41 protein-coding genes and 1 pseudogene are annotated in these 56,757 nt (G+C 62.4%); 29 read left to right on the forward strand and 13 right to left on the reverse strand.

Annotated features, from left to right (window positions below):
* Together B2S33_RS20675 and B2S33_RS20680 are read left to right on the forward strand one after the other, a co-directional pair.
* Positions 1 to 7,047 (forward strand): non-ribosomal peptide synthetase (locus B2S33_RS20675; protein ID WP_288650999.1); only part of this gene is annotated, 7,047 nt, incomplete at its 5' end.
* A gap of 36 nt (positions 7,048 to 7,083) precedes the next feature.
* Positions 7,084 to 8,052, forward strand: coding sequence for an alpha/beta hydrolase (locus B2S33_RS20680; RefSeq protein WP_288651000.1), 969 nt, complete (start codon positions 7,084 to 7,086; stop codon positions 8,050 to 8,052).
* A 449-nt stretch (positions 8,053 to 8,501) separates the two neighbouring features.
* On the opposite strand, the gene B2S33_RS20685 is transcribed toward B2S33_RS20680, so the two are convergent.
* The 5 genes from B2S33_RS20685 to B2S33_RS20705 all read right to left on the reverse strand — a co-directional run bounded on the left by B2S33_RS20685 (position 8,502) and on the right by B2S33_RS20705 (position 16,330).
* Complete coding sequence (locus B2S33_RS20685; protein WP_288651001.1) at positions 8,502 to 10,952, reverse strand: TonB-dependent siderophore receptor; 2,451 nt, start codon at positions 10,950 to 10,952, stop codon at positions 8,502 to 8,504.
* A gap of 111 nt (positions 10,953 to 11,063) precedes the next feature.
* Positions 11,064 to 12,713, reverse strand: coding sequence for a cyclic peptide export ABC transporter (locus B2S33_RS20690; RefSeq protein WP_280077182.1), 1,650 nt, complete (start codon positions 12,711 to 12,713; stop codon positions 11,064 to 11,066).
* Positions 12,714 to 12,740: 27 nt separating this feature from the next.
* Entirely contained in the window at positions 12,741 to 13,643 is a 903-nt protein-coding gene (locus B2S33_RS20695; protein ID WP_033736625.1) for a formylglycine-generating enzyme family protein, read from the reverse strand.
* A gap of 37 nt (positions 13,644 to 13,680) precedes the next feature.
* Positions 13,681 to 14,967 carry an aminotransferase class V-fold PLP-dependent enzyme gene (locus tag B2S33_RS20700; RefSeq protein ID WP_028686606.1) on the reverse strand — a complete coding sequence of 429 codons (1,287 nt, stop codon included), beginning with the start codon at positions 14,965 to 14,967 and terminating at the stop codon, positions 13,681 to 13,683.
* A 16-nt stretch (positions 14,968 to 14,983) separates the two neighbouring features.
* Complete coding sequence (locus tag B2S33_RS20705; RefSeq protein WP_027916311.1) at positions 14,984 to 16,330, reverse strand: dipeptidase; 1,347 nt, start codon at positions 16,328 to 16,330, stop codon at positions 14,984 to 14,986.
* A gap of 211 nt (positions 16,331 to 16,541) precedes the next feature.
* Here B2S33_RS20705 and B2S33_RS20710 point away from each other — a divergent pair, with 211 nt between their 5' ends.
* Entirely contained in the window at positions 16,542 to 18,170 is a 1,629-nt protein-coding gene (locus B2S33_RS20710) for a PvdJ/PvdD/PvdP-like protein (protein WP_145281091.1), read from the forward strand.
* A 79-nt stretch (positions 18,171 to 18,249) separates the two neighbouring features.
* On the opposite strand, the gene B2S33_RS20715 is transcribed toward B2S33_RS20710, so the two are convergent.
* The 3 genes from B2S33_RS20715 to B2S33_RS20725 are packed head-to-tail and all read right to left on the reverse strand — an operon-like array spanning position 18,250 to position 22,800.
* Positions 18,250 to 19,665, reverse strand: coding sequence for an efflux transporter outer membrane subunit (locus tag B2S33_RS20715; RefSeq protein ID WP_028686604.1), 1,416 nt, complete (start codon positions 19,663 to 19,665; stop codon positions 18,250 to 18,252).
* Between the two features lie 3 nt (positions 19,666 to 19,668).
* Positions 19,669 to 21,633: a MacB family efflux pump subunit gene (locus B2S33_RS20720; RefSeq protein ID WP_028686603.1), complete on the reverse strand. Its 1,965-nt coding sequence runs from the start codon at positions 21,631 to 21,633 to the stop codon at positions 19,669 to 19,671.
* Positions 21,634 to 22,800 carry an efflux RND transporter periplasmic adaptor subunit gene (locus B2S33_RS20725; protein WP_027916307.1) on the reverse strand — a complete coding sequence of 389 codons (1,167 nt, stop codon included), beginning with the start codon at positions 22,798 to 22,800 and terminating at the stop codon, positions 21,634 to 21,636. It lies immediately after the preceding gene.
* A gap of 211 nt (positions 22,801 to 23,011) precedes the next feature.
* Between B2S33_RS20725 and B2S33_RS20730 the strand changes: the two genes are divergently transcribed.
* The 3 genes from B2S33_RS20730 to B2S33_RS20740 all read left to right on the forward strand — a co-directional run bounded on the left by B2S33_RS20730 (position 23,012) and on the right by B2S33_RS20740 (position 25,507).
* The gene (locus B2S33_RS20730) at positions 23,012 to 23,488 is read left to right on the forward strand and encodes a sigma-70 family RNA polymerase sigma factor (RefSeq protein WP_028686602.1); all 477 of its coding nucleotides are present in this window, start codon (positions 23,012 to 23,014) and stop codon (positions 23,486 to 23,488) included.
* Between the two features lie 152 nt (positions 23,489 to 23,640).
* Positions 23,641 to 24,114, forward strand: coding sequence for a histidine kinase (locus B2S33_RS20735; protein WP_128610340.1), 474 nt, complete (start codon positions 23,641 to 23,643; stop codon positions 24,112 to 24,114).
* Positions 24,115 to 24,187: 73 nt separating this feature from the next.
* The gene (locus tag B2S33_RS20740; protein ID WP_027916305.1) at positions 24,188 to 25,507 is read left to right on the forward strand and encodes an MFS transporter; all 1,320 of its coding nucleotides are present in this window, start codon (positions 24,188 to 24,190) and stop codon (positions 25,505 to 25,507) included.
* 93 nt (positions 25,508 to 25,600) lie between these two features.
* Here B2S33_RS20740 and B2S33_RS20745 read toward each other — a convergent pair whose 3' ends face one another.
* On the reverse strand, positions 25,601 to 27,265 hold the full coding sequence (locus tag B2S33_RS20745) for an electron transfer flavoprotein-ubiquinone oxidoreductase (protein WP_027916304.1): 1,665 nt from the start codon (positions 27,263 to 27,265) through the stop codon (positions 25,601 to 25,603).
* 575 nt (positions 27,266 to 27,840) lie between these two features.
* Between B2S33_RS20745 and B2S33_RS20750 the strand changes: the two genes are divergently transcribed.
* From B2S33_RS20750 to B2S33_RS20790, 9 genes are all read left to right on the forward strand, one after another.
* Complete coding sequence (locus B2S33_RS20750; RefSeq protein ID WP_027916303.1) at positions 27,841 to 28,590, forward strand: electron transfer flavoprotein subunit beta/FixA family protein; 750 nt, start codon at positions 27,841 to 27,843, stop codon at positions 28,588 to 28,590.
* Entirely contained in the window at positions 28,591 to 29,520 is a 930-nt protein-coding gene (locus B2S33_RS20755) for an electron transfer flavoprotein subunit alpha/FixB family protein (RefSeq protein ID WP_028686599.1), read from the forward strand.
* Positions 29,521 to 29,594: 74 nt separating this feature from the next.
* A complete protein-coding gene (locus B2S33_RS20760) occupies positions 29,595 to 30,416 on the forward strand; it encodes a substrate-binding periplasmic protein (RefSeq protein ID WP_288651002.1) in 822 nt (273 codons plus the stop codon).
* Between the two features lie 9 nt (positions 30,417 to 30,425).
* A complete protein-coding gene (locus B2S33_RS20765; protein WP_027916300.1) occupies positions 30,426 to 30,779 on the forward strand; it encodes a DUF4398 domain-containing protein in 354 nt (117 codons plus the stop codon).
* Positions 30,776 to 31,588 (forward strand): OmpA family protein, encoded by an 813-nt coding sequence (locus tag B2S33_RS20770; RefSeq protein WP_027916299.1) that lies wholly within the window; start codon positions 30,776 to 30,778, stop codon positions 31,586 to 31,588. Before B2S33_RS20765 ends, B2S33_RS20770 begins: the two co-directional genes overlap by 4 nt.
* Positions 31,589 to 31,880: 292 nt before the next feature.
* Positions 31,881 to 33,323, forward strand: a complete 1,443-nt coding sequence (locus tag B2S33_RS20775; protein WP_027916298.1) for a PLP-dependent aminotransferase family protein — start codon at positions 31,881 to 31,883, stop codon at positions 33,321 to 33,323.
* Positions 33,324 to 33,387: 64 nt separating this feature from the next.
* On the forward strand, positions 33,388 to 33,852 hold the full coding sequence (locus B2S33_RS20780; protein ID WP_023533622.1) for a hypothetical protein: 465 nt from the start codon (positions 33,388 to 33,390) through the stop codon (positions 33,850 to 33,852).
* Between the two features lie 126 nt (positions 33,853 to 33,978).
* Complete coding sequence (locus B2S33_RS20785) at positions 33,979 to 34,233, forward strand: YkgJ family cysteine cluster protein (RefSeq protein WP_027916297.1); 255 nt, start codon at positions 33,979 to 33,981, stop codon at positions 34,231 to 34,233.
* 33 nt (positions 34,234 to 34,266) lie between these two features.
* Positions 34,267 to 34,872 (forward strand): START domain-containing protein, encoded by a 606-nt coding sequence (locus B2S33_RS20790; RefSeq protein WP_145281108.1) that lies wholly within the window; start codon positions 34,267 to 34,269, stop codon positions 34,870 to 34,872.
* 108 nt (positions 34,873 to 34,980) lie between these two features.
* On the opposite strand, the gene gltA is transcribed toward B2S33_RS20790, so the two are convergent.
* Positions 34,981 to 36,270 (reverse strand): citrate synthase, encoded by a 1,290-nt coding sequence (gene gltA / locus B2S33_RS20795; protein WP_023533602.1) that lies wholly within the window; start codon positions 36,268 to 36,270, stop codon positions 34,981 to 34,983.
* Positions 36,271 to 36,622: 352 nt separating this feature from the next.
* On the opposite strand from gltA, the gene sdhC reads away from it, so the two are divergent.
* From sdhC to B2S33_RS20850, 11 genes and pseudogenes are all read left to right on the forward strand, one after another.
* Positions 36,623 to 37,009 carry a succinate dehydrogenase, cytochrome b556 subunit gene (sdhC, locus tag B2S33_RS20800; protein ID WP_088523617.1) on the forward strand — a complete coding sequence of 129 codons (387 nt, stop codon included), beginning with the start codon at positions 36,623 to 36,625 and terminating at the stop codon, positions 37,007 to 37,009.
* Positions 37,003 to 37,371 (forward strand): succinate dehydrogenase, hydrophobic membrane anchor protein, encoded by a 369-nt coding sequence (sdhD, locus tag B2S33_RS20805; protein WP_023533603.1) that lies wholly within the window; start codon positions 37,003 to 37,005, stop codon positions 37,369 to 37,371. Before sdhC ends, sdhD begins: the two co-directional genes overlap by 7 nt.
* Positions 37,372 to 37,374: 3 nt before the next feature.
* Positions 37,375 to 39,147 carry a succinate dehydrogenase flavoprotein subunit gene (sdhA, locus tag B2S33_RS20810; protein ID WP_023533625.1) on the forward strand — a complete coding sequence of 591 codons (1,773 nt, stop codon included), beginning with the start codon at positions 37,375 to 37,377 and terminating at the stop codon, positions 39,145 to 39,147.
* A gap of 11 nt (positions 39,148 to 39,158) precedes the next feature.
* Positions 39,159 to 39,863, forward strand: a complete 705-nt coding sequence (locus B2S33_RS20815) for a succinate dehydrogenase iron-sulfur subunit (RefSeq protein ID WP_023533615.1) — start codon at positions 39,159 to 39,161, stop codon at positions 39,861 to 39,863.
* 238 nt (positions 39,864 to 40,101) lie between these two features.
* Positions 40,102 to 42,933: a 2-oxoglutarate dehydrogenase E1 component gene (locus B2S33_RS20820; protein ID WP_023533567.1), complete on the forward strand. Its 2,832-nt coding sequence runs from the start codon at positions 40,102 to 40,104 to the stop codon at positions 42,931 to 42,933.
* Between the two features lie 42 nt (positions 42,934 to 42,975).
* On the forward strand, positions 42,976 to 44,196 hold the full coding sequence (gene odhB, locus B2S33_RS20825) for a 2-oxoglutarate dehydrogenase complex dihydrolipoyllysine-residue succinyltransferase (RefSeq protein ID WP_027916295.1): 1,221 nt from the start codon (positions 42,976 to 42,978) through the stop codon (positions 44,194 to 44,196).
* Between the two features lie 94 nt (positions 44,197 to 44,290).
* Entirely contained in the window at positions 44,291 to 45,727 is a 1,437-nt protein-coding gene (gene lpdA, locus B2S33_RS20830) for a dihydrolipoyl dehydrogenase (protein WP_288651003.1), read from the forward strand.
* A 172-nt stretch (positions 45,728 to 45,899) separates the two neighbouring features.
* Positions 45,900 to 47,066 (forward strand): ADP-forming succinate--CoA ligase subunit beta, encoded by a 1,167-nt coding sequence (gene sucC / locus B2S33_RS20835; protein WP_023533614.1) that lies wholly within the window; start codon positions 45,900 to 45,902, stop codon positions 47,064 to 47,066.
* A pseudogene (sucD, locus tag B2S33_RS20840) lies at positions 47,066 to 47,858 on the forward strand (succinate--CoA ligase subunit alpha). Before sucC ends, sucD begins: the two are co-directional and overlap by 1 nt.
* 406 nt (positions 47,859 to 48,264) lie before the next feature.
* Positions 48,265 to 49,578, forward strand: a complete 1,314-nt coding sequence (brnQ, locus tag B2S33_RS20845; protein WP_027916293.1) for a branched-chain amino acid transport system II carrier protein — start codon at positions 48,265 to 48,267, stop codon at positions 49,576 to 49,578.
* 236 nt (positions 49,579 to 49,814) lie between these two features.
* Complete coding sequence (locus tag B2S33_RS20850) at positions 49,815 to 50,564, forward strand: DUF599 domain-containing protein (RefSeq protein WP_028686596.1); 750 nt, start codon at positions 49,815 to 49,817, stop codon at positions 50,562 to 50,564.
* Positions 50,565 to 50,630: 66 nt separating this feature from the next.
* Here B2S33_RS20850 and B2S33_RS20855 read toward each other — a convergent pair whose 3' ends face one another.
* A complete protein-coding gene (locus B2S33_RS20855) occupies positions 50,631 to 50,906 on the reverse strand; it encodes a hypothetical protein (RefSeq protein WP_027916291.1) in 276 nt (91 codons plus the stop codon).
* Positions 50,907 to 51,338: 432 nt separating this feature from the next.
* Between B2S33_RS20855 and htpG the strand changes: the two genes are divergently transcribed.
* The 3 genes from htpG (at position 51,339) to B2S33_RS20870 (ending at position 55,147) form a co-directional block, all read left to right on the forward strand.
* Positions 51,339 to 53,243: a molecular chaperone HtpG gene (gene htpG / locus B2S33_RS20860; protein WP_059183789.1), complete on the forward strand. Its 1,905-nt coding sequence runs from the start codon at positions 51,339 to 51,341 to the stop codon at positions 53,241 to 53,243.
* A 64-nt stretch (positions 53,244 to 53,307) separates the two neighbouring features.
* The gene (locus B2S33_RS20865) at positions 53,308 to 54,033 is read left to right on the forward strand and encodes a dienelactone hydrolase family protein (RefSeq protein WP_027916289.1); all 726 of its coding nucleotides are present in this window, start codon (positions 53,308 to 53,310) and stop codon (positions 54,031 to 54,033) included.
* Positions 54,034 to 54,142: 109 nt separating this feature from the next.
* Positions 54,143 to 55,147, forward strand: coding sequence for an amidohydrolase family protein (locus tag B2S33_RS20870; protein WP_028686593.1), 1,005 nt, complete (start codon positions 54,143 to 54,145; stop codon positions 55,145 to 55,147).
* Between the two features lie 96 nt (positions 55,148 to 55,243).
* Here the strand turns inward: B2S33_RS20870 and fabB are convergent, their stop codons facing one another.
* Both fabB and fabA read right to left on the reverse strand, forming a co-directional pair.
* Positions 55,244 to 56,464, reverse strand: a complete 1,221-nt coding sequence (fabB, locus tag B2S33_RS20875) for a beta-ketoacyl-ACP synthase I (protein ID WP_027916287.1) — start codon at positions 56,462 to 56,464, stop codon at positions 55,244 to 55,246.
* An 11-nt stretch (positions 56,465 to 56,475) separates the two neighbouring features.
* Positions 56,476 to 56,757: bifunctional 3-hydroxydecanoyl-ACP dehydratase/trans-2-decenoyl-ACP isomerase (gene fabA, locus B2S33_RS20880; RefSeq protein ID WP_288651004.1), on the reverse strand; the 282-nt coding region annotated here is incomplete at its 5' end.

Consider the following 56,757-nt stretch of genomic DNA (forward strand, 5'->3'; position numbering starts at 1 on the left):
GTTCCGAACCACACTGCGCTGATCACTGAAACCACCGAGCTGACCTACGCCCAGCTCAACGCAGCGGCCAACCGCCTGGCGCACCGCTTGATCGCCCAAGGCGTGGGCCCCGACGTGCTGGTCGGCATCGCCGTCGAGCGCGATGCGCCGATGGTCGTTGCCCTGCTGGCCGTGCTCAAGGCAGGCGGCGGCTATGTACCGCTCGACCCGAAATTCCCCCAAGAGCGCCTGCAGCAGATGGTCGAGGACAGCCGCGTCGCGTTGCTGTTGACCCAGTCGCACTTGCGCGAAACGCTGGCACTGGACGCGCAGGTGCAGTGCCTGCTGCTGGATACGCCTGACGACGGCAACGGCTCCGCCAGCGACCCGCTCAACCGCGTGCACGACGACAACCTGGCCTACGTGATCTTCACCTCCGGCTCGACGGGCCGGCCGAAGGGCGTGGCCATCAGCCATGGTGCCTTGACCCGCCACGCCTTCGTAGCCCAGTGGTATTCCGATATCCACGCGTCCGATTGCGTGCTGCAATTCGCCACGTTCAACTTCGATGCCTTCGTCGAGCAGCTGTACGCCCCGCTGGTCTGCGGTGCCACCGTGATGCTGCGCGGCAATGAAATCTGGGACAGCGAGACGTTCTACCAGCGGGTGCTGGCCCACGGCATCAGCGTGGCCGACCTGCCGACCGCGTACTGGAACCTGCTGGCAACCCAGTTTGCCAGCGTAGGGCCACGCGACTACGGGCAACTGCGTCAGATTCATGCGGGCGGCGAAGCCATGCCGCCTGAAGGCATGGCCGCCTGGCTCAAGGCCGGCCTGGGCCATGTGCGCCTGCTCAACACCTACGGCCCGACGGAAACCACGGTCACCTCCACCACGCTCGACTGCACTCCATACGTGCTGGGCGAACAACCCGTACCTCACACCTTGCCGATCGGCACGGCCTTGCCTGGTCGGGAGATCTACCTGCTGGACGATGCCGGGCAACCGGTACCGACCGGTGTCGTGGGTGAGCTGGTGATCGGCGGCGAGTTGCTGGCGCGTGGCTACTTCGGCCGCAGCGCGCTGACCGCCGAGCGCTTCCTGCCCGACCCGTTCGCCGGCAACGGCGGGCGCTTGTACCGCACGGGCGATCTGGCGCGCTACCGCGCCGATGGCGTGATCGACTACGTTGGCCGGGTGGACCATCAGGTGAAGATCCGTGGCTTCCGCATCGAGCTGGGCGAGATCGAGACTTGCCTGCTGGCCCAGGCCGGTGTCAGCGAGGCGCTGGTCATGGCGCAGCCTGGCCCCAGTGGGCCGCAACTGGTGGGCTATGTGGTCACGCAGGTGGCCGTGGCCACGCTACGCGAAGCGCTCAAGGCGAGCCTGCCGGACTATATGGTGCCGACTCACCTGATGGTGCTCGACGGCCTGCCATTGAGCCCGAGCGGCAAGATCGACCGCAAGGCGCTGCCCCGGCCCGAGGCTGCCAGCAGCCATGCTTTCGTCGCCCCGCAGACAGCGCTCGAACAGCAGTTGGCCACAGTCTGGCAAGATGTGCTGAAGCTTGAGCGGGTCGGGGTGGACGACAACTTCTTCGAGCTGGGCGGTGACTCGATCATCTCCATCCAGGTGGTCAGCCGAGCGCGGCAGCTGGGTTTGCACCTGACCCCGAAGGCGTTGTTCCAGCACCAGACCCTCCGGGCCTTGGCCCAGGTCGTTGGCACGGCAGGCACAGCCTTGCAGATCGACCAGGGTTCGGTCACCGGCACCACGCCGTTGTTGCCGGTGCAGCACAGCTTCTTCAGCGAAGCCATCGCCCAGCGTTACCACTGGAACCAGTCGGTGCTGCTGGAGCCGAGCGCGCCGCTTCACGGGGCTGCGCTCGAGCAGGCGTTGCAGGCGTTGGTGCACCATCACGATGCCCTGCGCCTGCGCTTCAGTGAAGGCGAGCAGGGTTGGCAGGCCTGCCATGGCGACAGCGCCCAGGCGCTGCTGTGGCAGCGCGAGGTGAGCGATGCCCAGGCACTCACAGCCCTGTGCGACGATGCCCAGCGCAGCCTGGACCTGGCCGAGGGCCCGCTGCTGCGCGCGGTGCTGGCCACCTTGGCCGACGGCAGCCAGCGCTTGCTGCTGGTGATCCATCACCTGGTGGTCGATGGCGTGTCGTGGCGCATTCTGTTCGAGGACCTGCAGCAGGCTTACCAGCAGTGCCTGACCGGGCAGCCGCTCAGCCTGCCGGCCAAGACCAGCGCCTACAAGGCCTGGGCCGAACGCCTGCAAGCCCACGCCCAAAGCGAAACCCTGCGCCAGCAACTGGGCTATTGGCAGGCCCAACTGCAGGGCTTTGCCCAGACGCTGCCTGGCGAAGATGCCCAAGGCAGCCAGCAGGTGACCGATGCCCATACCGTGCAGGTTGAACTGGATGCAGCGCTGACCCGACAACTGCTTCAGCAGGCGCCGGCCGCTTACCGCACCCAGGTCAACGACCTGCTGCTGACCGCCCTGGCGCGGGTGATCTGCCACTGGACGGGCGAGCACGCGGCATTGATCGAGCTGGAAGGCCACGGCCGCGAGGCGCTGTTCGACGACGTCGACCTCACCCGTACCGTAGGCTGGTTCACCAGCCTGTTCCCGGTGAGACTGCCGGTGGCGGGGCCAGTGGGGGACACCATCAAGCAGGTCAAGGAACACCTGCGCGCCATCCCGGACAAAGGCCTTGGCTTTGGGGTGCTGCGCTATCTGGGCGATACGGCTACCCGCCAGGCATTGACCGGCCTGGCGCAGCCACGCATCACCTTCAACTACCTGGGCCAGTTCAGCGCCAGCGCCGCCGGTGAGGACGATGCGCTGTTCGCCCCGGCCGCGGAAAGCGGCGGGCGCCAGGTCAGTGATCAGGCGCCGCTGGGCAATGCCCTGACCATCAACGGGCAGGTGTTCGAAGGCGCCCTGAAGCTAGACTTCACCTTCAGCCGCCAGCGGTTCGCCGCGGGCATCATCGAGCACCTGGCGCATGCCTACGTAAGCGAGCTGCGTACGGTCGTTGAGCACTGCCTGGCCTTGGAACACCTCTGCCTGACCCCGTCCGACTTCCCGCTCGCGGGGCTGAGCCAAGCACAGCTGGACCGTTTGCCGGTACCGGCCGAGGCTGTCGAAGACCTGTACCCGCTGTCGCCGATGCAGCAGGGCATCCTGTTCCACACCCTCGAAGCCGCTCAGCAGGGGCTGTACGTCAGCCAAACCAGCGTGCAGGTACAAGGGTTGGATAACGCCCGCTTCCTCGCGGCCTGGCAGCACATGGTCGATCGCCATGAAATTCTGCGCACCGGGTTCTGGACCGAAAGCCACCTCAACGAGCCATTGCAATGGGTGGCCAAGCGTGCCGAACTGCGTGTGCGCGAGCTCGACTGGCGGGGCCGCCCGGTCAGCGCCGCCGACCTGCAAGGCCTGGCCGAGCAGGACTACGCCCGCGGCTTCGACCTGCTGCAGCCGCCCTTGATGGGCCTGACCCTGGTGCGCCTGGATGAGGAGCGCCAGCAACTGATCTGGAGCAGCCACCACATCCTCATGGACGGCTGGAGCCACTCACGCCTGCTGGGTGAGGTGTTCGCCGTGTACGGTGGACAAGCACTGCCCGGCAAACGCGGCAGCTACCGCGACTACATCGCCTGGCTGGCCGCCCAGCCCCAGGCGCAGATGGAACACTTCTGGAAAGACAAGCTGGCCGGGCTCGAAGGGCCCACCCTGCTGGCCACCGGGTTGCATCCAGCGCCCGTCGCCGAGGCCGACGGCTACGACGCGCTGTACTTGAACTGGGACGCCGCGCAAACCCGGCAACTGCGTGATCAGGCCCAGCGCCTGCGGGTCACACCCAACACGCTGATCCAGGCAGCCTGGCTGCTGCTGCTGCAACGCTACACCGGGCAAGCGCGCGTGTGCTTCGGCGCAACCGTCGCCGGTCGTCCGGCAAACCTGCCGGGTGCTGAAGACATGCTGGGCTTGTTCATCAACACGCTGCCGATCATCCAGGCGCCTCTGCCCGAACAGCCGGTGGGGCAGTGGTTGCAGGCCCTGCAGGACTACAACGTGCAGGTGCGCGACTACGAGCACGTGTCTTTGGCCGATGTACAGCGTTGGTCCGGGCAAAGCGGACAGGCGTTATTCGACAGCATCGTGGTGTTCGAGAACTATCCCCTGGACGAGCGCCTGCAAGACGCCGGCGAAGACGGCTTGCGCTTCGGCGCCAGCGAAGGCCGCGACGTGACCAACTATGCCATGGACCTTGCCGTGCACCTGGATGACACCATGAGCATCGAGTTCCTGTACTGGCGCAGCCGCTTCAGCCACGCTGCCTGCCAGGGCATTAGGCGCAGCTTCGAGCGCTTGCTCCAAGCGCTGCTGGGCGACCCACTGGCCGCCATCGGCAGCCTGCCCATGCTCGATGCCGACGCTGAGCGGCAGCAGACCGAGGCCAACCGGCTGGTCGCCAACCCGACCCGCACGCCGCTGCTGCAGCGCATCGCCGGGCATGTACAGGCCCGTGGTCAGCAGGTAGCGGTCAGCTGCGCCGGGCAGTCCCTGACGTATGCCGAGCTTGAAGCGCGCGCCAACCGCCTGGCCGTGGCCCTGATCGACGCCGGTGCTGCCCCGGAGGTACGTGTCGGGGTGGCGCTGGAGCGCTCGGTAGACATGATCGTGGCCTTCTATGCGGTGCTCAAGACCGGCGCTGCGTATGTGCCTGTCGACATCGATTACCCGCGCGAGCGGGTGCAGTGGATCATCGAGGACTCAGCCATGCGGCTGCTCATCAGCCAGGCTAGCGTCAGCGAACGTTTGCCAAGCGCCGAAGAGGTCGACACGCTGCTGCTCGAATCGCTCGCGCCGGTGCAGGCGCAGGTCGCCCTGCCGGCGGTGGTGATCGACGAAGACAACCTGGCGTACCTGATCTACACCTCCGGTTCGTTGGGCAAGCCCAAAGGCGTTGCGGTCGCCCGCGGGCCGCTGGCCATGCACTGCCAGGCCATCATCGAGCGCTATGGGATGAGCGAGGCGACCCGCGAGTTGCTGTTCATGTCGTTCGCCTTCGATGGCGCCCAGGAGCGGTGGCTGTCCACCCTGGCGGCCGGTGGTCAGCTGGTGGTGCGCGATAACCGTCTGTGGACGCCCGAGGAAACCTGGCAGGTGCTGCATGAGCAGGCCATCACCATCGCCTGTTTCCCGCCTGCGTACCTGCAACAGTTGGCCGAATACGGCCAGGCCTTCGATAACCCGCCACCGGTGCAGATCTACTGCTTTGGCGGCGACGCCGTGGCCGATGCCAACTTCGAATTGGTCAAGCGCACCCTGCGTCCAAGGCTGCTGACCAATGGCTACGGCCCCACCGAGACGGTGGTCACACCGTTGCTGTGGGTGGTCGATATCGACCAGCGCTGCGAGGCGGCCTATGCGCCGATTGGCACACGGGTGGGTGAGCGTACCCTGCACATTCTCGATGCCGGCCTTAACCCATTGCCCGACGGCGTGGCAGGTGAGTTGTACATCGGCGGGCAAGGGCTTGCGCGGGGCTACCACGCTCGACCAGGCCTGACGGCCGAGCGATTCGTGGCCGACCCCAGTGGCAAGGGTGCGCGCCTGTACCGCACCGGCGACCTGGTGCGCCGCCGGGCAGACGGGGTGATCGACTTCCTTGGCCGCCTGGATCATCAGGTCAAGATCCGGGGCTTTCGTATCGAGCTGGGCGAAATCGAGGCCCGCTTGCGCAGCCAACCCCAGGTGCGCGATGCGGTCGTCGTGGCCCGTGACACCGAAGGCGGCAAGCAACTGATCGGTTATGTGGCCACCAGCAGCCCGGCACTACAAGGCGAGGCGCTGCGCATGGCATTGCAACAGGGCTTGCCTGACTACATGGTGCCCAGCCAGATCCTGGTGCTGGAGCACCTGCCGCTGAGCCCCAACGGCAAGGTTGACCGCAAGGCGCTGCCAGACCCGTCCTTCAAGGGTCGCGAGTACGTGGCGCCGCGCAACGCCCTCGAAGCCGGCCTTGCCGCGATCTGGCAAGAGGTGCTGGAGCTGGAGCAGGTTGGGGTGACGGACAACTTCTTCGAGCTGGGCGGCGATTCCTTGCGCACCCTGAAGGTGCTGTCCAAGGTGCGCAATCAACCGGCGTTGGGCGTTGAGCTGAAGCTGCGCGACATGATGAGCAAACCCACCATCGCCGAGTTGTCCGGTTACGTGGACGACGCCGTGGCAGTGCTTTCACCGCTGCTGCCGCTCAATGGTCCGGTCGCGCAGTGCGAGCCCCTGTTCTGTCTTCACGCAGGGTTCGGCACCGTGTTCGACTATGAGCCTCTGGCGCGACGGCTGGACGGGGTGCGCCAGGTCATCGGCGTGCAGTGCAGGATGCTGCTGGACAAGCACTGGCAGGACAGCTCGCTGGAAGCCATGGCCCAGGACTACGCAGGGTTCATCCGCGAACAGCAACCACAAGGGCCGTACCACTTGCTGGGCTGGTCGCTGGGCGGGCCGTTGGCGCTGCTGGTGGCCCGTGTGCTGGAAGGGCAGGGCCAGTGCGTGCACTTCGTTGGGCTGGTGGACAGCTTCGTGCCCGGTGACCACGGGCCGGAAGACGACTTGACTGAAGAGCTGCGCAACTTCTTGTCCATCATCCTCGACCAGCCGCCCGAAAGCCTGCCGGCGTTCGACCTGTCTGACGACGGCTCCCACCTGGCCCTTGAAGCGCTGGTAGCGCAAGTGCAGGCCCACGTGCTGGGCAGCGGTGACTCACCGCGCTTCGCTGCCGAGGAACTGGTGCATGCCTTTACGGTGGCGCTGCGCCTGAAGGCGCTGTCGCGACGCCTTGCGCCGCTGCCCGCCATCGAGTGCCCGGCCAGCTTCTGGTGGGCAGAGGACGGGTACCGCGCACCGGCTCAAGCTTATCAACGGCGGTTCAGCCAGGACGATGCAACGCTCATCCACGCGTCGCACTTCGAGATCCTCAAGCAGCCCCAGCTGCTGCGCGAGGTGTGCGAGTGCCTGGACACGACCACCGAAACCCAAGGGCGCGCGTGACGCGCCCTGTCACTGATTTTCAAGTAAGGATCGAACATGGCATTGCACCCTGACCTGGCAGCGTTTCTGGAACTGGTCGAATTCGGCAGGCTGACCGGCAAGAGCCAGCCCATGCACGCGATGGACGTGGCCCAGGCCCGCGCCGAATTCGCCGCCAGCTCGCAAGTGCTCGACCCCAGCCCGCCCGGTGACCTGAGTGTCAGCGAACTGAGCATCCCGACCCGCGACGGCGCCCAGCTGCCCGCTCGGCTCTACCGCAACGGGCAGCCTGCAGCTGCACCGCAACCGGTGATCCTCTACCTGCACGGCGGCGGCTATGTGGTCGGCAGCCTCGACTCGCACGACTCGGTGTGCCGGCGCCTGGCGAGCATGGGCGACTTCGCAGTGCTCGCCCCGGATTACCGACTGGCGCCGGAGCACCGTTTTCCGGTCCCTGTGAACGACGCGCTCGATGCCGCCAACTGGCTGGCCGAGCACGCCCTGGCCCTTGGGCTGGACAACCGCCGGGTGGTGTTTGCCGGCGACAGCGTCGGCGCAAGCCTTGCGACCGTCCTGGCCATCACTGCGGTCAAGGCCCCTGAAACGCTGGCGATCAAGCCGTTGGCGCAGTTACTGTTCTACCCGGTCATCGACCTGTCGTGCCTGCGCGACTCCCACCGCCAGCATGCCGAAGGCTATTTGCTGGAGACCGAGACGCTGGCGTGGTTCTACCAGCATTACGCACCGCTGCCCGAACAACGCCTGGACTGGCGCGCTTCACCGCTGCTGGCCCAAGTGGACACGCCGCTGGCGCCGGCCTACCTGTGGGTAGCGGAGTACGACCCATTGCACGATGAAGGCCTAGCGTATCGCGACAGGTTGCAGGCAAGCGGGACGCCGGTGACCTTTGTGCGGGCGCAGGGGCTTAGCCATGACTTTTTGCGGATGTCGGGGTTGGTGGGGCAGGTCGGGGGGATTTATCGGGATGTGGGGGCGTGGTTGAGCGCGGTTGGGGGACGAGCGTAATAGTCCTCGCGTGCCGTTACCGTAACAGAGCACACACACATCCAGGCCTGTGTAGTGCGACCAACTTGGAGAGTAGGTGTGTGCTTTTTCTGATTCTTAACTAAGGCTTGCGCGCGGGTGATCTTGATGAAATCCCGCAATGCCAGGTAGGCATACAAGCCGCCACAGGGAGTGGTGACTGCAGCCAACCACATAAACCGAGCAGGAAAGCCCTAGGGCCGGTCGAAATCAAGGGTGAAGCTGCGAGCAATGAGGCGATGAAGTAGATCAGTAGCCACCAGACCTTGACCCACGCTCGATGGCCAGTGGATGCAGTTTGTCGGCATCACCGATCTTATACGTGGGGAGGTGACTGCATGCTTGATAGCGTTCGAGTCGCGCTGCCTCCCTGCACTTCGCAGGCAAGCCGGCTCAGTCGCCGAGCCGGCTTGTCGTCACAGGCAGGGGCTTTAGAAGCTGTACCGGGTGGTGAACATCACGTTGCGGGGCTCACCGTAGTAACCGGTGAAGAACGTGGGGTCCAATGCGCTGAAGTACTTCTTGTCGAACACGTTGTTCACGTTGACGGTGGCGCTCAGTTCCTTGGTGATGTCGTAGCGTGCCATCAGGTCGAACACAGCGTATTGCTGCTGGGTCGCCTTGCCCTGGCTGGTGGTCAGGCTCAGGCCGCTCTGCCAGTTCATGCCGCCGCCCACGGTCAGCTGGTTGAGATCGCCGGGCAGGCGGTATGTGGTCCAGAGCTTGACCAGGTTGGCAGGCGCTTCGGTCATGATGCGCTCGCGGTCCGAGTCCTTGGTCAGGCTGTGGCTGTAGCTGGCGCTGACGTTCCAGTCGGGCATGACTTCGCCGTAGATTTCCATGTCGATGCCGCGGGTCTTGGCGCCGGACACCGCGCGGTACGCCGACTCACGAATGGTCCCTTCGACGGTTTCGCCGGTGGCCACGCCCAGGTTGTCCTGCTTGATTTCGTAAAGGGCGACGGCGGTGTTGACCCGCCCATCCAGAAATTCGCTTTTCAGGCCAATTTCGTAGTTGTCACCTTCGCGCGATTCCAGGGTCTTGCCTGCCTGATCGCGGATCGACTGCGGCTTGTAGATCTTGGTGTAGCTGGCGTAAAGCGAGTGGATGTCGGTAAGGTCGTACACCACCCCTGCATAAGGGGTGACGAAACCGCTCTCGCGGGTGGAGGCGCGGCTGTTCAGGCCCGGATAGGACGGGTTGGCCACGGTTTTTTTCTTGTAGCTGTAGTCGCCCACCCGTGCGCCCAGGATCAGCGACAGGTCATCGGTGGGTTTGAAACGCGCCACCATGTACGCGGCGTTCTGGCGCACGGTGGTGTCGTCGTTCATCAGCTTGCCCACGGAAAGGGGGCGCTCGGTGTCGTTGTCCCAGGTGTAGATGTTGGCCGGACGGCCTTCCAGGTCGTCGTCGGCCGGGTCGCTGTAGTCGTGAAATTCCGAACCGCTCAAGCCGATCACCAGCTCATGCTCGCGGCCCAACAGCTGGAAGGGGCCCTGGACCAAGGCGTCGATGCCCAGTTGGCGCTGCGAGCCTGAGCCGTCGCCGCCGTACAGGTAGGCCCCTTCGCCCGTTTGCTTGTCGGGGAAGTCGCCGCTGAGCGAGGCCAGGGAATAGTCGCGCGAACTGTACATGTTGTTGACCGCCACCTTGAGCTTCCAGTCGTTGACCAGGCTCTGCTCAAGGTTGGCGAAGGTGGTAAGGGTGTTCTGCTTGCGGTAGCTCCAGCGCGAACCTGCGTTGATCGAACGGGAAAAGTCGGTCTGTTCGCCATTGCTGTAGAACAGCGGGAAGCTGGCGAACGATACGCCACGCGGGTCGTTCTTCTGGTAGTCCACGCCCACGCTCAACAGGGTGCTGTCGGTGAGGTCGGCTTCGAGGATGCCGTAGTAGGTCTGTTTTTCCTGCTGGTAGTGGTCGATGTAGCTGTTGCCCTGCTTATACGCCACGACCGTGCGACCGCGCAGACGGGCATCGTCGGTCAGGGGGCCGGACACGTCCACCTCGGTGCGGTAGGTGTCCCAGGAACCCGCCCCGGCGGTGATCGAGCCCTGGAAGGTGGAGGTCGGGCGCTTGCGGACCAGGTTGATGCTGCCCGAGGGGTCACCGGCGCCTGTCATCAGGCCGGTAGCGCCGCGCACGATTTCGACGCGATCATAAATCGAGGTGTCGATCAGGCTTTGTGGGCTGGCACTGGTCTGCACGATCAGGGTCGTGGGGATACCGTCGAACTGGTAGCTGTCGATCGAATAGCCGCGCGAATAGATGTTCACCCGCTCACTGTCGATGTTCTGCACCGACAGGCCCGGCGCCTGCTTGAGCACGTCACTCAGGGTGGTCAGCTGTTGGTCTTGCAGGCGTTGACGGGTCATGACGCTGACCGACTGGGGGGTTTCACGCAGGGACATGGGCAGCTTGGTGGACGCACTGCTGCTGTTGACGGTGTACGAACGGCTGGCTTCGCTCGAGCCGTCCAGGTTGCTCTGCACGGTGGTGGCGTCCAGCTGCAGCGAGCTGGTGTCGTTGCCACGACGGTGAATGGTCACGCTGTTGCCCTGGATGTCGTACGCAAGCCCCGTGCCTGCCAGCAAGGTTGCCAGGGCCTGCTGCGCGGTGAGGTGGCCCTTGACGGCTCGACCGTTGAGCCCTTGCACATCATCGGGGCTGAACAGCACCTGCTGGTCGGCCTGGCGACCGAACGCCTGCAGCGAAGCGGAGAGCGGCATGGCGGCAATGTCCACGTCCACTTCCTGGGCCATCACCTGGGCCGACAGCGGCAGGCACAGCGCCATGCTCAGGCTCGAGCCGAGCAGCGTCGTCTGGAAGACACGGTGAAGCCTGAAGGCTTGGGTGATCGGGTTGAGCGTGCTAAGGGCTGGCATTACATCCTCTCTGGTGGAGATTTAAATGATAATGATTTGTATTAGTTGCTCAGTGAGACGCACCAGCGTAGGAAAACCGGAAAGAAAAAATTTCAGTCCGGTTACAACGCTTCAGGCGGGGTGGAGTGCTGGCGCGATCTTGCCGCGGTGCAGGCGCACCAAGTGGTCGGCCATATCGAAGTAGCGATCGTCGTGGGAGATCACGATGATGGTCTTGCCCAGCCGCTTCAGGTCCGGCAGCAGCTCGGTGTAGAAGATCCGCCTGAAGGTCGGATCCTGGTCGGCGGCCCATTCATCGAACACCAGTACGGGACGCTCCTCCAGCCAGGCGCTGACCAGCGCCAGGCGCTTGCGCTGGCCGGTGGACAGGTCGGTGGTGCTGAACACCCCGTCGCGGATGCTCACCTTGTGGTCGATCTCCAGGCGCCTGAGGTAGCGCCCGGCGTCATCGGGTAGCGGTTGATCGCCTTGGATCACGTCGTCGAACAGGTAGTAGTCAGCGAAGATAGTGGTAAACAGCTGGCGGTAGTCATCGCGGGTCTGGGCCGTCACGGGCTGGCCGTTGAGCACGATGCTCCCGGCTTGCGGGGCATACAGGCCCAGCAGCAGCTTGATCAGGGTGGTCTTGCCGCAGCCGTTTTCACCGACGATGAACACGATGTCGCCTTGCTGGACCTGCAGGCTCACCGGCCCGAACTGGAAGGGCTCGGCGCCCTCCACGGCAGGGAAGGTGTAGCGAACGTCCTTGAGTTCTAGCAAGTTCATGGCCATGGCTGGTTTGCGTGCGTCGTCCAGCAGCAGGTGTGGTTCGGGCGAGGAGAACTGCGTCGACAGCGCAGCAATACGGCGAAAGGCGATCTGGGCCTTGCCGATGATTGGCAGGGTGCTGATCAGGTGCTCCAGCGGGCCTTTCATGTACAGCAGCACCAGCACGAAACCGCTGGTAACGCTCTTGTCTGTCGAGGGCCAGTACGATTGCAGGGCCAGCGCCACCGCAATCACCACGAAGAACAACATCGAGCCCAGGGTCTTGGCGATCACGAAGGTGTTGATCGAGCGGACCTGGGTGGCGCAGATCCGATTGGCCGTGTCGCGGATGCCGTGGCTGAACATCCGTTGGCGGCGCGGCCGGTGAATGCGCAGTTCCTTGGCCCCTTCGGCGATGGCACTGTAGTGTTTTTGCAAGTCGTCCTCGGCTTCCCGCGCGGCTTCGAAGCCCCGCATGCCTTTGGCCTGGGCGATGAACTGCAGCACGGTGCCCACGCCGATGGCCACCAGGATCACCAGGAACATCTGCCAGGACAGGTGCGCCAGGTAGCCCAGGCACCCCAGCGTCACGGTGAGCGAGATGGCCAGCGGGGCGAAGACGTAGGCGAAGTCGCTGATGGTGTCCACGTCATGGGTCAGTACCGGGATCAGCCGATGGCTGCGGTAGCGCTCGATCTGGTCGATGGGCGCGGCCAGCACCTTCTCACCCAGCTGACGACGCAAGGTGGCGATGACGTGTTGGCCTACGTAGTTGGTGCCCATGTCGGACAGAATCGAGCTGAGCAGGGCCAGCAGGCACAGGCCAGCGAAGCCCAGTACCACGCCCTGTGTCAGGCCGGCGTCGCTGTGCAAGCTGCTGTTGATGGTGGCCAGCAAAGCGGTGACGCTCAGGCCACCGATCATGCCCAGGACGATGCAAACCGTGACCAGAGGCCAGAACGGCTTGAGCAGGCCGAACAGTTCCCTGACGGCGCCACGAGGTTGATGGGTCATGTGTTTCTCCTCAATCGCGTGGGGCTGTCAGAGTTCGCGGACGACTCGGAAACCAAGGAAATCGCCGCGAACCTCGGGCGAGCGGTTGTTGCGGTTGCCCGAGCGCGAGAACACCGGGGCCTCGCCCCAGTCGTTGCCGCGCATGACGCGTTTCTCGCAGTTGCCGGTTTTCCAGGCGCTGCCATCGGCAGGCGCACCTTCGTAGTCTGGGTTCAGGCAGTCGGCCGTCCACTCGTAGACATTGCCGTGCATGTCGTACACGCCAAAGGCGTTGGCCGGGTAGCTGCCCACGGGCGCGGTGTAGGAGTAGCCATCGGCAGGGCCATAGGTATTGGCGTGCTGGCTGATGCTGTAGGCCTTCTCGTCGTTGTTGTCGAAGGGGAACGGGAAAGAGCCAGTGGAGCCGGCCCGGGCGGCGTATTCGCGCTGCGCCTCGCTGATCAGGCGGTAAGTGTGCCCGGTTTTTTTCGTCAGCCATTGAGCATACGCATCGGCGTCGAACCAGCTGATGCACACCGCCGGCTGGCGAGGGCCCTGCTTGTAGGTGGGTTTGCTGGCCTTGCAGAAGCGGCCAGGACGGGTGTCGCCATCGGCGATCTTGACCCCGGTTTCCCGGATGTACGCATCCAGCTCGCCTGCGGTGACCGGGAAGCGGCCCACCGCGAACGGTTTGGCGAAGGTCACGGTATGCTGCGGGCCCTCATCGTATTCGCGACCCACTTCATCCTCCGGGGTACCCATCAGGTAACTGCCGGCGGGCAGCACTACCATTTCCGGGCAATGTGGGCAGTCCTTGAAAACGCTACCGGGTTTGATCGCTTCGCCCGCGTGTACGGCAGGGCTGGCCAGCAGGCCGAGCAGCACGGCAGTGCCGAGCCTGTACAGGGTGCTGGACAATGGCTTGAATGAAACGCAAGGCAGGTTGGGCATGGTGAAAAGTCCGTGATCGATGGTCTGCATGAGGGGTTCAGCGGCGCAAGCGTGGAGTGAGCACAGCGATCAGCCGGTCGATTTCGGCTTCGGTGTTGAGCAGGCCCGGTGCAGTGCGTACCACCGGGCCCACGTCGCGCGACACCGCATCGACGACGATGCGCTGGCTGTTGAGGTAGGCGGCGACCTCGTCGGCATCCTGGTCGGCTACCCGAAAGAAGGTGAAACCTGCCGATTGGCGAGTGCTGCGCGGCGTGACCAGTTGCACGCCCGGCATCGTTTCGAGCCGCTGTTTGAGGTAGTCGTTGAGGCCGTGAATGCGTGCCTGTATGGCGGCCTTGCCCTGCCGCAGGTGCAAGTCGAAGGCTGCGCCCAGCGCCCATCGGTGCTCGAAGGCGTGATAGCCGCCTGGGGTGAAGGTGGTGGCGAAATCCTCATCTTCGGAAAAAGTCGCGATGAGGGGGTTCAGGTTGTCGAGTGCGGTGCTGGCCGCGCAGATGATCCCTGTGCCGCGCGGGCCGAACATCCACTTGTGCGTGCCGGCAATGAAGTAGTCGCAGTTGAGCTCGGCAAAGTGCATGTCCTCTACACCAAAGCCATGCACGCCGTCGACGACGTACAGGATGCGCTCATGCTCGGCGCGGTCCCGGTTGGCCTCGCGCACCAGTTCGCCGATGGCGCCCACCGGCAGCTTCACGCCACTGCCCGAATGCACCCAGGTCATGCCCAGCACGCGGGTCTTGGGGTTGATGGCCGCCTTGATGGTGCTCAGCACCTGGTCGGTGGACAGGTTCCACGGCTCGTCGAACAGGCGCAGCCGGCGTACCGGGGTGCCATCGCGGGCGGTGCGAAAGTCCAACGTGTGGCGCGCTGCCGAGTGCTCGTGCACCGTCGTCAGGATCTCTTGCCCGGGTGCTATCTTGAGCCCGCCGTAGATCAGGCCCAACCCCTCTGTCGTGCTGCCGGTCAGGGCAATTTGCCGTGGGGCGACTTGCAGGTAACGGGCCGCCGCTTCGCGGACCTGCGCTTCGTGCTTCCATTCCGACTGGCTATCCCAGTCCACCAGCCGGGCCGGGTGCCGATCGAATTGCGCGCGCAGAGCCTCGATGGCGTCGCGTACCGGTTTTGGGTGCGAGGTGATCAGAAAGTTGGCGAAGTGGGCGTAGGCTGGGTCGAGGTCGAACAAGCTGCGAAAGCCCGCCCAGGCGTCAGAGCCTGCGGCCCGTGTGGGCGCTGCCTGGGCGGCGGGTATCAAATGGCTTGCCAGTGGCAGGCTGGCAGCGAGCAGGCTGGCCTGCTTGAGAAAGGCGCGACGGTCGTTCATCTGAGGGCTCGCATCATCATCGTGAGGGGGTGGCGCCAGGGGCCGCTGCCGCCTGCACCTGCTGCCAGACACGCAGGAAATTGCCGCCCCACAGCTTGCTGATGTCAGCTTCGGAGTAACCCCGTGTAATCAGTTCGGCCGTGACGTTGCGGGCCTCGCTGGCGTCCTGCCAGCCGTCAATGCCACCGCCTTCGTTGAAGTCCGAACTCAGGCCTACATGGTCGATGCCGACCTTGCGCACCGCGTAGTCGATGGCGTCGCCGTAGTCCTTGAGCGTGGCTGGCGGTTCTTCGTCGAGAATGGCGTACAACGCATTGGCGTACTGGCCCACTTTCTGTTCCGGCCAGCCCGCGATAACGGGGTCGCCCGGCATGAGGGCGTAGTTCAGGTCAGCCAGGGGCGGCAGGGCATAGTCGCTGCGCAGCGCGTTGAGGCGCTCCTGGGTTTTGTTGCTCAAGGGCTTGAGGTAGGTGGAGAAGGCGACGATCTGGATGACACCGCCGCTGTCCTTGATCAGTTGCATTTCCTTGTCCGACAGGTTGCGGCGGATGTCGACCATCGCCCGGGGCGCCGAATGCGACGCCACCACCGGTGCCCGGCTGAGCGCCACGACCTGGGCCAGGGCCTGGCTGGACATCTGCGACACGTCGATGATCACCCCCAGATCGTTCAGGCGCTGTACTGCCTGCTTGCCGATGGATGACAGGCCTTCGAGTGCATCGACGGTGTCATTGAAAAAGGGCAGCGGGCGCGAGGAGTCGGCCCAGCTGTTGTTGCCTACGTAGCTGAAGCCGAACAGGCGCACGCCGCGCGCAGCCCAACGGTCCAGCTGGTCCAGGTCGTCGCCCAGTGCGTAGGCATTGAGCATGCTGAGCAACACCGCAAACTTGCCTTCGCCGTGCAACCTGCGCATGTCCTGCGGGGTATAGGCAACGCCCACCCGTTCGGGGAAGTCGCGGACCATGCCCATGATGGCGTTGTAGCGCACCTCTTGCGTGTGGCGGGCGGCCTCGACGAAGCCGGGGGTAGGGCGGTGTGGGCCATCGTCGCCGGTCCAGGATTCGGGCCAGGCGAAAATGGTCAGGGCAGCGGCAGACAGGCGCCCGCGCGCAGCTTTGTTCAGGTCGAAGCGACCAGCACCGTCTTGGTCGGCTTCGCTGCCTTCGGTGCCGAAGGTCAGCGGCAGTGTGATGTGGCTGTCGAACGAAAGCAGGCGTTCCTGCAGGTCATTGGCCTGGCGCATGACGTCCCTGGGGTAGCCTGACGGCGTGTCGAGATAGTCCCAGGCCGCCCACCCGGCACCGGCGGTCACGGCCGCGGCCAGGCTGATATACAAGGCTTTTTTCCAGCGTGGTGTCGTCATCTTGGTCTCAGTAGGTTCACCGTCGAGGGATGGGCTTGGATGCCGCCGCTACCTGGAGGGAACGAGCTGCGATAGCGGAAATTTAAGCGCCCGCCCGTTGACTGAAGACAGGTGCCAGGGCGCACTGCAGCGCTAAATTTCGCCCGCCGAGCCACGTCCTAGCCTTGGATGGGCCGTGCTCCATGGCCGAAGTGAAAGCACAGGTAGGGCAATGACGATTTCTCGACGCGGGTTCATCGCCGGTGTGGCATTGACGGGTATGGCAGTGCCAGGCGCGCGGTACCTGCAGCGGCGGCGAGCCAGTGAAGAGCAATACCCTGAGACCCCCGGCGAGGCGGTGGTGGAACTTGCCGATACGCCTGTCAGGCAGCTGGGCGACACCTTGCGCGGTATCTGGCGCTGGACACCTCAAGGCTGCGAGGCCGGGCTCGCCGGTATGCCGTCAGGGGAGCTTGAGCTTTTCCTGGATGTGGCCTCGAGCGGGCGGGGGTTGCGCGGCTACCTCGACACCCCTGAACGTTTGCGCAGCACCCTGGAGCCACGCTATCGGGTGGTGGCTGACTTGTTGCTCGACCGACCAGGGACACTGCGCTGGCGGCTGTTGGCCACAGACGCCAACCCCCTGGGGGCACGCTACGAGTGCCAGGTTGTGCTTGACGAGGTCTGGGGGGCGTACGGCAACGCAGGGCCTGCGACCTTGAGCGGGCACGTGGCGGCGCTTGAGCGGCCACTGGCGCTGCCCGTGCAGGACAACCGTTTCCTGGCGCTGAAAAGAACGTTCCCCGAAGCGCGGGAGCGCACGCCATTGTCGGCGCCGTTGCTGGCGAAGCTGATCGCGCCGGAACACCGGCTGTTTCACCAGCTCTGGCATGCGTCGCGGGACAAGTGGCACAAGCTCGATGACGAAAAGCGCGGTGCGTTGCGCGGGCTTGGCTGGCAGCCAGGGCCGAGGGCGCGCGAGCGTGATGCACGGGGCCGGCACAAGGACCGCAACGGCTCCGGCGAGGACTTTCTGTTCATGCATCGGCACATGCTGGGCAACGCCAGGGCCATTGAGCCGTTACCGTCGTGGCCGCGTTTTCCTTTGCCCCAGCCAGCGCTCGAGCGCGACCGCGTAGGGTTCGCAGCCTACTTCGACAACCATGACGGCAACGCCTTGCCGCCGACATGGCTGGCCGATGATGACGAGGAGTACACCCAGTGGGTGCGTGACATCAAGAGCCCGGACACGTTCTACGGCAACTTCCAGGTCTGGGAGTCGCGCTACAGCGATCCGCATTACCTCAGTACCTTGACCTTGGGGCAGTTTGGCTCAGAGCTGGAGCTGGGCTTGCATGACTGGCTGCACATGCGCTGGGCCTCGGTGCCGCGCGATCCGGCCAACGGCATGCCGGTGCCGATGGCGCGCACGCCCGACGACTATGCCCAACGCTGGTATGGCGCCGAGAACGATTTTCTCGGCGACCCTTTTTCATCCCATGTGAACCCGGTGTTCTGGCGCTTTCATGGCTGGATCGACGACCGCATCGAGGACTGGTTCCAGGCCCATGAACGGCTTCATCCTGGTGAAGTGTGGCGCCTGGACGTCAACGGCGTGCCCTGGTTCGCACCGGGGCGATGGGTGGAAGTTGCCGACCCCTGGCTGGGGCCTGATACCCATGGATGCTCCACAGCGCCTGGGCTGCGCCCAGGGCGGAGTGTGGAGATGGACCCGGAGACCATGAAGCTGGCCCTGCGCATCATCTATGCCGAGGATGATCGTTTCGCCGCGTTACGGCCCAAGGTGCCGCAGCGGCCATGGTATGCCCGGCATCTCAAGGTGACGCGGCCATTGCGGTGAGGGTTCATGGAGATTCATGCCGCGATAGGCCGCGCAGCGGCCTGGGCGACCCTGGCGTTTTTCCAGCCCAGCGTTGCGCCTAAGGGGCATCACCGCCCACCTGCCACCCACCACCGAGCGCCTTGTAAAGCGCCACGCTCGCTTGCAAGCGGGCCAGGCGAAGCGTTGCCTGCTGATCCTGGGCTACATACAGCGTGCGCTGGGTTTCCAGCACGGTCAGTACGGTCTCGGCGCCTGCGCCATAGCGCTGTTCGGCCAGGTCAAAGGCCAGTTGAGCTTGTCGCACTTCTTCGTCCTGCCAGTGGCGTTGGCGGTCGACTCCGTCCAGGGCATTGAGCGCCTTCTCCACATCGCTCAGGCCAGCGAGAATGCTGCTGCGATACTGCTCCAGCAGTTCGGCCTGCTCGGCCTCGGCCAGATCGCGGGAAGCCCTGAGCCTGCCGTTGTCGAAAATCGGCGCAAGCAGACCAGAGGTCAGGGTGTAATAGGGGCTTTCCAGCGTCTGGGCGAAGGTGCGCGCGCCGCTGCCCAGGGTGGCGCCAAGGGTTACCTTGGGCAGCATGGCCGCCCGGGCCACCTGCACGTTGGCGTTGGCCGCTGCCAGGCGGGCCTCGGCGGCGGCGATATCGGGGCGACGGGTCAGCAGGTCGCTGGGCAGGCCGCTGTCAACCGTCGGCCAGGCCACGCTGGCGAACGGCTGGCGGCTGGTCGGCAGTTGCTGTACTGGGTCGCCGAGCAATGTTGCAAGGGTGATGCGGGTGTCTTGCACGCGTTGCGCCATCAGGGGGACCTGACGCTCCTGGGCCGCGACCAGGCTGCGCTGCTGGGCAAGCTCCAGGCGTGTTGCCGAGCCTGCGCGCTGGCGTGCCTGGACCAGGCGCAAAATGCCCCGTGCATTGTCCAGGTTCAGTTGGGCGATGCGCAGTTGTTCGGCTAAGGCCAGGCCCTGCAGATACGTGTCGGCGATGTCGCTGAGCAGGGTCAACTGCACCGTCTGCCGGTCGAAGCGGCTGGCTTGCAATGTGCGCAGGGCGTTGTCGCGGCTAGCCCGCAGGCCGCCCCAGAAATCGATTTCATAGCTGGCACTGAGCTGGGTATCGAACGCGGTACTGGTGCGCTCGCTACGGGTGACATCGAGGTCGTTATAACCCTCACCCTTGAGCAGCCGCTGGCGGCTGGCATCCACGCCCAGCTCGACCGCTGGCAGCAGGGGTGCGTTGGCGATGGCGGCTCGCGCTCTGGCCTGCCGGATGCGTGCGGTGGCGGCCGCCAGATCGTGGCTGTTAAGCAGGGCGCGTTGCACCAGGCTGTCCAGCTCGGGGCTGTTGAAGGACTGCCACCACTGACGCGCCGGTCGGTCGGCCTCACCGAAAGCGTGTGTCGGGCCCTGCCAGGTACGCGGCATATCGACCGCTGCCTGGGGCAGGGTGGGTGGGCTGCACCCGGCGAACGCCAGGCAAAGGGTCAACAGGCTGATGCGGCTTGGCAAGGGCATGGCTTATTCGCTGGTAAGGGCTTTGACCGGGTCGAGTCGGGCGGCTTTGCGTGCGGGCATGAAGCCGAACACGATGCCGGTGATCACAGCGCAGGTAAAAGCGCCAAGCATGGCTGGCAGCGCGAAGGCCACCGCGATATCGGCCAGCATCAAGCCGGCGCCGACGACCAAGGCCAGGACGATGCCACTGAGCCCGCCCACCATCGAGAGCATGACCGCCTCACTGAGGAACTGGCGCATGATGTCGCGCTGGCGGGCTCCGGTGGCCATGCGGATACCAATTTCGCGGGTACGCTCGCGCACGGTCATCAGCATGATGTTCATCACCCCAATGCCGCCCACCAGTAGCGAGATGGCCGCGATGGCGCCTAGCATCAGCGATAGGCTGCTCTGGGTGCGTGCCTCGGCCTGGATCAACGCCGCATCGTTGGTCAGTTCGAAATCGTGGCGGCCCTGGTGGCGTTGGCGCAACAGGTGATCGATGGCCGCCTCGGTCGCGTTGACCTGGGTCGAATCGCGCGCCGCAATGGTGATGTAGTCGGGGTCGCGATGACCGAACAGGCGGATGGCGGCGGCCGAGTACGGCACCACGATACGCCCGTCGCTGTCCTGGTCGCCGGAGCTGGCGCCTTTTCCCGCCAGTATGCCGATCACCTGGAATGGCACGTTGCCGATCAGCAGGTATTGACCGATCGGGTTGGCATGGTCGCCCAGCATCTTTTCCCGCACTTTCTGGCCAATCACGGCGACCGCCGCCGCGGCGGCTTCGTCGGCCTGGCTGAAGAATGAGCCTTCCACCACGGGCCAGTTGAAAATGTCCTCGAACCAAGTGTTGTTGCCGCCCACGTAAAACATCTGGCTGGTGTTGTTCTGGCGCACCATGAGCTTTTCCCCGATCACGGGCATGACGTGCTTGACCTGCGGCAATTCGCCGATGGCCGCGACATCGTCCAGGGTGACGGTGCCTGCCGGCTCGCCGAGTGTCGCCGGCTTGCCGTTGAGATAAAGGATGTTCGAGCCGAACGCGGCCATCTGCGCCATCACCTGGCGCTTGCTGCCTTCGCCCACGGCCAGCATGACCACAACCGAGGCTACCCCGATGACGATACCCAGCAAGGTGAGCGCCGTGCGAAAGCGATTGATCCACATGATGCGCCAGGCTGCCTGGAGTGCTTCGACCAGCTCGCCTTTCCAGGCGCCGCGCAACTGCGCCCCCTGGTCCAGGCGCTGACGCAGATCATCGGCCTGCAGGCCTGGGTGGCGGGCTGTGCCGTCGCGCTCATCGGCCGAGTCGCTGATCATGAGGCCGTCGCGGATCTCGATGACCCGGTGCGCGCGGGCCGCGACATCTCGGTCGTGGGTGATCAGGATGATCACATGACCTTGGCTGGCCAATTCGTCCAGCAACGCCATGACTTCCTTGCCGCTGTGGCTGTCCAGGGCGCCGGTAGGCTCGTCGGCGAGGATGATGTGGCCACCGTTCATCAAGGCGCGGGCAATCGACACCCGCTGCTGCTGACCGCCCGACAGTTGATGCGGGCGGTTGGCGGTGCGGCTTGCCAAGCCTAGCCGCTCCAGCAGGGCCGCGGCGCGGGCGTGGCGCTCCTGGGCCGGGATGCCGGCATAGATGGCCGGCATCTCTACGTTTTCCAGCGCAGAGCCGGAGGGGATCAGGTGATAGCCTTGAAAGACGAATCCGAACGCCTCACGGCGCAGCCAAGCCAGCTCATCGTTGCCCAGCTCGGCCACGTCCATCCCCGCGAAGTGATAGCTGCCGCTGGTGGGGCGGTCCAGGCAACCGAGGATGTTCATCAGGGTCGATTTTCCGGAGCCCGAAGCGCCTACGATCGCAACGAACTCACCGGGATGAATGCGCAGGCTGATACCCCGCAGCACGTCCACCTTGGGGGTGCCGAAGCCGCCGTAAGCCTTGCAGATGTCGCGCAGTTCGATCAGGGGCGTGGTCATTCAGCCTCCACTGCCTTGGCCGATCAGCAACCGCTCACCTTCGCCCAGGCCATCGAGCACCTGCACACGCAGGCGATCGCTCAGCCCTGTTCGTACCTGACGCGGTCGCACCTGGCCATCGGGGGCGAGCACCTGTGCCATGTGCACGCCATCCTGTTCGTCCAGCGCAGCCAGGGGTACGGTCAGTACACCGCTGGCCTGCCCGGCGACGAAGAACACTTGCGTGGTCATTTCGGCCATCAGCGCACCGTCAGGGTTCTCCACATCCAGCAAGACGGTGTACTGCACCACCTGAGTACCGGTGGCGCCATTGGTCGCGCTCGCCGGGCTGCCGCCACCGCTGCTGGTTTGCTCCAGCGGTTTGGGTGGAATCGGCAGGATCTGCCTGACGCGGCTGCTCCAGCGGCGCTTGCCGCCGGCCAGTGTCGTGAAATAGGCCGTCATGCCGGGCTTGACCTTGCCGATATCGGCCTCCGACACCTGCGCCCACACCGTCATCGGCGAGAGCTTGGCGATGCGCAGAATCAATGGGGTTTGTTGCTGGGCATTGAGGGTCTGGCCTTCACGGGCATCCACCGCCACCACGGTGCCATCCATCGGGGCGTAGATACGGGTATAGCCCAACTCGGCTTCGTCACTGCGCAGGCTCGCCTGGGCCTGGCGGATTTGCGCTTGGTACATGTCGATACGCGCCTGGGTGACGCTGAGCTGCGCATCGGCCGCCTGCACATCCTCTTCGCGGGTGGCGCCGGCATCGGCCAGGCTGCGCTGGCGGGCGAGCTGCTGCCTGGCCAGTTTGAACTGGGCGCGCTGCTCGGCGAGCTGCGCCTTGAGGTTGTCGATGGAGAAGCGCCCGGCATCCACGCGCGCCTGCTGTGTGGACGGGTCAATCTCCACCAGCAGTTGTCCCTTGCGCACGGTATCGCCGGCTTCGACATGGAGCGTGCGAATCTGCCCGGACGCTTGTGCGCCAACATCCACATAGCGCCTGGGTTGCAGCGTGCCCAGCGCGGTGACGCTGCTTTCGATGTCTGCACGCGTCACGCTGACGGTGTTGGTCGGTACCGCGCCCAAGGGTAGGGTACGCCAGGCCAGAAGACTGCCCAGGCTCAGCAGGGCTAAGCCGCCCAGAAGCAGGCGGTGGCGAATAGCGGGTGCACGTCTCATGGGGACTTCCAGCCGAATTGGGCCTGAACGCAGGCGGTGCCTGTGCGCAGGCAGGTCCCCGTTAAACGAAGGTCATGGCGGCTAATTTAGGTTTGCCAGGCGACCGACGTCGGTTGCTGCGGGTAATGATAATTTGTAAGATTCCAATTTGATATCACCTGCGCCCGTCTGGGCTGCGCGGGGCCGTCATCGGGCGATTCAGGGTGCCGCCGTGGAACACTATTATCGCGAGTTGGTCAATTTCCTGAGCGCACGCCTCGGTAGCCGCCAGGCTGCCGAGGATGTGGCCCATGACGCCTACGTCCGGGTGCTGGAGCGTGTCGATGCGCAAGTGATCGAGCACCCCCGCGCGTTTCTTTATCGCACTGCGCTCAACCTGGTGGTGGATCGACACCGGCGTCACTTGATTCGCCAGACCGAACCGCTGGAAGTGCTCGATGAGGGTATTCAGTGGCAGCACACGCTCTGGTCCCAGGACATGCACCACGCCCAGCGCCTGGACCTGCTCAAGCGTGCCTTGGACGAACTGCCCAAGCCATGCCGTGACAGCTTTCTGCTGCGCAAGCTCGAAGGCTTGTCCCATCCGCAGATTGCCGAACGCCTGGGCTTGTCGCGCAGCCTGGTGGAAAAGCACATCGTCAATGCCATGAAGCACTGCCGGCAACGCATGCGCCAGTGGGAGTCCTGACGGCACGCCGCGCAAACTGCACATTCTGTCGGGCCACCGCTTGCTTTCCGAGGGTTTCCCGGCTTGTATCTAGGGGTATCAATGCTGGACTTGGCCAGGGCTTGACGGGCTCGACCAAGTCTTGGCGGCCCCTCCACTGTCCAGGTTCGACCATGGCCAACAAGTCCTTGCGTATCCTGATTGCCGATGCTCACCCGCACCAACGCCTGCAACTGGAGCGTATGCTCAATGGCCTGGGGTATTACCGTATTGCCCCCGTCGACAGTTTCGAGGAGCTACAGCGGCTGGTGCTGGGTGCCCTCCAGCCCTTCCACCTGCTGTTGGGCAATATCGAGTTGGCCAGCCACGCAGGCGTGGACCTGGCCCGGTTTTGCCGGGTCAGCACGCAGATCCAGCATGCCCTGCTTTACCATTGCGCCCAACTGAAGGTGCCTGCGGTACCCCAGGCCGAGCGCCAGGCGGTCAGCCTGAGCCTGCCGCACGTGCCCGACGATGCCGCCCTGGCGTCCTTTATGTCGATCGTCGACGCACCCATGGTGGTGGGCACCCTACGGATGCCGGACGGGTTGCGCAGGGGAGGCCCCAGAGCACCCGGCAACTTGGCCCAGACGGTCTTTCATCGCTGATCCAGGCAGGGTAGGGGCAATCGGGTCGCTATTTGCTATCCTCCGGCCTTTGACCATTGCTGCGAAACCTGCCATGACTGCCACCGATACCGCTCGTCCACCCCGGTTCACCCGCCGTGACCACCGGACGCTGGGCCTGGCTGCGCTGGGCGGCGCGCTGGAAATCTACGATTTCATCATCTTCGTCTTCTTCGCCCTCACCCTCAGCCAGCTGTTCTTCCCGCCTGAGATGCCTCAATGGCTACGGCTGCTGCAAAGCTTCGGCATCTTCGTCACCGGTTACCTGGCCCGACCACTGGGTGGCATCCTGATGGCGCATTTCGCTGATCACCTGGGCCGCAAGCGCGTATTCAGCCTGAGCATTTTGATGATGGCGCTGCCGTGCCTGCTCATCGGCGTCATGCCGACGTATGCCGACATTGGGTACGCGGCGCCGTTGTTGTTGCTGGCGCTACGCATCCTGCAAGGGGCCGCGGTCGGTGGTGAAGTGCCCAGTGCCTGGACCTTCGTTGCCGAACATGCGCCGCCCGGGCGACGCGGCTATGCCTTGGGCTTTCTGCAGGCCGGGCTCACGTTCGGCTATCTGCTGGGCGCACTGACGGCAACCTTGCTGGCCCATGTGTTCTCGCCCGAGGAAATACTCAGCTACGCCTGGCGTTATCCGTTCCTGCTGGGGGGCGTGTTCGGGGTCATCGGCGTGTGGTTGCGCCGCTGGCTGAGTGAAACACCGGTTTTCCTGGCGTTGCGTAGTCAACAGGCGCCGGTGAAGTTTCCTTTGCGACAGGTGCTTGGCGAACATAAACGCGCTTTGGCACCCGCGGCGCTGCTGACCTGCGTGCTGACCTCGGCGGTGGTGGTGCTGGTGGTGATCACCCCGACGGTCATGCAGCAGCGCTTTGGCATGAGCGCGGGAGATACCTTTGCCCTGAGCAGCGTGGGCATCGTGTTTCTGAACCTGGGCTGTGTGCTTGCCGGGTTGCTGGTCGACCGCGTGGGCGCGTGGCGGGCGCTGCTGTTGTACAGCGTGCTGCTACCCCTCGGGGTCGGCGTGCTCTATGCCAGCCTGATCGGGCACTGGGGCATGACCTGGGTGGCCTATGCCCTGGCGGGCTTGTCGTGCGGTGTGGTGGGCGTGGTGCCATCGGTCATGGTCGGGCTGTTCCCTGCGCAGATTCGCGTATCGGGCATTTCGTTCACCTACAACGTGGCCTATGCGCTGTGGGCCAGTATCACGCCCTTGGCGCTTATCGCACTGATGCCATGGAGCCCTTGGGTGTGTGTCGGGTTCTGTCTGGTGATGGGCGGGGTAGGGGTAATGACCTCGGTGTACTTCGGGCGACGAGAGCCCATGGCGGCGGGTGAAGCGGGGCTTGAGCTCCCGCGCACGGCCTGACACTCACAATCACACCGTTTCGGAGCACACCCTGCAAAAAAGCCCCCGGTTCTTTCGAACCGGGGGCTTTTTGTATCGTGCAGAGCGAGGTGACTACATGTTCGGGTAGTTGGGCCCGCCAGCGCCTTCAGGCGTGACCCAAGTGATGTTCTGGGCCGGGTCCTTGATGTCGCACGTCTTGCAGTGCACGCAGTTCTGCGCGTTGATCTGGAAGCGCTTGCTGCCATCTTCCTGGGTGACCACTTCGTAGACGCCTGCCGGGCAATAGCGCTGGGCAGGTTCGTCATAAAGCGGCAGGTTGCTGGCGATCGGAATGCTCGGGTCGGCCAGCTTCAGGTGGCAGGGTTGCTCTTCTTCATGGTTGGTGCTGGACAGGAAGACCGAGCTGAGCTTGTCGAAGCTGAGCTTGCCGTCGGGCTTGGGGTACTCGATCTTTTGCGAGTCCGCGGCCAGCTTCAGGCAGGCATAGTCGGGCTTGGTGTCGCGCAGCGTGAAGGGCAGCTTGCCGGCGAACCAGTTCTGGTCGATGTAGTTGAACGCAGCACCGAGCAACGGGCCGAACTTGTGCATGGCCGGGCCGAAGTTGCGGCTGGCGAACAGCTCCTCATGCAGCCAGCTGGCCTTGAAGGCACTGACATAGCTGTCGAGCTGGTCACCGCCCTCACTGCCGGCGATCAGGGCGTCAGCGACGGCCTCTGCGGCGAGCATGCCCGACTTCATGGCCGTATGGCTGCCCTTGATCTTGGCCACGTTCATGGTACCCAGGTCGCAACCGATCAGGGCGCCACCCTTGAACACCATCTTGGGCAGCGAGTTGATGCCGCCCTTGGCCAGGGCGCGGGCACCGTAGCTGATGCGTTTGCCGCCTTCGAGGTACTGGCTGATCACCGGGTGGTGTTTCAGGCGCTGGAACTCGTCGAAGGGCGACAGGTAGGGGTTGGCGTAGGACAGGTCGACGATCAGCCCGACCACCACCTGGTTGTTCTCCAGGTGGTAAAGGAACGAGCCACCGGTGTTGTCTTTGGCCATGACGTCCAGCGGCCAGCCGGCGGTGTGCACCACCAAGCCTTGCTGGTGCTTGGCTGGGTCGATTTCCCACAGCTCCTTGAGCCCGATGCCGTAGTGCTGTACGTCCGAATCGCTATCAAGCTTGAAGCGCTTGATCAGTTGCTTGCCGATATGGCCACGGCAGCCTTCGGCGAACAAGGTGTATTTGGCGCGCAGTTCCATGCCCGGCGTGTACAAACCGTCCTTGGGCTGGCCTTCGCGATCGACACCCAAGTCGCCTGTGACGATGCCGCGTACGACGCCGTCCTCGTCGAACAGCGCTTCCTGGGCTGCGAAGCCTGGGTAGATCTCGACACCCAGGTTCTCGGCCTGCTGGGCCAGCCAGCGGCACAGGTTGCCCAGCGAGATGATGTAGTTGCCCTGGTTGTGCATGGTCTTGGGCACGAACAGGTCAGGCACCTTGGTGGCGCTTCCGGCATCCTTGAGCACGTAGATGTCGTCACGCTTGACCTCGGTGTTCAGCGGCGCGCCCAGCGCCTTCCAGTCCGGGAACAGCTCGTTCAGGGCGCGTGGCTCGAACACGGCGCCGGAGAGAATATGGGCACCGACTTCGGAGCCTTTTTCCACCACGCAGACGCTGATTTCGCTACCGGCTTCGGCGGCCTTCTGCTTCAGGCGGCAGGCGGCGGACAGACCCGCCGGGCCGGCGCCGACGATGACCACGTCGAATTCCATGTATTCGCGTTCCACAGGTTCTCTCCTACTCATCAAGGCTCATAGCTGTTGCTTTGTCTTATGGGTGCGTGGGCATTCGCAGCGGTGGCGAGGCCACCAGGTTGTAGCTGGGCAAATGACGAACTACACCGTTTTGTCTTGGACGCGCATTATATCTACACCACTTGACCGGTCCAATACAAACGTTTGTTTGAATTTGCCGCAGCCCAGTAAAATCAAAGGTACGCGGCTGGAAGGTGACCGATTTGCCGTATTGACCGGATGGGGTGATACGGTCAAGATACGAGCGGTTTTACGTTCGCCGTAGGCATGCAGCCGGGCGCAGGTACACCTCTAAAGACCAGGTGTGGAGCAGGGTTTTCAAGCGTTCAAGCGGTTTGTAGTGAAGTCTACACGCCACGACAGCAAATGGCCCGCGTGCATTTTTGCCCCAGGCATGTGCACAGGACTGATGGGTCGGGGCGCGCTTGGTTGCGGTCACCATGAAAACTTCGTCTGCGGCTCGTTTCCAGAGGTGCCCTTGTACCCACGCGTATCGCAGGGCCTAGTCCCAGGCGACTATCTATTCACCGGAGAGTAACGAGGAATCCATGAAGGTTCTTGTAGCTGTCAAACGAGTGGTCGACTACAACGTCAAGGTTCGCGTCAAGGCGGACAACTCCGGCGTCGACCTTGCTAACGTCAAGATGTCCATGAACCCCTTCTGCGAAATTGCCGTGGAAGAGGCCGTTCGCCTGAAGGAAAAAGGCGTTGCGACCGAGATCGTGGTCGTATCCGTCGGCCCGACTACCGCCCAGGAGCAGTTGCGTACCGCCCTGGCGCTGGGTGCCGACCGCGCCATCCTGGTCGAAGCAGCCGACGAGCTGAACTCCCTGGCAGTGGCCAAGGCGCTCAAGGCCGTGGTCGACAAGGAGCAGCCGCAGCTGGTCATTCTCGGCAAGCAGGCCATCGACAGTGACAACAACCAGACCGGCCAGATGCTCGCCGCACTGACCGGTTACGCCCAGGGCACCTTCGCGTCCAAGGTCGAAGTCGCTGGCGACAAGCTCAACGTCACCCGTGAAATCGACGGCGGCCTGCAAACCGTCGCGCTCAACCTGCCGGCCATCGTCACCACCGACCTGCGCCTGAACGAGCCGCGCTACGCGTCGTTGCCCAACATCATGAAGGCCAAGAAGAAGCCGCTCGAGACCCTGACGCCAGATGCGCTGGGCGTTTCCCTGGTCTCTACCAACAAGACCCTGAAAGTCGAAGCACCCGCTGCCCGTGGCGCTGGCATCAAGGTCAAATCGGTGGCCGAACTGGTCGAGAAGCTGAAGAACGAAGCGAAGGTAATCTAAATGACTATCCTGGTTGTCGCTGAATACGAGAACGGTGCCGTAGCACCGTCCACCCTCAATACCGTTGCTGCCGCCGCCAAGATCGGTGGTGACGTGCACGTACTGGTCGCCGGTCAGAACGTAGGCGCCATTGGCGAATCCGCCGCCAAGATCGCTGGCGTGGCCAAGGTGCTGGTCGCCGATAATGCCGCCTACGCCCATGCGCTGCCCGAAAACGTTGCGCCGTTGATCGTCGAGCTTGCCCAGGGCTACAGCCACGTGCTGGCCCCGGCCACTACCAATGGCAAGAACACCCTGCCGCGCGTTGCAGCGCTGCTGGACGTCGATCAGATCTCCGAAATCATCTCGGTCGAATCTGCCGACACCTTCAAGCGCCCGATCTACGCGGGTAACGCCATCGCTACCGTGCAATCGAGCGCCAGCGTGAAGGTCATCACCGTGCGCACCACCGGCTTCGATGCCGTGGCCGCCGAAGGTGGCACCGCCGCTGTCGAGGCGGTGGGTGCTGCCCACGATGCTGGCATTTCGGCGTTCGTTTCCGAAGAGCTGGCCAAGTCCGATCGTCCTGAGCTGACCGCTGCCAAAATCGTCGTTTCCGGCGGTCGCGGCATGGGTAACGGCGATAACTTCAGCCACCTGTATAGCTTGGCCGACAAGCTTGGCGCCGCTGTTGGCGCATCCCGTGCGGCCGTCGATGCGGGCTTTGTGCCCAACGACATGCAGGTCGGCCAGACCGGCAAGATCGTCGCTCCGCAGTTGTACATCGCCGTGGGTATCTCGGGCGCCATCCAGCACCTGGCCGGGATGAAGGATTCCAAGGTGATCGTGGCGATCAACAAGGACGAAGAGGCACCGATTTTCCAGGTGGCCGACTACGGCCTGGTTGCCGACCTGTTCGAAGCCGTGCCGGAGCTGGAAAAGCTGGTCTGATCCGCTGGCTTCACTTATAAAGAACCCGGCCCTCTCGTTGAGGGCCGGGTTTTTTTATGGTCGAGGAGTGTGGGATGAGGTTGCGTGCAATGGGCAGGGTGCTGGCCTGCATGACAGTTCTGGTATCGCCGCTGGCGATGGCGGCAGGCAAGTGCGAACGCCTGGTGGCCACCGGCAGCCCCGACGCGCCGCCTTACTCGTGGCAGGACCCCAAAGACCCCAAGCACTTGATTGGCGCCAACGTCGACCTGCTACGCCACGTGGCGAGCGAGCTGGGAATCAAGGTGGAAGTGCTCAACGCGGGTAGGCGCGACCAGGCCCTTGAGGAAGTGCACAGCGGTCGCATGGACCTGCTGCTCGATGCGCCGCTGCAAGTGGAGCAATTGACGTCACTGGACTACATCCACCCGCCGCTGCAGCTCAACGAGTACCTGGTATGGACGCGGCACGATGCCGAGTTGACCTTCGATGGCCCAGCTGACCTTGCGCGTTATCGGGGCAGTCTGTCGGAACGGGCGCGGTTGACCCCTGCCTTTACCGCGTTCGCCAAAGACCAGTTGAAACCGGTGATGGCGCAGAACCTGACCCAGGCCTTTCAAAAGTTGGTACTCGGCCAGGTGGACTATGTGCTGGCCGGTCGCTATTCGGGCATGGCCATGGTCCAGAGCCTGGGCATGAACGATGCCCTGATTGCCCGCGGCCTACCCGTGGACCGACCTGGGCTGTACTTGGCGCTGTCCCATGACTCGGCGTGCAATGACAGTTGGCTGCGTGGGCATTTGGCGAAAAAGCTGACAGAATTGCCCATCTCCGGTACGTCCGATGCTGTGCTGCAGGCCAATCTCGAGCGCTGGAAGGCCCAATTGCAGGTGCAGGGCGACGCCCCCAAACACTAGGAAGATCGCGTGAAAACCCAACCTTTGATCCTTGCCATGGCCATGTTTGCCCTGGCTGGCTGCGCCAATGACCCTGCCCCGGATGAGCAGATGCGCCTTTCCGAGCAGGCCCTGGAACAAGCGAAAGCGGTTGGTGCTACCGACCAGGTCGAAGCGTTCAAGCTGGCCGAAGACAAACTGGGACGTGCTCGTACAAACATGCTCACACAAGACTTTCGCGACGCTCGCATGCGCGCCGAACAGGCTGAGCTCGATGCTCGGCTGGCCGAGGCCCAGGTGTTGAACCAAAAGAGTGATGAGCAGTTGCAATTGCTGCAATCGAGGATCAAGCGCTTGCGCAAGCAGCTGGAGGTGCAGCCATGATGGCGCGTGGTTCTATCACGGCACTGACAGTGCTGGCCCTTGCAGCAGGCCTGACCGGTTGCGCCAGCCAGCGCAGCACGGCCGCGCTGGATCAAGCCGCTGCCAGCTTCCAGAAGGTCAAGGATGACTCGGATGTGCTGCGCAGCGCGCCGCGTGATGTGATTCGCGCCGGCGAGTCGCTGTCCCGTGCAGAGCGTTTGTCCAGCTACATGGGTACCGGTGCCGATGTACGCCATTACGCCTACCTCAGTCAACGCTACAGCGAAATCGCCAGTGAGCACGCCAAGCTTGCGCTGAATCAGGAGCGCCAGGCCAAGCTCGACCTGGAACGCCAACGGCTGCAACTGGCGCTGCGCGAGGCCAAGCTGGCCAGCGTGCAGCAGCAGGGCAAATGGGTCGAGTCGCAGATCGTCGCCCTGGCGTCTGAGCAGCCCGACCGTGGTCTGGTCATGACGCTGGGTGATGTATTGTTCGATACCGGCAGCGCCGATCTCAAGAACTCGGCCAGCCGGACGGTGCTCAAGCTCGTGCAGTTCCTCCAGCTCAACCCCCGCCGGATAGTGCGCATCGAAGGCTATACCGACAGCACGGGGACGCCCGAAGAGAATCTCAAGCTGTCCCGCGACCGGGCGCAGGCCGTGGCCGATATGCTGGCCGACTTGGGCATCGATGAAAAGCGAATGCAGGTGGAGGGCTACGGTGACCAGTACCCGGTTGAAGTCAACGCCTCGGAGCGGGGCAGGGCGCAAAATCGACGGGTCGAGATCGTGTTTTCCGACGACAAGGGCAAGCTTGCGCCGGCACGCTGACGGCTGATAGCAGGCTCGGGCAGTGGCCCATGCTGGCCGTCGAAACGGGCGGTGCATGGCAGCTGCTGCCTCTGCGCCTGAGTGACTCATGGGCACTCGCCACCTGTTGGGTAGGTTCAAGATCAGCCTACCTGTGCACCGCACGCACGCGGGCGCTGCAAATCGCTTCCAAGCAAGTGTACCGTTGACTATCCTGTCATCTGTCCCAGTACACTTTGCAACTGTTCCGGTATCCTGAGCCGCAGTGAGCGAAACAAGAATAATGAGCCTGTCCGCGCGTCGAGATCCAGCCATGACCAATCTGCTGTTGTACCAGCGTATCGCCCAGCAACTGGCCGAAGACATCCGGCGCGGTGTCTACCAGCCCGGGGAGCGGGTGCCTTCGGTGCGCAAGATGAGTGCCCAGCTCAATGTCAGCCATGCCACCGTCCTGCAAGCGTATGCCAACCTGGAAGACCAGGGGTTGATTCGCGCGCGTCCCCAGTCTGGCTACTATGTGCACCAGACTCCGGCGCTCACGGCGCCCACGCCGGACATCGCGCGCGTGGAGCGTCCCGGTCTGGTGACCCGGGCCAGCATCATCCAGCAGGTACTGACCGAAGCGCGCCGCGATGGCGTATTCGCCTTCGGCGCGGCCGTACCGCACGTCGACTATCTGCCGGTGCGTGCCCTGCACCAGCAACTGGCCAAAGTGACGCGCTTTCACAGCCCGCGTGCTTTCAGCTACATGTTCAGCCCAGGCTTCGAACCTCTGCGTCGGCAGATCGCCATTCGCATGCGCGACGCTGGTGTGCTGGTCGACCCGCAGGAGGTAATCGTCACCCATGGCTGTGTCGATGCCTTGCAAATGTCGCTGCGCGTGCTCACCAAGCCCGGCGACCTGATTGCGGCCGAGTCGCCGACCTACTACGGTCTGTTGCAGCTGGCGGACTTGCTCGGATTGAAAGTGATCGAGATCCCCAGCGACCCCTCGACCGGCATCAGCCTCGAGGCCTTGCAACTGGCCGCCAATCAATGGTCCATCAAGGCATTGGTGTTGACCGCACGGTTGAGCAACCCGCTAGGGGGTACCATTCCCGAAGAGCGGCAAAAGCAGTTGCTGCGCCTGGCATCGGACTACGACATCCAGATCGTCGAAGATGACATCTATGGCGAGTTGATGTTCGAGCAGGGCAAGACCAAGGCCTTGAAGGCCTTCGACCGGCTGGACAGGGTCATCTACTGCTCAAGCTTCTCCAAGACGCTGTCGCCAGGCGTGCGTGTGGGTTGGATGATTGCTGGCCGTTACCAGGACGAGATCCAGCGCTTGCAGACCTTCACCACCCACTCGGCGTGCAGCGTGACCCAGATGGCGGTGGCGGCATACCTGGAAAACGGGGGTTATGATCGCCACCTTCGCTTCATTCGCCAGGAATACCGCAAGAACCTCAGCGCTTATCAGTTGGCCGTGCAGCAGCACTTTCCAGAGGGCACTCAGATGACTCGCCCAACGGGCGGCTTCATTCTCTGGGTGAGCTTGCCTGGCCGGGTCAATACCCAGGAGCTGCACGTGCGAGCGCTCGAACAGGGGATCAGCATCGCGCCGGGGCTGATTTTCAGCAATACCGAACAGTTCAACCACTGTATCCGCCTGAACTGCGGGATTCCATGGAACAAGGAGGCCGAGCGCGCAGTCATCACCTTGGGACTACTGGCACAACAATTGTGCAGGGAGCCTGCCATCCCACTTTTGTGAGGCTTGCCAGGCGGCTGCGGAACAGGGAGCATACGCATTTTCCATGGGGTTCTGTCCATTTGCCATGAACGCACTGCGCCGGTATCTGTTGGTCTTGTGTCTGCTGCCTGTGGCTTTGCCGGGCAGCCCAGCTCAGGCTGCCCAGCCAGCAAGCCAGGCACAGTCCGCTTCAGGTAAAGCGCAAGTCAAGCCGAAGGCACAGCAAAGTGCTCGCAAGGCAGCCAGCAAGCGTGCCAAGTCGACGCACAAAAAGGTCAGCAAGCAAGTGGCCAAGCCGTTGCCGAAAACCAACCTCGACCTGAGCTTGCCCACCGAGCTGGTCGATAACCTGCAGCCGAACGTTGGTGAACCCTCGCCCATCAGGAAGCGCAAACCGTTGCTACCGCCGCTGTTCGTCGAAAAGTCCGAAGCCGACAGCCCGTTTCAACTCAATGGCCGCTTGATCAGCAACGAAATGCAACTGCAGCTTCGCAATGACAGCCGCCGGGATGTCGAAGGCGCCGCCATCGATTTCGAGTACCGTCAGTAGATGGGAGCTGACCGGCCGGTCAGTGGATTTTCATCAGGGCGGCAATTTCAAACGTCTGTTTGAGCGGTTACTATCCGTGTGTGCCGCCCTATCCCGTACTCTGGAGTCCTGATTCACTTGAATGCCATGAAATGCCGCGAAGGCTGCGGCGCCTGTTGCATCGCGCCATCTATTACTTCAGCCATGCCGCTGATGCCCGAGGGCAAGCCGGCAGGTGTGAGGTGCCTGCACCTGACGCCTGCGAATCTGTGCGACCTGTTCGGCAAACCCGAGCGGCCGGCGGTCTGTGGTGGGTTCAAGGCCGATCCCGAGGTGTGCGGTGCTGACAATGAAGAGGCGATCAGGATTCTTGGCTGGTGGGAGCGGGTAACGGCGGCGTGACAGGCTGGATCTTCGACAACAAGGATAAACATGATGAGATCGTTCAAGCGTATAGCGCTGCTGTGTAGCGTCAGTGTTCTGTTTGCACCTGTTGCCTTGGCTGAAAACTGGCAGGTGGCCAAGGACGAGGAGGGCATCAAGGTGTCCCTCAGTGAAGTGCCGGGCTCCAAATACAAGGCGTACCGAGGCGTGACCGTCATCAAGGCGCCGTTGGCCAAAGTCCAGGCGTTGCAGGAGGATGTGGCTGGGGCTTGTGCCTGGATTCACGAGTGCAAGTTGCAGAAACTGCTCAAGCATGAGGGTGATCAGAGCTGGACCTATACCCAGTTCAATACGCCCTGGCCTGTAACGCCGCGCGACTCCGTGCTGCGTGTTACCACGGTCAAGGGTGCCGATGGCAGCCTTACACGTAACCTCGTCGAAGAGCCTGCCTACGTGCCCGAAGAGAAGGGCTTTGTTCGAGTGACTATGGTAGACGGTTTCTGGAAGCTGGTGCCCAAGGGTGACAGCACGGAGGTGACGTACCAAGTGCATACCGAGCCAGGCGGGAGTGTGCCGGCGATGATTGCCAACAAGTTCGTCGTGGAAGCCCCGTTCAATACGCTCAAGGCGCTTCGCGCGCGCGCCGAGAAAAACTGAGGTTTTTCTGCTGCATTGGTGAAGGCCGCCTGACTTTAGAGGCGGTCAGCACAGGACCTACGAAAAAGGCTGCCCTAGGGCAGCCTTTTGGCATTTGACGGTGAACGCTTACTTGCGGTCGGTCAGTGCCACGATATCGCGCTTCGCCTCGCCGGTGTACAGCTGGCGCGGGCGGCCGATCTTGTACGGGCTGGAGAGCATTTCCTTCCAGTGCGAGATCCAGCCGACGGTGCGCGCCAGGGCAAAGATCACGGTGAACATGCTGGTTGGAATGCCGATGGCCTTCAGGATGATGCCCGAGTAGAAGTCGACGTTCGGGTACAGCGAGCGCTCGATGAAGTAAGGATCGGTGAGGGCGATCTCTTCCAGGCGCATGGCCAGCTCGAGCTGTGGATCGTTCTTGATGCCCAGTTCGCGCAGAACTTCGTCGCAGGTCTGCTTCATCACAGTGGCGCGCGGGTCGCGGTTCTTGTAGACGCGATGACCGAAGCCCATGAGCTTGAACGGATCGTTCTTGTCTTTGGCCTTGGCGATGAAGGTGTCGATGTTGGACACATCGCCAATCTCATCGAGCATGGTCAGTACCGCTTCGTTGGCGCCGCCGTGGGCCGGGCCCCAGAGTGCCGCGATGCCGGCAGCGATGCAGGCGAACGGGTTGGCACCCGACGAGCCTGCCAGGCGCACGGTGGAGGTGGAGGCGTTCTGCTCGTGGTCGGCGTGGAGGATGAAGATCCGGTCCATCGCCTTTGCCAGCACCGGGCTGATCGGTTTGATCTCGCACGGGGTGTTGAACATCATGTGCAGGAAGTTTTCCGCATATGACAGGTCGTTGCGCGGGTACATCATGGGCTGGCCCATGGAGTACTTGTACACCATCGCGGCCAGGGTCGGCATCTTGGCGACCAGGCGCACCGCGGAGATTTCGCGGTGTTGCGGGTTATTGATGTCCAGGGAGTCGTGGTAGAAGGCCGACAGGGCGCCGACCACACCGCACATCACCGCCATCGGGTGAGCGTCGCGGCGGAAGCCGTTGAAGAACGTCTTGAGCTGTTCGTGAACCATCGTGTGGTTCTTGACGGTGCTGACGAACTGGGCTTTCTGCTCGGCATTGGGCAGTTCGCCGTTGAGCAGCAGGTAGCAGGTCTCGAGGTAGTCGGACTGCTCGGCCAGTTGCTCGATGGGGTAGCCGCGGTGCAGCAAGATACCCTTGTCGCCGTCGATGTAGGTGATCTTCGACTCGCACGAGGCCGTTGCCATGAAACCAGGGTCGAAGGTGAAGTGACCAGTGGCCCCCAACCCGCGGACGTCGATTACATCAGGACCAACCGTGCCGGTTAAAATGGGCAGCTCGACGGGGGCAGTGCCCTCGATGACCAACTGCGCTTTTTTGTCAGCCATGTGGCCTCCTATTAATGCTTGAAATCATCAGACAGACCCCCCACGCAGGGCCCGCACCACTATAGAGGGATAAATTCAGATGTCAATTTGCCTAAAGGCTTGTTGAATCAGCTGTTCAAGCCTGATTTTTCCCGAAATTCTCGCCCGTTTACGCCTTTTGCTCGTTAAAGGCAATGCGCTATTCGGGCTACCCCCTCACGTTGTCATGAGCAGCCTAACTGTCTATACTCGGCACCCGACCGCCAGGGGCTTGCAAGCCCGACCTGCTGGGGGTCGCCGTTCCCTGGGTGGTGGGTACCTGACCAGTACACTTACCAACAACTTTGCCCTGATTCGCTAGGGGCTCTTCAGTGTGAAAAAAGCCGTGAAAAGCCAACGACCTGTAAACCTAGACCTAAGGACCATCAAGCTTCCTGTCACTGCGTACACGTCCATCCTGCACCGTATCTCCGGCGTCATCCTGTTCATCGGCCTTGCCATCATGCTGTATGCACTGGGCAAGTCGCTGGGTTCCGAGGAAGGTTTCGGTGAAGTGAAGGCGTGTCTGACCAGCCCGCTGGCCAAGTTCGTGACCTGGGGCCTGTTGTCCGCCCTGCTTTATCACCTCGTGGCAGGTGTTCGTCACCTGATCATGGACATGGGTGTCGGCGAGACGCTGGAAGGCGGCAAGCTGGGCTCGAAAATCGTGATCGTCATCTCCGTGGTGCTGATCGTTCTGGTGGGAGTTTGGGTATGGTAACCAACGTCACGAACCTGTCGCGTTCGGGCCTCTATGACTGGATGGCGCAGCGCGTCTCGGCGGTCGTTCTCGCGGCTTACTTCATCTTCCTGATCGGCTACGTGGTCGCCCACCCAGGCATCGACTATGCCCAGTGGCATGCCCTGTTCTCCAACAACGCGATGCGGATCTTCAGTCTGCTGGCCCTCGTTGCCCTCGGCGCTCACGCCTGGGTCGGCATGTGGACCATTGCTACCGACTACCTGACGCCTATGTCGTTCGGCAAGTCGGCAACTGCGATTCGTTTCCTGTTCCAGGCGGTATGCGGCGTTGCGATGTTCGCTTACTTCGTCTGGGGTGTGCAGATTCTCTGGGGTATCTGATCCATGGCTAGCATTCCAACCATTTCCTTCGACGCCATCATCATCGGTGGCGGCGGCGCCGGCATGCGCGCAGCGCTGCAACTGGCCCAGGGCGGTCACAAGACTGCCGTGGTCACCAAGGTCTTCCCGACCCGTTCGCACACCGTGTCCGCCCAGGGCGGCATCACCTGCGCCATCGCTTCGGCCGACCCGAACGACGACTGGCGCTGGCACATGTACGATACCGTCAAGGGCTCGGACTACATCGGTGACCAGGACGCTATCGAATACATGTGCCAGGAAGGCCCGGCTGCGGTCTTCGAGCTGGACCACATGGGCCTGCCGTTCTCGCGCACCGAAACCGGCCGTATCTACCAGCGTCCGTTCGGTGGCCAGTCCAAGGACTTCGGCAAGGGTGGCCAGGCTGCCCGTACCTGTGCCGCTTCCGACCGTACCGGTCACGCGTTGCTGCACACCCTGTACCAGGGCAACCTGAAAGCCGGTACCACCTTCCTCAACGAGTACTATGCCGTTGACCTGGTGAAGAACCAGGAAGGCGCCTTCGTCGGCGTGATCGCGATCTGCATCGAAACCGGCGAAACCATGTACATCAAGTCCAAGGCCACCGTTCTGGCCACTGGCGGTGCTGGCCGAATCTACGCCTCCACCACCAACGCCCTGATCAATACCGGTGACGGCATCGGCATGGCGCTGCGCGCTGGTGTTCCGGTGCAGGACATCGAGATGTGGCAGTTCCACCCGACCGGTATCGCCGGTGCCGGCGTACTGGTCACCGAGGGTTGCCGCGGTGAGGGTGGTTACCTGATCAACGCCCATGGCGAGCGCTTCATGGAGCGCTACGCGCCGAACGCCAAAGACTTGGCCGGCCGCGACGTGGTTGCCCGTTCCATGGTCAAGGAAATCATCGCCGGCAACGGCGTGGGCCCAAACAAGGACCACGTGCTGCTGAAGCTGGACCACCTGGGCGAGGAGGTGCTGCATAGCCGCCTGCCAGGCATCTGCGAACTGTCCAAGACCTTCGCCCATGTCGATCCGGTCGTCGCGCCAGTGCCGGTCGTTCCAACCTGCCACTACATGATGGGCGGCGTTGCCACCAACATTCATGGCCAAGCCATCACCATGGACGAAGAAGGCAAGGATCACATCATCCCTGGCCTGTTCGCCGTAGGTGAAGTGGCGTGCGTATCGGTTCACGGTGCCAACCGCCTGGGTGGCAACTCGCTGCTCGACCTGGTGGTGTTCGGCCGTGCTGCCGGCCTGCACCTGGAGAAGGCACTGAGCGACGGCATCGAGCACCTCGACGCCAGCGACACCGACATCGACGTTGCCCTCAATCGCCTGAACAAGCTCAACGAGCGCTCCACCGGCGAAGACGTTGCCAGCCTCAAGCGCGAATTGCAGAGCTGCATGCAGAACTACTTCGGCGTATTCCGTACCGGCGAGTACATGCTCAAGGGTATCGAGCAGCTGGCTGGCCTGCGTGAGCGTATCGCCAACGTCAAGATCAACGACAAGTCCCAGGCCTTCAACACCGCGCGTATCGAAGCGCTGGAGCTGCAGAACCTGCTGGAAGTTGCCGAAGCTACCGCCATCGCGGCCGAAGCCCGTAAAGAGTCGCGCGGCGCTCACGCCCGTGAAGACTTCGAAGACCGTGACGACGAGAACTGGCTGTGCCACACCCTGTACTACCCGGGTGTCAAGCGCGTTGCCAAGCGTGGCGTCAACTTTGCGCCGAAGACCGTGCCGGCCTTCGAACCAAAAATCCGGACCTACTAAGGGTGGCTGCTATGTTGAAAGTCGAAGTTTATCGCTACAACCCCGACACCGACGCGGCCCCCAAGATGGAGTCGTTCGACGTCGATACCGGCGGCAAGGACCTGATGGTTCTGGATGTATTGGCGCTGATCAAGGAAAAGGACGAGGGCTTCTCGTACCGTCGCTCCTGCCGTGAAGGCGTGTGCGGCTCCGATGGCATGAACATGAACGGCAAGAACGGCCTGGCCTGCATCACTCCGTTGTCGGGCGTGGTCAAGGGCAACAAGCTGGTACTGCGTCCGTTGCCTGGTCTGCCGGTCATTCGTGACCTGGTCGTGGACATGAGCATCTTCTACAAGCAGTACGAGAAGGTGAAGCCGTTCCTGCAGAACGATACGCCGCCTCCGGCCATCGAACGTCTGCAGTCGCCGGAAGACCGTGACAAGCTGGACGGCCTGTACGAGTGCATCCTGTGCGCGTGCTGCTCCACGTCCTGCCCGTCGTTCTGGTGGAACCCGGACAAGTTCCTGGGCCCCGCCGCGCTGTTGCAAGCCTACCGCTTCCTGGCCGACAGCCGTGACACCAAGACCCAGGAGCGCCTGGCGTCCCTGGATGACCCGTTCAGCGTATTCCGCTGCCGCGGGATCATGAACTGCGTCAACGTTTGCCCTAAAGGTCTCAATCCGACCAAGGCAATCGGCCACGTACGTAACATGCTGCTGCAAAGCGGCACCTGATAGACGTTGTACCTGCAGTACGCCGACGCGCGGGTGTAACGCCCGCGCCGAGGTAAAACCCGAACGGGGCTCACAAAGCCCCTGTTCATTACCTATGAAGATGAGACCAGCAGGGGCTTTCCGGGCTGGTACCCGGAAAATCAGCAGGATCCAGGTGGCGTGGTTCAGTCGCTGTTTTCGGACCGTTCCAGGTTTCATGGCTCTCGCCGATCAGTCCCCTAATCGAGGGTGACCAAGCATGCAAGAAAGCGTGATGCAGCGCATGTGGGAAAGCGCCCACCTTTCAGGTGGTAACGCTGCATATGTGGAAGAGCTCTACGAACTCTACCTGCACGACCCTAACGCTGTGCCAGAAGAGTGGCGCACCTACTTCCAGAAGTTGCCCGCCGACGGCAGCACCGCTACCGACGTATCGCACTCCACGATCCGCGATCATTTCGTACTGCTGGCAAAGAACCAGCGCCGCGCCCAGCCGGTATCTGCCGGGAGCGTGAGCAGTGAACACGAGAAGAAGCAGGTTGAAGTGCTGCGACTGATCCAGGCCTATCGTATGCGCGGCCATCAGGCTGCCAAGCTTGACCCCTTGGGGTTGTGGCAGCGCCCTGCGCCCGTAGACCTGTCGATCAATCACTACGGCTTGACCAATGCCGATCTTGATACGACCTTCCGTGCCGGCGACCTGTTCATCGGCAAAGAGGAGGCGAGCCTACGCGACATCCTCGATGCGCTCCAGAAGACATATTGTCGCACCATTGGCGCCGAGTTCACCCACATCGTCGATTCCGAGCAGCGCAGCTGGTTCCAGCAGCGCCTGGAAAGCGTGCGTGGCCGTCCTGAATTCTCCGCCGACGTGCAGTCCCACCTGCTCGAGCGCGTCACCGCAGGCGAAGGTCTAGAGAAATACCTGGGCACCAAGTACCCAGGCACCAAGCGTTTCGGCCTGGAAGGTGGCGAAAGCCTGATCCCGATGCTGGACGAGATGATTCAGCGCTCCGGCTCCTACGGCACCAAGGAAGTCGTCATCGGGATGGCCCACCGTGGTCGCCTGAACGTGCTGGTCAATACCTTCGGCAAGAACCCGCGCGAGCTGTTCGACGAGTTCGAAGGCAAGAAGATGAACGAGCTGGGCTCCGGTGACGTGAAGTATCACCAGGGCTTCTCTTCGAACGTGATGACCCCGGGTGGCGAAGTCCACCTGGCCATGGCGTTCAACCCGTCCCACCTTGAAATCGTGTCGCCTGTGGTCGAAGGCTCGGTGCGCGCCCGTCAGGACCGCCGCAACGACAGCGTCGGCGACAAGGTGCTGCCTATCTCCATCCACGGCGATGCGGCCTTCGCAGGCCAGGGCGTGGTGATGGAAACCTTCCAGATGTCGCAGACCCGCGGTTTCAAGACCGGCGGTACCGTGCACATCGTGATCAACAACCAGGTCGGCTTCACCATCAGTAACCCGCTCGATGCGCGCTCGACCGAGTACGCCACCGACGTGGCCAAGATGATTCAGGCGCCGATCCTGCACGTCAATGGCGACGACCCGGAAGCCGTGTTGTTCGTCACTCAGCTGGCCGTCGACTACCGCATGCAGTTCAAGCGTGACGTGGTCATCGACCTGGTCTGCTACCGTCGCCGCGGTCACAACGAGGCCGACGAGCCCAACGGCACCCAGCCGCTGATGTACCAGCAGATCACCAAGCAGCGCACCACCCGCGAGCTGTACGCAGAAGCCTTGATCCAGGCAGGCCGCATCGATGCCGAGCGCGCCCAGTCCAAGATCGACGACTATCGCAGCGCACTGGACAACGGTCTGCATGTGGTCAAGAGCCTGGTCAAGGAGCCGAACCGCGAGCTGTTCGTGGACTGGCGCCCCTACCTGGGTCACGCCTGGACGGCTCGCCACGACACCCGCTTCGACCTCAAGACCCTGCAGGAGCTGTCGGCCAAACTGCTGGAGCTGCCCGAAGGTTTCGTGGTCCAGCGTCAGGTCGCCAAGATCTACGAAGATCGCCAGAAGATGCAAGCCGGTGGCCTGCCGATCAACTGGGGCTACGCCGAGACCATGGCTTACGCCACGCTGCAGTTCGAAGGGCACCCGATCCGCATGACCGGCCAGGACATCGGCCGCGGTACCTTCTCCCACCGTCACGCGGTGCTGCACAACCAGAAGGACGCCAGCACCTACGTACCGCTGATGAACCTGTACCCGGGCCAGCCACGCTTCGAACTGTACGACTCCTTCCTGTCCGAAGAAGCGGTACTGGCATTCGAGTACGGCTACTCCACCACCACGCCCAACGCGTTGGTGATCTGGGAAGCCCAGTTCGGCGACTTCGCCAACGGTGCGCAAGTGGTCATCGACCAGTTCATCACCAGTGGCGAGCACAAGTGGGGCCGTTTGTGCGGCCTGACCATGCTGTTGCCTCACGGTTATGAAGGGCAGGGCCCCGAGCACTCCTCGGCACGCCTGGAGCGTTACCTGCAGCTGTGTGCAGAGCAGAACATTCAGGTGTGCGTGCCGACCACGCCGGCGCAGATCTACCACCTGCTGCGTCGTCAGGTCATTCGCCCGCTGCGCAAGCCGCTGATCGTGCTCACGCCCAAGTCGCTGCTGCGTCACAAGCTGGCCGTCTCGACGCTGGAAGATCTGGCGGAAGGTTCGTTCCAGACCGTCATTCCGGAGATCGACACCCTCGATCCAGCCAAGGTCGAGCGCCTGGTGCTGTGCGGTGGCAAGGTCTACTACGACCTGCTGGAAAAACGTCGTGCCGAAGGCCGCGAAGACATTGCGATCGTGCGTATCGAGCAGTTGTATCCGTTCCCGGAAGACGACCTGGTCGAAATCCTGGCACCGTACACCAACCTCAAGCATGCGGTCTGGTGTCAGGAAGAGCCAATGAACCAGGGTGCCTGGTACAGCAGCCAGCACCACATGCGCCGTATCCTGGGCCGCCACAACAAGGCGCTGAACCTGGAATACGCCGGTCGCGAGGCTTCTGCCGCGCCAGCCTGTGGTTACGCTTCCAAGCACGCCGAGCAGCAGGAACGACTGCTGCAAGACGCGTTCACCGTTTAACGCCTTCGCGCATCTGAAACCGAATTTAAGGAAACACTGATAATGGCTATCGAGATCAAAGCCCCAACCTTCCCGGAATCGGTTGCCGACGGCACCGTTGCCACCTGGCACAAGCAGCCAGGCGACGCCGTCAAGCGGGACGAGCTGATCGTCGACATCGAGACCGACAAGGTCGTCCTGGAAGTGCTGGCCACTGCCGACGGCGTGTTGGGTGACATCGTCAAGGGCGAGGGCGACACCGTCCTGTCCGACGAAGTGCTGGGTTCGATCGTGGAAGGCGGCGCTGCTGCCGCTGCACCGGCTGCTGCGCCTGCCCAGGCCGCCGCACCGGCTGCCGCTGCTGCCGACGCCGGTGAAGACGACCCGGTCGCTGCCCCTGCTGCCCGCAAGCTGGCAGAAGAAAATGGCATTGACCTGGCCAGCGTCTCGGGTACCGGTAAAGGCGGTCGCGTGACCAAGGAAGATGTGGTCGCTGCCGTTGCCAACAAGAAGTCGGCGCCTGCCCCGGCGGCCAAGCCTGCCGCAGCTGCAGCGGCACCGGTCGTGACCGCCGCTGGCGATCGTACCGAGAAACGTGTGCCGATGACACGTCTGCGCGCCAAGATCGCCGAGCGCCTGGTCGAAGCCCAGTCCAACATGGCCATGCTGACCACCTTCAACGAAGTCGACATGACCGAAGTCATGGCCCTGCGTTCGAAGTACAAGGACCTGTTCGAGAAGACCCACAACGGCGTGCGCCTGGGCTTCATGTCGTTCTTCGTCAAGGCTGCGACCGAAGCGCTCAAGCGCTTCCCTGCAGTCAATGCCTCGATCGACGGCAACGACATCGTCTACCATGGTTACGCGGACGTCGGTGTGGCTGTCTCCAGCGACCGTGGTCTGGTGGTTCCGGTACTGCGCAACGCCGAGTCCATGAGCCTGGCCGAAATCGAGAACGGCATCGCCACCTTCGGCAAGAAAGCCCGTGACGGCAAGCTGGCCATCGAAGAAATGACCGGCGGCACCTTCACCATCACCAACGGTGGTACCTTCGGTTCGATGATGTCGACGCCGATCGTTAACCCACCGCAAGCCGCGATCCTGGGCATGCACAACATCATCCAGCGCCCAATGGCCATCAATGGCCAAGTGGTGATTCGCCCGATGATGTACCTGGCACTGTCCTACGATCACCGCCTGATCGACGGCAAGGAAGCGGTAACCTTCCTGGTGACCATCAAGAACCTGCTGGAAGATCCGTCCCGCCTGCTGCTGGACATCTAATCGCGCGGCTGTAAGCTGCGAGCGACAGGCTTCAGATCGAAGCCTGTCTGTCTTGCGGCTTGCAGCGGCCGCTTGAGCTAACAAGGAATCTTTTATGACCCAGAAATTCGACGTGGTAGTGATTGGTGCCGGTCCTGGCGGCTATGTAGCTGCTATCAAGGCCGCCCAACTCGGTCTGAAGACTGCCTGTATCGAGAAGTACACCGACGCCGAGGGCAAGTTGGCCCTGGGCGGCACTTGCCTCAACGTAGGCTGCATTCCTTCCAAGGCGCTGCTGGACAGCTCCTGGAAATACAAGGAAGCCAAAGAGAGCTTCAATGTCCACGGTATCTCCACTGGCGAAGTGAAGATGGACGTACCGGCGATGGTTGGCCGCAAGGCAGGCATCGTCAAGAACCTGACCGGCGGTGTCGCTACCCTGTTCAAGGCCAACGGCGTGACCTCCATCCAGGGCCACGGCAAGCTGCTGGCGGGCAAGAAGGTCGAAGTGACCAAGGCCGACGGCACCAGCGAAGTCATCGAAGCGGATAACGTCATCCTGGCTTCCGGCTCGCGCCCGATCGACATTCCGCCGGCTCCGGTCGACCAGAACGTGATCGTCGACTCCACCGGCGCCCTGGAATTCCAAGCCGTGCCCAAGCGCCTTGGCGTGATCGGCGCTGGCGTGATCGGCCTGGAACTGGGTTCGGTATGGGCGCGTCTGGGCGCGGAAGTGACCGTGCTCGAAGCCCTGGACACCTTCCTGATGGCTGCCGACAGCGCCGTCTCCAAGGAAGCCCAGAAGGTCCTGACCAAGCAGGGCCTGGACATCAAGCTGGGTGCGCGCGTCACCGGTTCCAAGGTGAACGGCGACGAAGTCGAGGTGACCTACACCAACGCCGAAGGCGAGCAGAAGATCACCTTCGACAAGCTGATCGTTGCCGTGGGCCGTCGTCCAGTGACCACCGACCTGCTGGCTGCCGACAGCGGTGTGAACATTGACGAGCGTGGCTACATCTACGTCGATGACCAGTGCGCAACCAGCGTGCCGGGCGTCTACGCCATCGGTGACGTGGTGCGTGGCCTGATGCTGGCGCACAAGGCCTCGGAAGAGGGCATCATGGTCGTCGAGCGCATCAAGGGTCACAAGGCCCAGATGAACTACGATCTGATCCCATCGGTCATCTACACCCACCCGGAAATCGCGTGGGTTGGCAAGACCGAACAGTCCTTGAAGGCCGAGGGTGTTGAGGTTAACGTGGGCACCTTCCCGTTCGCGGCCAGCGGCCGTGCGATGGCAGCCAACGACACCGGTGGTTTCGTCAAGGTCATCGCCGATGCCAAGACCGACCGCGTACTGGGTGTGCACGTGATTGGCCCATCGGCTGCCGAACTGGTACAGCAAGGCGCAATCGCAATGGAATTCGGCACCAGTGCCGAGGACCTGGGCATGATGGTCTTCAGCCATCCAACCCTGTCCGAAGCGTTGCATGAAGCAGCGCTGGCGGTGAATGGCGGTGCCATTCACATCGCCAACCGTAAGAAGCGTTAATCATAAGAAACCACGGCGGGCTGCCCGTCGTGAGTCTTGCGTGCATGACTCACCGCGGAAAGTCCGCCGGACCGGATCACATGGGATAACCCGGGGTCAACGGTCACAGGTGGTGCGGCGCCAGTGATGGCGCAGCGCCGAAGCGCAGTACCTAACGAAGACGGTAAAAAGCATGAATCTTCACGAGTATCAGGGTAAGCAGCTGTTCGCTGAGTACGGCCTGCCAGTTTCCAAGGGTTTCGCGGTCGACACCCCTGAAGAAGCGGCAGAAGCCTGCGACAAGATCGGCGGGAACGAGTGGGTCGTCAAAGCCCAGGTTCACGCTGGCGGTCGCGGTAAAGCGGGCGGCGTCAAGCTGGTTCGCAGCAAGGAAGACGCCAAGGCGTTCGCTGCACAGTGGTTGGGCAAGAATCTGGTCACCTACCAGACCGATGCCAACGGTCAGCCCGTCTCCAAGATTCTGGTCGAATCCTGCACCGACATCGCCAAAGAGCTGTACCTGGGCGCTGTGGTCGATCGTTCGAGCCGCCGCATCGTGTTCATGGCCTCCACCGAAGGTGGTGTGGACATCGAGAAAGTCGCGCACGACACGCCTGAAAAAATCCTCAAGGCCACTATCGATCCACTGGTCGGCGCTCAGCCGTTCCAAGGTCGTGAGCTGGCGTTCCAGCTGGGCCTGGAAGGCAAGCAAGTTCAACAGTTCGCCAAGATCTTCGTGGGCTTGGCCAAGCTGTTCAAGGATCACGACCTGGCCCTGCTGGAAGTGAACCCGCTGGTGATCAAGGCCGACGGCGACCTGCACTGCCTCGATGCCAAGATCAACATCGATGCCAACGCCATGTACCGTCAGCCGAAGCTGAAAACCTTCCACGACCCGTCCCAGGACGATGCCCGTGAAGCCCACGCTGCCAAGTTCGAACTGAACTACGTTGCCCTGGAAGGCAACATCGGCTGCATGGTCAACGGTGCTGGCCTGGCCATGGGTACCATGGACATCGTCAACCTGCATGGCGGCAAGCCAGCCAACTTCCTCGACGTGGGCGGCGGTGCTACCAAGGAGCGCGTTACCGAAGCGTTCAAGATCATTCTGTCCGACAGCAATGTCGCGGCCGTTCTGGTCAACATCTTCGGCGGCATCGTTCGCTGCGACATGATTGCCGAAGGCATCATCGGTGCGGTGAAGGAAGTCGGCGTCAAGGTTCCGGTCGTCGTTCGCCTTGAAGGCAACAATGCCGAACTGGGCGCTAAAGTACTGGCAGAAAGCGGTTTGAACATCATTGCTGCAACCAGCCTGACCGACGCTGCTCAACAAGTTGTCAAAGCTGCGGAGGGCAAGTAATGAGCGTCCTGATCAATAAAGACACCAAAGTCATCTGCCAGGGCTTCACCGGNNNNCCTGCCGGTGTTCAACACCGTCAAGGAAGCCGTCGAGGCGACCGGCGCCGATGCTTCGGTCATCTACGTACCAGCGCCATTCTGCAAGGACTCCATCCTTGAAGCGGCGTTCGGCGGCATCAAGCTGATCGTGTGCATCACCGAAGGCATCCCGACCCTGGACATGCTGGACGCCAAGGTCAAGTGCGACGAGCTGGGCGTGACCCTGATCGGCCCTAACTGCCCAGGCGTCATCACGCCCGGCGAATGCAAGATCGGCATCATGCCTGGCCACATTCACTTGCCAGGCAAGGTCGGTATCGTGTCGCGCTCCGGCACCCTGACCTACGAAGCTGTCAAGCAGACCACCGACGCCGGCTTCGGTCAGTCGACCTGTGTCGGCATCGGCGGTGACCCGATCCCGGGCTCCAACTTCATCGACATCCTGAAGCTGTTCCATGAAGACCCGAAGACCGAAGCGATCGTCATGATCGGTGAGATCGGCGGTTCGGCTGAAGAAGAGGCCGCAGCCTACATCAAGGCCAACGTCACCAAGCCTGTCGTTTCCTACATCGCCGGTGTTACCGCACCTGCGGGCAAGCGCATGGGCCACGCTGGCGCCATCATTTCCGGCGGCAAGGGCACTGCAGACGAGAAGTTCGCAGCCCTGCAGGACGCAGGTGTCAAAACCGTGCGTTCGCTGGCCGACATCGGCAAGGCCTTGGCCGAGCTGACCGGTTGGGAAGTGAAGAAGTAATACCGCTGCACCCCCCACGCGCACAAAGGCCACCTTCGGGTGGCCTTTGTCGTATCAGGGGGCTGCTTCATCTGACGAAGATTTGCGCGGCAGGGTAGGGGTAAAGCGATTAGGTTTTTTCGATGGCTGTGATAGGAATTTTCGTACATACGCCGTGTTCACCCAGCGGATAATACCGATCGTTCCGTTCACGCAGACGACAATGGCGTACGCACATCGGACAACACGCACTGTGCCAGTGCGTTTGAAGGGTAAACCGGTTAATCTACGCGACTATTTTGTGCCCGTGCCCCAAAAGGGAACGACACGCTAAACGGGTCTGGCCTACCAAGCCGGGCAGCATTTCCCTCACCCATGGGGAAATCCCCTCACGAATCCCGATTTCAGCAGTGTGGTACTACCTCAAATGAAAGTTCTTAAAGGCCAGGATATCCTGGCGCTTGGCTTTATGACGTTCGCGCTTTTCGTAGGCGCTGGCAACATCATCTTCCCGCCCATCGTCGGCCTGCAATCCGGCCCGCATGTATGGATGGCTGCGCTGGGCTTTTTGGTCACGGCGGTAGGGCTGCCTGTGATCACCGTGGTCGCCCTGGCCAAGGTAGGCGGCGGCATGGATGCGCTGAGCAGCCCGATTGGCAAGTTCTTCGGTGGCCTGCTGGCAGCCGTTTGCTACCTGTCGGTCGGCCCCTTGTTCGCAACACCGCGTACCGCGACGGTATCGTTCGAAGTGGGTGTGGCGCCGTTGACGGGTGAAAGCCCGCTGGCGTTGTTCATCTACAGCCTGGTCTACTTCATCGTGGTGCTGGCGGTGTCGATGTACCCTGGCAAGCTGCTGGACACCGTGGGTCGGTTCCTGGCACCGCTCAAAATCATCGCGCTGGCCGTGCTTGGCATCGCGGCATTCGCATTGCCAGCGGGCACCATTGGCGAGGCGCAGCCTGCCTATGCGGCTGCTGCGTTCTCCAAGGGCTTCTCCGACGGCTACCTGACCATGGATACGCTCGGGGCGCTGGTATTTGGCATCGTCATCGTCAACGCCATCCGCTCGCGCGGCGTTGAGTCGCCCAAGTTGATCACCCGCTATGCCATCATTGCCGGGCTGATTGCCGGTGTTGGTCTGGCGCTGGTGTACATCAGCCTGTTCCGCCTGGGCGCCGGTAGTCACGAAATCGCGGCAGGGGCCAGCAACGGTGCGGCCGTGCTGCACGCCTATGTGCAACATACCTTCGGCTCGCTGGGCAGCGGCTTCCTTGCCGTGTTGATCGCGCTGGCCTGCCTGGTGACTGCCGTGGGCCTGACCTGCGCGTGTGCCGAGTACTTCAGCCAGATCCTGCCGTTGTCCTACCGCGCACTGGTCGTGATCCTGGCGGGCTTCTCGCTTCTGGTGTCCAACCTGGGGCTTACCAAGCTGATCATGTTCTCGATCCCTGTGCTTACCGCCATCTACCCGCCGTGCATCGTCGTGGTGGGGTTGAGCTTCGTGAACGACCTGTGGAACTCGCCAACGCGCATCCTTGGCCCGGTAATGCTGGTTTCGTTGCTGTTCGGCATGGTCGATGCCGTTAAAGGCAGCAGCATTGCCCACGTGCTCCCGGACTTCATGGCGCACTTGCCGTTGAGCGATCAGGGCCTTGCCTGGCTGGTGCCGTCGGTGGTGACCTTGGTGGGTGCAGTGGTATGCGATCGCATGCTCGGCAAGCCCCGTCAGGCCATGGCATGAGTCGCTAAGCACAAGGTCCGGCATTGGCCACAAGCCATGGGATGCTGGACCCACCGCTTGGCAGCGCAAGCCCCGCATTCGCAAGGATGCGGGGCTTTTGTTCGCATGCACCCTGCCAAACGCCGCAAGCGAACCGCCCTGGAAATTATTCTTCGGAGTTTGCGTGCCTTTTGCGGCTTGCCAGCGTCGAAAGACGGTCTTTATGCTTTCGGCACATGGCACCTACGGATCTCTGCATGAACTTCATCCTGAGTAATCTCAATAACCTCATAGCGGCATGCTGGTTCGTGCTGTGCTGGGGCGGTTATACGCGCTATGCCATCTGGAAGGGGCGGGACACTGCATGCCTGGCCAGCGTGCTGCATTTGTATCGCGAGGACTGGATGCGCAGGATGCTGCTGCGTGACAACCGTATTGCCGATGCCAGCGTGATCGGCAACCTGGAACGCAACGCCTCGTTTTTTGCCTCCAGCACCCTGATCATTCTCGCCGGTATCCTGACGGTGCTGGGAGCTTCCGACCGCGCGTTGTCGTTGCTGGCCGACCTGCCGTTGGTACAGCAGGCCTCCCAAGGGATGTCGGAGATCAAGTTGCTGTGCCTGGCCACGGTGTTCGTGTATGCCTTCTTCACGTTCAGCTGGTGCATGCGTCAATACAACTTCGCTGCTGTCTTGGTGGGCTCGGCGCCCATGATCGGCGAGCGCCAGGTCAGCGAACTAGAACGCAAGGCCTTCGCCTTGAGGGCGGCCAGGGTGTTGTCGTTGGCTGCCAACCAATTCAACTTCGGGCTGCGCGCCTATTACTTCGGCATGGCCATGTTGAGCTGGTTTATCAACCCTTGGTTGTTCATGGCGGTAAGTGTAGGGGTTGTGCTGATTCTTTATCGCCGCGAGTTCCACTCGGACGTGCTTGACGTCATGGTATTCACCCCCACCGAAAGTTCGACAGGTGAGGTGCATGCCTCCCAGTCCACTGTGCCTAACTGAAACGATTAGTCCATGAATGACAGGCATAAAAAAACCCGACATTGTCGGGTTTTTTGATCGGTTCGATTACTGCTTGGCAGGATCGGCCGGAGTCGTGGTGGTTGCTGGAGTGGCTGGGGAAGCCTCTTCGGCAGCCTTACGATTGGCTTCGGCCTGGTCTTGGGCAGCTTCGGCGTTTTCCTTGGCAGCGTCGTTCATCTTGTCCTGTGCGTCACCCATCTTCTCCTGGGCTTCTTCACGGTGTTCTTGTGCGTCCTGGGCTTTGTCTTCGCTCGCTTTATCGCAAGCAGCCAGGCCCATGGCAGCAGCCAGCATCAGAGCAAAAGCAAATGGTTTACGCATGAGGGTGTCTCTCCTTGGTGGAATAAGTTGACTTGATGCTTCGAGTCGGGGCCTGCTGGATTAGTTCCACCGTCAGTACACAGATATTAAATATCTTGAAACTGAACTTCCGGCCCTGGCGAGTGTTTCGCACTAAGGCGGGTTATCCGTTGCGGGCAACTGCCACTTAGCCGGTATCACAATGTACGCGAGGTACGAACATGCATGGCTCTTTGCTGTGTCTGTATCGACGCCCGTCCTAACCCGGAAACGTTACACCGCCCGCGGCAAGCAGGGCGGCACAGCGGCTCGCCATGACCCGCTCGGATTTGAAGATCGAACCATGCAGGCCCTTGAAATCGATTTGGCAGCCCCCATCTGCATGACATCCGCCGCCAACGCAGCCATTGTGCCGCTTGGCGACCACTGTCATCTGATCGGAGTTTGAAGAACATGAGCGTGGAGACTCAAAAAGAAACGCTGGGCTTCCAGACCGAGGTAAAGCAACTGCTGCACCTCATGATCCATTCCTTGTACTCGAACAAGGAGATCTTCCTGCGCGAACTGATCTCCAACGCCTCCGACGCCTCCGATAAGCTGCGCTTCGAGGCGCTGGCTAAGCCTGAACTGCTCGAAGGCGATGCCGACCTGAAGATTCGCCTGAGCTTCGACAAGGAGGCCGGTACGGTCACCCTCGAGGATAACGGCATCGGTATGACCCGCGATGACGTCATCGCTCACTTGGGCACCATTGCCAAATCCGGCACTGCCGACTTCATGAAGAACCTCACCGGCGATCAGAAGAAAGACTCGCACCTGATCGGTCAGTTCGGCGTGGGCTTCTACTCGGCATTCATCGTGGCCGATCAGGTCGATGTCTACAGCCGTCGTGCAGGCCAGCCTGCCAGCGAAGGCGTGCATTGGTCGTCCAAGGGCGAGGGCGAGTTCGAAGTTGCGACCGTCGACAAGCCTGAGCGCGGTACCCGCATTGTCCTGCACCTGAAAAAAGACGAGCTGGAATTCGCCGATGGCTGGCGCCTGCGCAACGTGGTCAAAAAGTATTCCGATCACATTGCCCTGCCAATCCAGTTGCCCAAGGAGCAGGCAGCCGCCGAAGGCGAAGAGCAGCCAGCCGAAGAGTGGGAAACCGTCAACCGTGCAAGCGCCCTGTGGACCCGTCCGCGTACCGAGATCAAGGACGAGGAATACCAGGAGTTCTACAAGCACATCGGCCATGACTTCGAAAACCCGTTGGCCTGGAGCCATAACAAGGTCGAAGGCAAGCTCGAATACAACTCGCTGCTGTACGTGCCTGCCCGTGCACCGTTCGACCTGTACCAGCGCGAAGCCCCGCGCGGCTTGAAGCTGTACGTGCAGCGCGTGTTCATCATGGATCAGGCCGAGTCGTTCCTGCCGCTTTACCTGCGCTTCATCAAGGGTGTCGTGGACTCCAACGACCTGTCGCTGAACGTGTCGCGGGAAATCCTGCAGAAAGACCCGATCATCGATTCGATGAAGACCGCGTTGACCAAGCGCGTGCTGGACATGCTCGAAAAACTGTCCAAGAACGAGCCCGAGCAGTACAAGAGTTTCTGGAAAAACTTCGGTCAGGTATTGAAAGAGGGCCCGGCCGAAGACTTTGCCAACAAGGAAAAGATCGCTGGCCTGTTGCGCTTCGCGTCCACCCAGGACGAAAGCGGCGAGCAGAGTGTGTCGCTGGCTGACTACCTGGCCCGCGCCAAGGAAGGGCAGGACAAGATCTACTACCTCACCGGCGAGTCCTACGCGCAGGTCAAGAACAGCCCGCACCTCGAAGTCTTCCGCAAGAAAGGCATCGAAGTGTTGCTGCTGACCGACCGCATCGACGAGTGGCTGATGAGCTACCTGAACGAATTTGACGGCAAGGCGTTCGTGGATGTGGCCCGTGGCGACCTGGATCTGGGCAAACTTGATAGCGAAGAAGACAAGAAGGCCCAGGAAGAAGTCGCCAAGGATAAGGAAGGCTTGGTGGAGCGCCTGAAAACCGCACTGGGCGAAAACGTCGCCGAAGTGCGTGTCTCCCATCGCCTGACTGATTCGCCAGCCATCCTGGCCATCGGCGAGCAGGACCTGGGGTTGCAGATGCGCCAGATTCTGGAAGCCAGCGGCCAGAAAGTGCCCGATTCCAAGCCTATCTTCGAGTTCAACCCAACCCACCCGCTGATCGAGAAGCTCGATCACGAACAGAGTGAGGACCGCTTCGCCGAGCTGTCGCACATCCTGTTCGACCAGGCCGCGCTGGCAGCCGGTGATAGCCTGAAGGATCCCGCAGCCTATGTGCGGCGCCTGAACAAGCTGTTGGTCGAGTTGTCTGCTTGAATTGACGTATGGCTAAAGCCCGCTTCGGCGGGCTTTTTTCATGGTGCAGCCTGAGGAGTACAGCATGAGTAAGGTAGTCGTCGAATCTTTGATCCACCACCTGTCCGGCAAGACCTTCGAAAGCCGTTTGGCCTATGAGCCCGGCGCCCTGGGTCGACCTGGCCTGGTGATGGCGCCCAACTGGATGGGCGTGACCGAAGGGGCCGAGCGCATCGCCAAGGAGGTGGCAGCGCAAGGTTATGTGGTGCTGCTCGTCGATCTCTATGGGCAGACCGTTCGCCCGGCGAATGCCGATGAAGCGGGCGCAGCAATGATGCCGCTCAAAAACGACCGCGGCGAGTTGCGCAGGCGCATGGAAGGTGCCCTTGCCCAGTTGCTCGGTCAGTCCAAGGCGCCACTGAGCCCAGGCAAGGTGGCTACCTTCGGGTTCTGCTTTGGGGGCTGCTGCGCGCTCGAATTGGCGCGTGCGGGGGCTGATCTTCGTGCAGCGATCTCCTTCCATGGCACGCTGGACACGCCTGACCCCGAGGATGCCAAACGCATCAAGGGCTCGGTCCTGGTGCTGCATGGCGCATCCGATCCCTTGGTGCCCAAAGAGCAGCTACCGGCATTCGAAGACGAAATGAACGCCGCCAAGGTCGATTGGCAACTGGTCAGCTATGGCGGGGCGGTGCATTCGTTCACCGACCCGGATGCCAACGTGCCCGGCAAGACGCAGTATGACCGGCGCACGTCCGAGCGCGCCTTCCGCGCGATGCACAACCTGCTGGCCGAGGTATTCCAGCGCTAGCGCGCAGGTGGCCGCAGCGATTGCCAGCCCTGCTTTGATGGCAAGGCTGGCGAACCGCACGCTGCGCGTGCAGGTCTAGTAGGTTTGCCCCCTTACAAGGAAGCCCACCATGATCGCCAGAGCACTGGCCTGCGTAGCGTTGACCGCCTGGCTGGGGCCAGGGGCCGAGGCCCGTGAATACCGTTACAGCGATGCTCACCTGCATTACGTGGATTTCTTCCAGGAATCCGAAGGTATGCCGGCGCTGCTCAAGGCCATGGACGCTGCAGGCATCGATCAGTCGATGATTTCGGGCATTCCCGTTGCCAAGAAATGGCATGAAGACGAGCCCAAGCGTCCCCGCTATTACGCCGGCGACGATGCGGACGCCTATTGGTACAGCGCCACCGATACCTATGTAGCAGCGGCACTGCAGCCATTGTCGGACGAACAACGCAAGCGATTCCATCCCTTCCTGACCGGCTTCAATCCAGTCGACAAGAATGCCGTGAGCCATATCGAACGCATGCTCGACCTTTACCCAGGCCTCTGGCAGGGTATTGGCGAGGTATTCACACGTCACGATGACCTGACGGCGTTGACCAGCGGCGAAACCCCGCGTGCCAACAACGAAGCCATGACACGGGTCTATCACCTGGCCGCCGAGCGCGACCTGCCGGTGCTGTTGCATTCCAACATCACTTCCAAGCGCGAGCGTAACCCGTTGTACCTGGCCGAGATCGAAGAGCCCCTGCGCAATCATCCGCATACGCGTTTCATCTGGGCACACGCCGGCAGCAGCATGGAAATTCACCGGCATCAGACACAGATGGATTTTCTACTGCCGGTGCTGACGCGATTACTCGAGGACTACCCGAACCTGTACGTGGACCTGTCGTGGAGTGTGCTCAAGCCCTACCTGCTCGATGAGCAGGACGTCCCACGCAAAGCCTGGCTGGCGCTCGTTGAACGCTACCCAACGCGGTTCATGCTGGGCTCGGATGTGGTCGGCCGCTTCGATAGCCTGGGAGAGGAGATGGACAGTTTCAGGCCATTTCTGGATGCCTTGCCCGAGGATGTAGCCAGACGCGTGGCCAAGGACAACTTTCTGGCTGTGCTGCCCAAGGGTAAATGACAGCGTAGGTCGCGTCGGGCCCAACGGATCTGTTTTCCAGCGTAAATGAAAACGCCCCGAACCAGTCGGGGCGTTCTCTATTGGCGCGTCAGCGAATCACTTGCCTTCCCAGCGCTTGAGCACCAGGGTGGCATTGGTGCCGCCGAAACCGAAGCTGTTGCTCATGACCGTATCGATCTTGGCATTTTCTTCGGTCTTGCGCAGGATCGGCAGGTCAGCGACCGCCGGGTCCAGTTCGTCGATGTTGGCCGAGCCAGCGATGAAGTTGTTTTCCATCATCAGCAAGCAGTAGATCGCCTCGTGTACACCGGCAGCCCCCAGCGAGTGGCCGGACAGGCTCTTGGTTGAGCTGATCTTCGGTGCATTTTCGCCGAACACTTCGCGCACACCCTTCATTTCGGCAACGTCGCCCACTGGGGTAGAGGTGCCGTGGGTGTTCAGGTAGTCGATCGGCGTGTCGACGGTCGACAGCGCCTGCTGCATGCAGCGGATGGCGCCTTCGCCGCTTGGGGCGACCATGTCGTAGCCGTCGGAGGTGGCGCCATAGCCGATGATCTCGGCGTAGATCTTGGCGCCACGGGCCAGAGCGTGTTCCAGCTCTTCGACCACCACCATGCCACCGCCGCCGGCGATGACGAAGCCATCACGGTCCGCGTCATAGGCACGCGAGGCCAGTTCCGGGGTTTCGTTGCGCTTGGTCGACAGGGCGCCCATGGCATCGAACAGGAACGACTGGCTCCAGTGCTCTTCTTCACCGCCGCCGGCGAACACGATGTCCTGCTTGCCCCACTGGATCTGCTCCAGTGCGGTGCCGATGCAGTGAGCCGATGTAGCGCAGGCGGAAGAGATCGAGTAGTTGATGCCCTTGATCTTGAACGGCGTCGCCAGGCACGCCGAAACGGTGCTGCCCATGGTGCGAGTGACCCGGTAAGGGCCTACACGCTTGACGCCTTTTTCGCGCAGAGTATCCAGCGCTTCCATCTGGTTCAGGGTCGATGCACCGCCGGAGCCGGCCACCAGGCCGGTACGTGGGCTGGAGACCTGCTCATCGGTCAGGCCCGAGTCCTTGATGGCGTCCTGCATCGCCAGGTAGGCGTAGGCAGCCGCATGCCCGACGAAACGGAAGACCTTGCGGTCGATCAGCTCTTCGAGGTTGAGGTCGATGGAGCCGGAAACCTGGCTACGCAGCCCCATTTCCTTGTATTCCGGGTTGTAACGGATACCCGGACGGCTGTTGCGCAGGTTTTCGGTGACGGTAGCTTTGTCATTGCCCAGGCACGACACGATGCCCAGACCAGTGATAACGACGCGGCGCATGCGAATAACCCTTAGAAGTTGTCAGTGGAGGTGAACACGCCGACCCGCAGGCCTTCGGCGGTGTAGATCTCGCGGCCGTCGACGCTGACCGAACCATCGGCGATGGCCATGTTCAGCTTGCCTTTGAGCACGCGCTTGATGTGAATGTTGTAGGTGACGTTCTTGGCGGTAGGCAGCACCTGGCCGAAGAACTTCACTTCACCGGAGCCCAGTGCACGACCGCGGCCCGGCAGGCCTTGCCAGCCCAGGAAAAAGCCGACCAGCTGCCACATGGCATCGAGGCCCAGGCAGCC

Source organism: Pseudomonas sp. UBA5568, assembly GCF_002425525.1.
Lineage (GTDB): Bacteria > Pseudomonadota > Gammaproteobacteria > Pseudomonadales > Pseudomonadaceae > Aquipseudomonas > Aquipseudomonas fulva.

Excerpts from the sequence above, each read along its gene's own strand:
- B2S33_RS20680 (WP_288651000.1), top strand. The coding sequence starts at position 7,084 with ATGGCATTGCACCCTGACCTGGCAGCGTTTCTGGAACTGGTCGAATTC.
- B2S33_RS20685 (WP_288651001.1), bottom strand. The coding sequence starts at position 10,952 with ATGCCAGCCCTTAGCACGCTCAACCCGATCACCCAAGCCTTCAGGCTT.
- B2S33_RS20690 (WP_280077182.1), bottom strand. The coding sequence starts at position 12,713 with ATGACCCATCAACCTCGTGGCGCCGTCAGGGAACTGTTCGGCCTGCTC.
- B2S33_RS20695 (WP_033736625.1), bottom strand. The coding sequence starts at position 13,643 with ATGCCCAACCTGCCTTGCGTTTCATTCAAGCCATTGTCCAGCACCCTG.
- B2S33_RS20700 (WP_028686606.1), bottom strand. The coding sequence starts at position 14,967 with ATGAACGACCGTCGCGCCTTTCTCAAGCAGGCCAGCCTGCTCGCTGCC.
- B2S33_RS20705 (WP_027916311.1), bottom strand. The coding sequence starts at position 16,330 with ATGACGACACCACGCTGGAAAAAAGCCTTGTATATCAGCCTGGCCGCG.
- B2S33_RS20710 (WP_145281091.1), top strand. The coding sequence starts at position 16,542 with ATGACGATTTCTCGACGCGGGTTCATCGCCGGTGTGGCATTGACGGGT.
- B2S33_RS20715 (WP_028686604.1), bottom strand. The coding sequence starts at position 19,665 with ATGCCCTTGCCAAGCCGCATCAGCCTGTTGACCCTTTGCCTGGCGTTC.
- B2S33_RS20720 (WP_028686603.1), bottom strand. The coding sequence starts at position 21,633 with ATGACCACGCCCCTGATCGAACTGCGCGACATCTGCAAGGCTTACGGC.
- B2S33_RS20725 (WP_027916307.1), bottom strand. The coding sequence starts at position 22,800 with ATGAGACGTGCACCCGCTATTCGCCACCGCCTGCTTCTGGGCGGCTTA.
- B2S33_RS20735 (WP_128610340.1), top strand. The coding sequence starts at position 23,641 with ATGGCCAACAAGTCCTTGCGTATCCTGATTGCCGATGCTCACCCGCAC.
- B2S33_RS20740 (WP_027916305.1), top strand. The coding sequence starts at position 24,188 with ATGACTGCCACCGATACCGCTCGTCCACCCCGGTTCACCCGCCGTGAC.
- B2S33_RS20750 (WP_027916303.1), top strand. The coding sequence starts at position 27,841 with ATGAAGGTTCTTGTAGCTGTCAAACGAGTGGTCGACTACAACGTCAAG.
- B2S33_RS20755 (WP_028686599.1), top strand. The coding sequence starts at position 28,591 with ATGACTATCCTGGTTGTCGCTGAATACGAGAACGGTGCCGTAGCACCG.
- B2S33_RS20760 (WP_288651002.1), top strand. The coding sequence starts at position 29,595 with ATGAGGTTGCGTGCAATGGGCAGGGTGCTGGCCTGCATGACAGTTCTG.
- B2S33_RS20770 (WP_027916299.1), top strand. The coding sequence starts at position 30,776 with ATGATGGCGCGTGGTTCTATCACGGCACTGACAGTGCTGGCCCTTGCA.
- B2S33_RS20775 (WP_027916298.1), top strand. The coding sequence starts at position 31,881 with ATGACCAATCTGCTGTTGTACCAGCGTATCGCCCAGCAACTGGCCGAA.
- B2S33_RS20780 (WP_023533622.1), top strand. The coding sequence starts at position 33,388 with ATGAACGCACTGCGCCGGTATCTGTTGGTCTTGTGTCTGCTGCCTGTG.
- B2S33_RS20785 (WP_027916297.1), top strand. The coding sequence starts at position 33,979 with ATGAAATGCCGCGAAGGCTGCGGCGCCTGTTGCATCGCGCCATCTATT.
- B2S33_RS20790 (WP_145281108.1), top strand. The coding sequence starts at position 34,267 with ATGAGATCGTTCAAGCGTATAGCGCTGCTGTGTAGCGTCAGTGTTCTG.
- gltA (WP_023533602.1), bottom strand. The coding sequence starts at position 36,270 with ATGGCTGACAAAAAAGCGCAGTTGGTCATCGAGGGCACTGCCCCCGTC.
- sdhD (WP_023533603.1), top strand. The coding sequence starts at position 37,003 with ATGGTAACCAACGTCACGAACCTGTCGCGTTCGGGCCTCTATGACTGG.
- sdhA (WP_023533625.1), top strand. The coding sequence starts at position 37,375 with ATGGCTAGCATTCCAACCATTTCCTTCGACGCCATCATCATCGGTGGC.
- B2S33_RS20815 (WP_023533615.1), top strand. The coding sequence starts at position 39,159 with ATGTTGAAAGTCGAAGTTTATCGCTACAACCCCGACACCGACGCGGCC.
- B2S33_RS20820 (WP_023533567.1), top strand. The coding sequence starts at position 40,102 with ATGCAAGAAAGCGTGATGCAGCGCATGTGGGAAAGCGCCCACCTTTCA.
- odhB (WP_027916295.1), top strand. The coding sequence starts at position 42,976 with ATGGCTATCGAGATCAAAGCCCCAACCTTCCCGGAATCGGTTGCCGAC.
- lpdA (WP_288651003.1), top strand. The coding sequence starts at position 44,291 with ATGACCCAGAAATTCGACGTGGTAGTGATTGGTGCCGGTCCTGGCGGC.
- sucC (WP_023533614.1), top strand. The coding sequence starts at position 45,900 with ATGAATCTTCACGAGTATCAGGGTAAGCAGCTGTTCGCTGAGTACGGC.
- brnQ (WP_027916293.1), top strand. The coding sequence starts at position 48,265 with ATGAAAGTTCTTAAAGGCCAGGATATCCTGGCGCTTGGCTTTATGACG.
- B2S33_RS20850 (WP_028686596.1), top strand. The coding sequence starts at position 49,815 with ATGAACTTCATCCTGAGTAATCTCAATAACCTCATAGCGGCATGCTGG.
- B2S33_RS20855 (WP_027916291.1), bottom strand. The coding sequence starts at position 50,906 with ATGCGTAAACCATTTGCTTTTGCTCTGATGCTGGCTGCTGCCATGGGC.
- htpG (WP_059183789.1), top strand. The coding sequence starts at position 51,339 with ATGAGCGTGGAGACTCAAAAAGAAACGCTGGGCTTCCAGACCGAGGTA.
- B2S33_RS20865 (WP_027916289.1), top strand. The coding sequence starts at position 53,308 with ATGAGTAAGGTAGTCGTCGAATCTTTGATCCACCACCTGTCCGGCAAG.
- B2S33_RS20870 (WP_028686593.1), top strand. The coding sequence starts at position 54,143 with ATGATCGCCAGAGCACTGGCCTGCGTAGCGTTGACCGCCTGGCTGGGG.
- fabB (WP_027916287.1), bottom strand. The coding sequence starts at position 56,464 with ATGCGCCGCGTCGTTATCACTGGTCTGGGCATCGTGTCGTGCCTGGGC.